General features: G+C 45.4%; 57 protein-coding genes and 1 pseudogene (2 of these 58 cut by a window edge). 45 read left to right on the top strand and 13 right to left on the bottom strand.

Features of this window, described 5'->3' with window-relative positions:
- Positions 1-432: the 3' portion of a bifunctional glutamate N-acetyltransferase/amino-acid acetyltransferase ArgJ gene (argJ, locus tag BGI33_RS00605; protein ID WP_100089447.1), read on the top strand. It extends 786 nt beyond the left edge of the window; 432 of the gene's 1218 nt are visible here — the last part of the coding sequence; its start codon lies beyond the left edge, outside the window; its stop codon occupies positions 430-432.
- A gap of 59 nt (positions 433-491) precedes the next feature.
- On the opposite strand, the gene BGI33_RS00600 is transcribed toward argJ, so the two are convergent.
- Positions 492-842 (bottom strand): RidA family protein, encoded by a 351-nt coding sequence (locus BGI33_RS00600; RefSeq protein WP_100089446.1) that lies wholly within the window; start codon positions 840-842, stop codon positions 492-494.
- A gap of 73 nt (positions 843-915) precedes the next feature.
- On the opposite strand from BGI33_RS00600, the gene BGI33_RS00595 reads away from it, so the two are divergent.
- Entirely contained in the window at positions 916-1404 is a 489-nt protein-coding gene (locus BGI33_RS00595) for an aminoacyl-tRNA deacylase (protein WP_100089445.1), read from the top strand.
- Positions 1405-1480: 76 nt separating this feature from the next.
- On the opposite strand, the gene BGI33_RS00590 is transcribed toward BGI33_RS00595, so the two are convergent.
- The 3 genes from BGI33_RS00590 to BGI33_RS00580 all read right to left on the bottom strand — a co-directional run bounded on the left by BGI33_RS00590 (position 1481) and on the right by BGI33_RS00580 (position 4788).
- The gene (locus BGI33_RS00590; protein WP_100089444.1) at positions 1481-2515 is read right to left on the bottom strand and encodes an NADH:flavin oxidoreductase/NADH oxidase; all 1035 of its coding nucleotides are present in this window, start codon (positions 2513-2515) and stop codon (positions 1481-1483) included.
- Between the two features lie 59 nt (positions 2516-2574).
- On the bottom strand, positions 2575-3504 hold the full coding sequence (locus BGI33_RS00585) for a 5'-nucleotidase (protein WP_100089443.1): 930 nt from the start codon (positions 3502-3504) through the stop codon (positions 2575-2577).
- 132 nt (positions 3505-3636) lie between these two features.
- On the bottom strand, positions 3637-4788 hold the full coding sequence (locus BGI33_RS00580; RefSeq protein WP_100089442.1) for a class I SAM-dependent methyltransferase: 1152 nt from the start codon (positions 4786-4788) through the stop codon (positions 3637-3639).
- A 288-nt stretch (positions 4789-5076) separates the two neighbouring features.
- On the opposite strand from BGI33_RS00580, the gene mraZ reads away from it, so the two are divergent.
- From mraZ to BGI33_RS00480, 20 genes are all read left to right on the top strand, one after another.
- A complete protein-coding gene (mraZ, locus tag BGI33_RS00575) occupies positions 5077-5532 on the top strand; it encodes a division/cell wall cluster transcriptional repressor MraZ (RefSeq protein WP_037404983.1) in 456 nt (151 codons plus the stop codon).
- A gap of 8 nt (positions 5533-5540) precedes the next feature.
- Positions 5541-6473, top strand: a complete 933-nt coding sequence (gene rsmH / locus BGI33_RS00570) for a 16S rRNA (cytosine(1402)-N(4))-methyltransferase RsmH (RefSeq protein ID WP_373885071.1) — start codon at positions 5541-5543, stop codon at positions 6471-6473.
- 24 nt (positions 6474-6497) lie between these two features.
- On the top strand, positions 6498-6770 hold the full coding sequence (gene ftsL, locus BGI33_RS00565; protein ID WP_100089440.1) for a cell division protein FtsL: 273 nt from the start codon (positions 6498-6500) through the stop codon (positions 6768-6770).
- A 71-nt stretch (positions 6771-6841) separates the two neighbouring features.
- Positions 6842-8584: a peptidoglycan D,D-transpeptidase FtsI family protein gene (locus BGI33_RS00560; RefSeq protein ID WP_100089439.1), complete on the top strand. Its 1743-nt coding sequence runs from the start codon at positions 6842-6844 to the stop codon at positions 8582-8584.
- A 74-nt stretch (positions 8585-8658) separates the two neighbouring features.
- Complete coding sequence (locus BGI33_RS00555; RefSeq protein ID WP_100089438.1) at positions 8659-10137, top strand: UDP-N-acetylmuramoyl-L-alanyl-D-glutamate--2,6-diaminopimelate ligase; 1479 nt, start codon at positions 8659-8661, stop codon at positions 10135-10137.
- 24 nt (positions 10138-10161) lie between these two features.
- Positions 10162-11520 (top strand): UDP-N-acetylmuramoyl-tripeptide--D-alanyl-D-alanine ligase, encoded by a 1359-nt coding sequence (locus BGI33_RS00550; RefSeq protein WP_100089437.1) that lies wholly within the window; start codon positions 10162-10164, stop codon positions 11518-11520.
- Positions 11521-11669: 149 nt separating this feature from the next.
- Positions 11670-12755 (top strand): phospho-N-acetylmuramoyl-pentapeptide-transferase, encoded by a 1086-nt coding sequence (gene mraY / locus BGI33_RS00545; RefSeq protein WP_100089436.1) that lies wholly within the window; start codon positions 11670-11672, stop codon positions 12753-12755.
- A 68-nt stretch (positions 12756-12823) separates the two neighbouring features.
- On the top strand, positions 12824-14173 hold the full coding sequence (murD, locus tag BGI33_RS00540) for a UDP-N-acetylmuramoyl-L-alanine--D-glutamate ligase (RefSeq protein WP_100089471.1): 1350 nt from the start codon (positions 12824-12826) through the stop codon (positions 14171-14173).
- A complete protein-coding gene (gene ftsW, locus BGI33_RS00535; RefSeq protein WP_100089435.1) occupies positions 14170-15324 on the top strand; it encodes a putative lipid II flippase FtsW in 1155 nt (384 codons plus the stop codon). Before murD ends, ftsW begins: the two co-directional genes overlap by 4 nt.
- Before the next feature lie 36 nt (positions 15325-15360).
- Positions 15361-16428 carry an undecaprenyldiphospho-muramoylpentapeptide beta-N-acetylglucosaminyltransferase gene (gene murG, locus BGI33_RS00530; protein ID WP_100089434.1) on the top strand — a complete coding sequence of 356 codons (1068 nt, stop codon included), beginning with the start codon at positions 15361-15363 and terminating at the stop codon, positions 16426-16428.
- A 91-nt stretch (positions 16429-16519) separates the two neighbouring features.
- On the top strand, positions 16520-17920 hold the full coding sequence (gene murC / locus BGI33_RS00525) for a UDP-N-acetylmuramate--L-alanine ligase (protein ID WP_100089470.1): 1401 nt from the start codon (positions 16520-16522) through the stop codon (positions 17918-17920).
- Between the two features lie 64 nt (positions 17921-17984).
- A complete protein-coding gene (locus BGI33_RS00520) occupies positions 17985-18896 on the top strand; it encodes a D-alanine--D-alanine ligase (RefSeq protein WP_100089433.1) in 912 nt (303 codons plus the stop codon).
- On the top strand, positions 18880-19659 hold the full coding sequence (locus tag BGI33_RS00515) for a cell division protein FtsQ/DivIB (protein WP_100089432.1): 780 nt from the start codon (positions 18880-18882) through the stop codon (positions 19657-19659). Before BGI33_RS00520 ends, BGI33_RS00515 begins: the two co-directional genes overlap by 17 nt.
- A 42-nt stretch (positions 19660-19701) precedes the next feature.
- On the top strand, positions 19702-20937 hold the full coding sequence (ftsA, locus tag BGI33_RS00510) for a cell division protein FtsA (protein WP_100089469.1): 1236 nt from the start codon (positions 19702-19704) through the stop codon (positions 20935-20937).
- 114 nt (positions 20938-21051) lie between these two features.
- The gene (gene ftsZ, locus BGI33_RS00505; RefSeq protein WP_100089431.1) at positions 21052-22230 is read left to right on the top strand and encodes a cell division protein FtsZ; all 1179 of its coding nucleotides are present in this window, start codon (positions 21052-21054) and stop codon (positions 22228-22230) included.
- A 355-nt stretch (positions 22231-22585) separates the two neighbouring features.
- A complete protein-coding gene (parC, locus tag BGI33_RS00500) occupies positions 22586-24904 on the top strand; it encodes a DNA topoisomerase IV subunit A (protein ID WP_100089430.1) in 2319 nt (772 codons plus the stop codon).
- A gap of 6 nt (positions 24905-24910) precedes the next feature.
- Positions 24911-26485, top strand: coding sequence for an ATP-binding protein (locus BGI33_RS00495; protein ID WP_100089429.1), 1575 nt, complete (start codon positions 24911-24913; stop codon positions 26483-26485).
- Positions 26478-27962, top strand: coding sequence for a sigma-54-dependent transcriptional regulator (locus BGI33_RS00490; protein ID WP_100089428.1), 1485 nt, complete (start codon positions 26478-26480; stop codon positions 27960-27962). Before BGI33_RS00495 ends, BGI33_RS00490 begins: the two co-directional genes overlap by 8 nt.
- Before the next feature lie 2 nt (positions 27963-27964).
- Positions 27965-28723, top strand: coding sequence for a class I SAM-dependent methyltransferase (locus BGI33_RS00485; RefSeq protein WP_100089468.1), 759 nt, complete (start codon positions 27965-27967; stop codon positions 28721-28723).
- 126 nt (positions 28724-28849) lie between these two features.
- Positions 28850-29227, top strand: coding sequence for a hypothetical protein (locus BGI33_RS00480; RefSeq protein ID WP_100089427.1), 378 nt, complete (start codon positions 28850-28852; stop codon positions 29225-29227).
- Between the two features lie 66 nt (positions 29228-29293).
- Here the strand turns inward: BGI33_RS00480 and amgK are convergent, their stop codons facing one another.
- Entirely contained in the window at positions 29294-30298 is a 1005-nt protein-coding gene (gene amgK, locus BGI33_RS00475; RefSeq protein ID WP_100089426.1) for an N-acetylmuramate/N-acetylglucosamine kinase AmgK, read from the bottom strand.
- A gap of 59 nt (positions 30299-30357) precedes the next feature.
- Between amgK and BGI33_RS00470 the strand changes: the two genes are divergently transcribed.
- From BGI33_RS00470 to BGI33_RS00415, 12 genes are all read left to right on the top strand, one after another.
- Positions 30358-32691 (top strand): LPS-assembly protein LptD, encoded by a 2334-nt coding sequence (locus BGI33_RS00470; RefSeq protein WP_100089425.1) that lies wholly within the window; start codon positions 30358-30360, stop codon positions 32689-32691.
- A complete protein-coding gene (locus BGI33_RS00465; RefSeq protein ID WP_100089424.1) occupies positions 32691-33650 on the top strand; it encodes a peptidylprolyl isomerase in 960 nt (319 codons plus the stop codon). The genes BGI33_RS00470 and BGI33_RS00465 overlap by 1 nt, the downstream gene beginning before the upstream one ends.
- A gap of 128 nt (positions 33651-33778) precedes the next feature.
- Positions 33779-34765 carry a 4-hydroxythreonine-4-phosphate dehydrogenase PdxA gene (gene pdxA / locus BGI33_RS00460; protein ID WP_100089467.1) on the top strand — a complete coding sequence of 329 codons (987 nt, stop codon included), beginning with the start codon at positions 33779-33781 and terminating at the stop codon, positions 34763-34765.
- Positions 34766-34841: 76 nt separating this feature from the next.
- The gene (locus BGI33_RS00455; protein WP_100089423.1) at positions 34842-35642 is read left to right on the top strand and encodes an ABC transporter ATP-binding protein; all 801 of its coding nucleotides are present in this window, start codon (positions 34842-34844) and stop codon (positions 35640-35642) included.
- Positions 35642-36418, top strand: coding sequence for a lipid asymmetry maintenance ABC transporter permease subunit MlaE (mlaE, locus tag BGI33_RS00450; RefSeq protein WP_100089422.1), 777 nt, complete (start codon positions 35642-35644; stop codon positions 36416-36418). The genes BGI33_RS00455 and mlaE overlap by 1 nt, the downstream gene beginning before the upstream one ends.
- A gap of 24 nt (positions 36419-36442) precedes the next feature.
- Positions 36443-36955, top strand: a complete 513-nt coding sequence (gene mlaD, locus BGI33_RS00445; protein ID WP_100089421.1) for an outer membrane lipid asymmetry maintenance protein MlaD — start codon at positions 36443-36445, stop codon at positions 36953-36955.
- A gap of 51 nt (positions 36956-37006) precedes the next feature.
- The gene (locus tag BGI33_RS00440) at positions 37007-37609 is read left to right on the top strand and encodes an MlaC/ttg2D family ABC transporter substrate-binding protein (protein WP_370520823.1); all 603 of its coding nucleotides are present in this window, start codon (positions 37007-37009) and stop codon (positions 37607-37609) included.
- Positions 37610-37611: 2 nt separating this feature from the next.
- Complete coding sequence (locus tag BGI33_RS00435) at positions 37612-37896, top strand: STAS domain-containing protein (RefSeq protein WP_100089420.1); 285 nt, start codon at positions 37612-37614, stop codon at positions 37894-37896.
- On the top strand, positions 37893-38813 hold the full coding sequence (locus tag BGI33_RS00430) for an MlaA family lipoprotein (RefSeq protein WP_100089419.1): 921 nt from the start codon (positions 37893-37895) through the stop codon (positions 38811-38813). The genes BGI33_RS00435 and BGI33_RS00430 overlap by 4 nt, the downstream gene beginning before the upstream one ends.
- Before the next feature lie 73 nt (positions 38814-38886).
- Positions 38887-39249, top strand: a complete 363-nt coding sequence (locus BGI33_RS00425; RefSeq protein WP_100089418.1) for a VacJ — start codon at positions 38887-38889, stop codon at positions 39247-39249.
- Between the two features lie 228 nt (positions 39250-39477).
- Positions 39478-40101 carry a lytic transglycosylase domain-containing protein gene (locus BGI33_RS00420; RefSeq protein ID WP_100089417.1) on the top strand — a complete coding sequence of 208 codons (624 nt, stop codon included), beginning with the start codon at positions 39478-39480 and terminating at the stop codon, positions 40099-40101.
- 80 nt (positions 40102-40181) lie between these two features.
- Complete coding sequence (locus BGI33_RS00415; RefSeq protein ID WP_100089416.1) at positions 40182-40715, top strand: single-stranded DNA-binding protein; 534 nt, start codon at positions 40182-40184, stop codon at positions 40713-40715.
- A 331-nt stretch (positions 40716-41046) separates the two neighbouring features.
- Here the strand turns inward: BGI33_RS00415 and BGI33_RS00410 are convergent, their stop codons facing one another.
- The 4 genes and pseudogenes from BGI33_RS00410 to BGI33_RS00400 all read right to left on the bottom strand — a co-directional run bounded on the left by BGI33_RS00410 (position 41047) and on the right by BGI33_RS00400 (position 42672).
- The gene (locus BGI33_RS00410) at positions 41047-41349 is read right to left on the bottom strand and encodes a hypothetical protein (protein ID WP_100114563.1); all 303 of its coding nucleotides are present in this window, start codon (positions 41347-41349) and stop codon (positions 41047-41049) included.
- 84 nt (positions 41350-41433) lie between these two features.
- Positions 41434-41487: pseudogene (locus BGI33_RS14035) on the bottom strand (lipoprotein); the annotation flags it as partial.
- Between the two features lie 4 nt (positions 41488-41491).
- Positions 41492-42106: a hypothetical protein gene (locus BGI33_RS00405; protein WP_100089414.1), complete on the bottom strand. Its 615-nt coding sequence runs from the start codon at positions 42104-42106 to the stop codon at positions 41492-41494.
- Between the two features lie 224 nt (positions 42107-42330).
- The gene (locus BGI33_RS00400) at positions 42331-42672 is read right to left on the bottom strand and encodes an MFS transporter (RefSeq protein WP_144235319.1); all 342 of its coding nucleotides are present in this window, start codon (positions 42670-42672) and stop codon (positions 42331-42333) included.
- An 88-nt stretch (positions 42673-42760) separates the two neighbouring features.
- Between BGI33_RS00400 and BGI33_RS00395 the strand changes: the two genes are divergently transcribed.
- Complete coding sequence (locus tag BGI33_RS00395; protein WP_144235318.1) at positions 42761-43075, top strand: hypothetical protein; 315 nt, start codon at positions 42761-42763, stop codon at positions 43073-43075.
- A 670-nt stretch (positions 43076-43745) separates the two neighbouring features.
- Positions 43746-44222: a transcription elongation factor GreA gene (greA, locus tag BGI33_RS00385; protein WP_100089410.1), complete on the top strand. Its 477-nt coding sequence runs from the start codon at positions 43746-43748 to the stop codon at positions 44220-44222.
- 90 nt (positions 44223-44312) lie between these two features.
- Here greA and yhbY read toward each other — a convergent pair whose 3' ends face one another.
- A complete protein-coding gene (yhbY, locus tag BGI33_RS00380) occupies positions 44313-44603 on the bottom strand; it encodes a ribosome assembly RNA-binding protein YhbY (RefSeq protein WP_100089465.1) in 291 nt (96 codons plus the stop codon).
- A 485-nt stretch (positions 44604-45088) separates the two neighbouring features.
- Between yhbY and BGI33_RS00375 the strand changes: the two genes are divergently transcribed.
- The 6 genes from BGI33_RS00375 (at position 45089) to BGI33_RS00350 (ending at position 52735) form a co-directional block, all read left to right on the top strand.
- Positions 45089-45556 carry a hypothetical protein gene (locus BGI33_RS00375; protein ID WP_144235317.1) on the top strand — a complete coding sequence of 156 codons (468 nt, stop codon included), beginning with the start codon at positions 45089-45091 and terminating at the stop codon, positions 45554-45556.
- A gap of 270 nt (positions 45557-45826) precedes the next feature.
- On the top strand, positions 45827-46447 hold the full coding sequence (locus BGI33_RS00370) for an RlmE family RNA methyltransferase (RefSeq protein WP_100089408.1): 621 nt from the start codon (positions 45827-45829) through the stop codon (positions 46445-46447).
- An 86-nt stretch (positions 46448-46533) separates the two neighbouring features.
- Positions 46534-48501: an ATP-dependent zinc metalloprotease FtsH gene (ftsH, locus tag BGI33_RS00365; RefSeq protein ID WP_100089407.1), complete on the top strand. Its 1968-nt coding sequence runs from the start codon at positions 46534-46536 to the stop codon at positions 48499-48501.
- Positions 48502-49567: 1066 nt separating this feature from the next.
- Entirely contained in the window at positions 49568-50419 is an 852-nt protein-coding gene (gene folP, locus BGI33_RS00360; RefSeq protein WP_100089406.1) for a dihydropteroate synthase, read from the top strand.
- Between the two features lie 260 nt (positions 50420-50679).
- Positions 50680-52023: a phosphoglucosamine mutase gene (gene glmM / locus BGI33_RS00355; RefSeq protein WP_100089405.1), complete on the top strand. Its 1344-nt coding sequence runs from the start codon at positions 50680-50682 to the stop codon at positions 52021-52023.
- Positions 52024-52060: 37 nt separating this feature from the next.
- Positions 52061-52735, top strand: a complete 675-nt coding sequence (locus BGI33_RS00350; RefSeq protein WP_100089404.1) for a DedA family protein — start codon at positions 52061-52063, stop codon at positions 52733-52735.
- Positions 52736-52808: 73 nt separating this feature from the next.
- On the opposite strand, the gene plsY is transcribed toward BGI33_RS00350, so the two are convergent.
- Complete coding sequence (gene plsY / locus BGI33_RS00345; RefSeq protein WP_100089403.1) at positions 52809-53411, bottom strand: glycerol-3-phosphate 1-O-acyltransferase PlsY; 603 nt, start codon at positions 53409-53411, stop codon at positions 52809-52811.
- A 58-nt stretch (positions 53412-53469) separates the two neighbouring features.
- On the opposite strand from plsY, the gene folB reads away from it, so the two are divergent.
- On the top strand, positions 53470-53823 hold the full coding sequence (gene folB / locus BGI33_RS00340; RefSeq protein WP_100089402.1) for a dihydroneopterin aldolase: 354 nt from the start codon (positions 53470-53472) through the stop codon (positions 53821-53823).
- 39 nt (positions 53824-53862) lie between these two features.
- Entirely contained in the window at positions 53863-54483 is a 621-nt protein-coding gene (locus BGI33_RS00335) for an NAD(P)H-hydrate epimerase (RefSeq protein ID WP_100089401.1), read from the top strand.
- Here BGI33_RS00335 and BGI33_RS00330 read toward each other — a convergent pair.
- Together BGI33_RS00330 and hemN are read right to left on the bottom strand one after the other, a co-directional pair.
- Entirely contained in the window at positions 54472-55098 is a 627-nt protein-coding gene (locus tag BGI33_RS00330; protein WP_180297081.1) for an NUDIX hydrolase, read from the bottom strand. The two genes, BGI33_RS00335 and BGI33_RS00330, sit on opposite strands and share 12 nt — an antisense overlap.
- A gap of 306 nt (positions 55099-55404) precedes the next feature.
- Positions 55405-56790 carry an oxygen-independent coproporphyrinogen III oxidase gene (hemN, locus tag BGI33_RS00325; RefSeq protein WP_100089399.1) on the bottom strand — a complete coding sequence of 462 codons (1386 nt, stop codon included), beginning with the start codon at positions 56788-56790 and terminating at the stop codon, positions 55405-55407.
- A gap of 264 nt (positions 56791-57054) precedes the next feature.
- Here hemN and fnr point away from each other — a divergent pair, with 264 nt between their 5' ends.
- Positions 57055-57671, top strand: partial view of a fumarate/nitrate reduction transcriptional regulator Fnr gene (fnr, locus tag BGI33_RS00320; protein WP_100089398.1) — the 5' portion only. Its footprint extends 127 nt past the window's final position; only the first 617 of its 744 coding nucleotides appear in the window; it begins with the start codon at positions 57055-57057; its stop codon lies off the right edge, out of view.

Below are 57671 nucleotides of genomic sequence, written 5' to 3'. Positions count from 1 at the left end.
TTGGCACTGGAGCTGGCGCAGGCTATCGTGCGTGATGGTGAGGGTGCTACCAAGTTTATTACTATTGATGTACGCAATGCGCTGACAGAGGCTGAGGCACGGCAAGTAGGTTATGCAGTTGCCCATTCACCGTTGGTAAAAACCGCTTTTTATGCCAGTGATCCGAATCTGGGGCGTATTTTGTGTGCCATTGGCTATGCAGGAATTGCTGATCTTGATGTAGCGGCAATTAAAGTATATCTGGGTGATGTTCTGGTGGCAGAAAAAGGTGGACGGGCCGGCAGCTATACGGAAGAGGCGGGCCAGCAGGTAATGGCACAGGATGAAATAACGGTGACAATTGATCTGGCACGTGCCGAGGCACAGGCGAAGATTTATACCTGTGATTTATCCAAAGAGTATGTGGCGATTAATGCTGATTACCGTAGCTAAATCGTATTCCATTCAAACAATAAACCCGCTGTTATGGCGGGTTTATTGTTTTAACCAGATTATTTCTGTACTGCGGTCAGTTTGATTTCCACTTTCCATTTCGGATTGGCCAATGCAGCCTGAACACAGGCTCTTGCTGGTGCTTTGCCTGGCGTAACCCAGTTGTCCCAGGCCTGATTCATGCCTGCATATTCCTGCATATCACTCAGATATATAACTGCTTCGCAAATATGCTGTTTGTCACTGCCACAAGCCGCAAGAATAGTATCTATCTGTGCCAGAATATTAGCAGTTTGTGCAGTGATGTCGGCATCTTCATTAGTGGGTACCTGTCCGGCGAGAAATATCAGGCCGTTGGCAATGGTGGCTTCTGCAAGGCGGTTACCGCTCTGGTAAAATTCGATACTCATGTACAGGCTCTTGAGGGTAGTAAAACAATGATGTTAGCACAGTTGTCCTTGCCTGCATTAATGAGGTGAAGTGATGAGTAAAAGTAAATTTCCGGTAACACCTGCTATCCGTTTTTTGCGTGCCCATCAGATACCATTTGAACCACAGGAATATGCTTACGTTGAGCATGGCGGAACGGCACAATCGGCATTAGCGTTGGGTGTGGATGAGCATGCAGTGATTAAAACCATTGTGCTGCAGAATGAACACAAGCAGGGCTTGATTGTGCTGATGCATGGTGACCGGCATATTTCCACGCGCCAGCTGGCACGGGAGCTGGGCATGAGGCATATAGAACCAGCCAGCCCGCAGCAGGCCAATAAATGGACGGGTTATCTGGTGGGTGGTACCAGCCCGTTTGGCAATAAGGCTGGACTGCCGGTATATGTAGAAGAAAGTATTTATGCTTTGCCACTGATTTATATTAATGGCGGCAAACGTGGTTTTCTGGTACAGATGCAGCCGCAGTATCTGGCCTGTTTACAGCCAGAATCGGTGCACGTGGCAACGGATGTGGCGTAGTTGAGCGTATTTGGTGCTATACAAATAGGCCAAACTGTTTTCAGTCTGGCCTGTCTGTTTTGCTGAAAAGATAATTTTATTTCAGTTGTCCGCGCTGGTAAGAATTATTGAAAGGCTGATAATCATGGTCATGCAACTGCTTGGCAGCATCAGCTAACCAATTGATGTTGCGTAATAATACCCGCCCTTCCAAAATTAGGTCTGCCTGCTTGGTTTGCAGAATGTATTCAGCTAGGTCCGGACTATCCAGTAAGCCTACTGTAGTAACCGGAATGTTAACTGCCTGTTTTATGGCAGTAGCAAACGGTGTCTGATAGCCGCCATGTAGCGGTAAATCGGGGGCATAATCCATAACACCACCGGTTGATACATCAATAACATCAATACCATCACGTTCAAGCCACTGACACACTTGCTGCCAGTCGGCAATGCTGTTTTGCTTACCGCTTTGGTCGTAATCGGATAAAGACAGACGTACCCATAATGAGCCGGAAAACTGTGCGCGGATATCGGTGGCAATTTCGTGCAGTAGACGATATCGATTGGCTAACGAACCGCCATACTCATCGTTGCGCTGATTACTCAGTGGTGACAAAAATTCACTGATTAGATATCCATGTGCACCGTGAATTTCAATAACATCCACGCCAGCCTGTTGGGCACGTTTGCTTGCAGCCACGAAATCTGCCCGGATCTGCTTGATTTCATCCACACTGAGTGCTTGTGGCGTTCTTAAACTGGCGTTGAACGCAATAGCACTGGGTGCTACTGGTTGTGCGTCTACGGCCTTACGTCCGGCATGTGCCAGTTGTACACCAACTTTACTGCCCAGATAATGTAATGAATCTACCAGCTGGCTAAATTTTTCTGTCTGCTTATCGTTCCACAAGCCTAAATCATGTTTGGTAATGCGCCCGTCTGGCTGTACGGCAGTCGCTTCGATGATAATCAGGCCGACATTGGCAATGGCTCGTGCGCCATAATGAGCGAAATGAAACGGCGTAACAATGCCATCTTCCTTCTTTACTTCATACATGCACATCGGAGACATAACCACGCGGTTTTTCAGTGACAGGTTGCCAATAGTGATGGGTGATAATAGTAATGACATGGTTTTTTTCCTTTTTATGTATAAGTAATCTCGAAAATTTATTTAATTATCAACATATTTTAAGGATTAGTCACGCCAAATGGAATGTGTACCGATGGAAGTATTTGTGCTACTTTTTCTAAATGAATCATCTGGTCATCGAAAAAAATGTGGGGCCGCATAATTTCTAATACTTTATTTTTTTCTACTCCACCAAGAAAAAAAGCTTCATTAATTTCTATTCCTAGTTCTCTTAAAGTGTTAATAGCTCTTGTATGCGACGGTGCGTTTCTTGCTGTGACGAGCGCTGTTTTAAGAATTGGTCGATATTTAGAATTTTGAGAGAGTTCTAAATGCTCGATTTTCTGAATATGCGCTAGTCTGCGAATAAATTTATTTAACGGCCCTGGATTATGGAGAATATTTCGTTTTAAGTTTTCATTTTCATGAAAACTTTTTAAATCTCTGTTTCGCTGGTAGATTGCTTCAGCCTCATCATCAATGATTACACCATCAAAATCAAATGCGATTCTTAGCTCATGGTCGTTAATATCGTCTTTTATATTTCCTTTCATTACCATACCAGCAGGATAACCAGCTACTGTCGCTTGACGCACATCAACTTTGTTAGCTGATAGAAATAACTCAATATCGAAAGCGGGTATGTAAGGCAAAGGTGACTTTCCCTGCAAAAAAACAGCTCTGGTAATATTTAAATTGTAATGCTCTATTGAGTTCATCACTCTCAAGCCAGTATCTGGATCATTCCTTGATAATAATATTACTTCTACAAGAGGTCCATTTTCATTATTTAATGAATTTAATGACAAAAGTCTCTTTATAAAAGGGAATGCAACTCCTTTTTTGAGTGGTTCATTTTCATATGTCCTCTGGTGATTTCGATAACTCTGTTCTCCCTTGGTTCTGAAAATCTGATCTGATTCTTCTAAATCAAATAATGCACTTGAAGCCAATCCTATTACTAGTCTTTTGGTTAGATCATAAGCCATTCTTTTCTATATACTCCTGCTGTTAGAATTGATTGTAGTTAGTAGATAATAAGGGTTTATACTATATTGCATATTATAAAAATAATTGTTTTTTATATACTTGCAAGTAGAATTTATTTGTAATTAATCTTTCTATAGTTTATGACACAAATCCCCATGCATAAATCCTTGCCAGTCAACATCAATATCTTTGCCAAATGCGATAACTTTAAATAATTCGCCCATTTCATGCGCGTTCAGCAGGGTATGGCAGGCTGAGGCTGCCTGAACGTAGGTTGTATCCTCGGGCTTACCGGTTTGTGCCAGTAATTCGGTTATACCCAGATTGAGCAGAAATGTTGCCTGATTGGTGTAGCCAATCAAGTCCAGATGATTATCGATCCCGGCGTCGGCAATGCGGGTGAAGTTGACATGGGCGGTTAGGTCAGTCAGGCCGGGATAATAAAAGGGGTCATGAATGGTGTGATGACAGTAATGCCCGATTAAAGTACCCTGCAGGCGCTGCGGATGATAATACTGTGCTGCATCAAAGCCATAATCAATCCAGATCATGGCTCCGCGTTGCAGTTTTTGCGCCAGTGTGGCGACGAAGGCATATTGCTGTGGATGCAGTTCGGATTGATAGGGCTCTGCTGTTACTGGGAAGGTCTCCAGTACTTGCTGTTGTGCAGCCGGATTGCTAATGGGTCGGGATTGCCAGTTTAATCGGCCGTCCAGCCAGCTGACGCCCATTTCTGTTACCAGATTTCCCTGACGCTGATAAATCGGTACGGGCATGGCATCCAGAACTTCGTTGCCTAGCAGTATGCCATCAAATTGTGCCGGTAACTGGGTTAAGTGGATAACTTTGTTTGCCTGAGCAGGGGCATGGGTATGGATGTATTCGCGCTGGCGCTGTGCCAGTTCTGCCGACAGTTCGATAATGTAGTAGTACTGAAGCTGGCTGCTGTGCAATGCAGGCAGGATAGATGCGGCCAGTTGGCCGGTACCGGCACCAAATTCGTAAATGTTACCTGCAGTTTGCGGTAATAGTGCATTTAACTGCTGTGCTAATGTTTGTCCGAACAGCGGCGTTAGTCCTGGTGCGGTGATAAAGTCACCATCTCTGCCAAATTTTTGCGCGCCTCCGGTGTAATAACCATAACCAGGGGTATAAAGTGCCATCTGCATGTAGTCGGCGAAAGATAGCCAGTTATCCTGTTGCTGGATTTTCTGCTGAATGAGTGCAGTCAATGTCTGTGAACTGGCCAGAGCGGCTTGTTCAGGGCTGGGTAAATTATCCATGGGGTAGATGGTGAAAATTGTAAAGGAGAAGTCATTATAAACATTGATTTTCGCTTGTGTCTGTTCGGATAAAGTATCTCAAATGGTACAAATAAGCCGGTTTGCATGAATTGTAAATTAATGTATTGAAATAGTTATTTTTTTATGCTCTCAGCTGCTTTTCTGCGCAGGTAAAGTTTGCCTGGATTACATTGACCCTGCGTGCAAATTTGCCTTATAGTGTGAATAAGTGTGTAAAGGTGTGGCAAAGTGGGGGATAATCCCGTTACGGTGAACTGGAGCTGAGTCATGTTTGGCGGCGCGTACGAGTTGAGTATAGACAGTAAAGGGCGATTGGCCATCCCAGCCAAATTTCGTGATTTGCTGGCGCGTCATTTCACTCCGGTACTGGTAGCTACACTGGAAAAGCGCACGCATTTATTACTGTATCCCGAGTCATCATGGCGCAGTGTGGAAGCGCAGCTGTTACAGCTGCCTGTGGCAGGTAACAGGGTATTGCAGGCATATCAGAATTTACTGTTGCATAACGCTGATACCATGGAGCTGGATAGTGCCGGCAGGGTATTGTTGCCGGCGCACTTGCGCCGTTTGGTGAATTTTGAACGTGAGGTTTATGTGGTGGGTCGTGCCAATCGCATCGAGGTATGGGGTAGGGCACTGTGGGAAGAACAGAATAATGCCGCACTGGATATGGATGAAGACATGCTGGCAGCAGAACTGGGTAAGACTCAACTGCAATTATGAGTGAACAGATGAGTAATGGCGGTCATGTGACCGTTCTTTTAAATGAGGCAGTTGCCGGTTTACAGGTACAGCCTGCTGGTGTGTATGTTGACGGAACTTTTGGTCGTGGTGGTCATTCACGTCTGATTTTGTCGCAGCTGGGACATGATGGCCGGCTGGTTGTTTTTGACAAAGACCCGCAGGCGATAGCTGTGGCGCAGCAGCTGGCACAGCAGGACGGGCGGGTGCAGGTAGTGCATGAAGGTTTTTCTGCACTGACACGCTCACTGGAGCAATTGGGTATCAGGCAGATAAATGGTGCGCTGTTTGATCTGGGTATTTCGTCCCCCCAGATTGACGAAGCTGGCCGCGGTTTCAGTTTTCGCTTTGATGCGCCACTGGATATGCGTATGGATACCACACGCGGACAGTCGGCAGCTCAATGGTTAGCGGTAGCTGAAGAGCAGGCTATACATGAGGTGATTAGAAATTATGGTGAAGAGCGGTTTAGTCGCCAGATTGCACGGGCAATTGTGGCACAGCGAGAAGAAATGCCGATTGCCACAACCGGCCAGCTGGCGCGCCTCGTGGCACAAGTCGTCCGTACTCGTGAGCGCGGGCAGGATCCGGCCACGCGTACCTTCCAGGCCATTCGCATCTTTATTAACCGTGAACTGGAAGAAATAACAGGGGTGCTTCCTCAGGTGATGAATTGTCTGGTTACTGGTGGCCGGTTGGCGGTGATTTCGTTTCATTCACTTGAAGACCGTATTGTTAAACGTTTTATGCAGCAGCACAGTCGTCCGGCGCCTTTACCGCGCTGGGCTGTGGTTAAGGAAACAGAGCGTGAGCAGCCGCCCCTGCGTCTGATAGGCAAGGCACAAAAGCCCACTTCTGCCGAAATTGAAGCCAATCCGCGAGCCCGTTCAGCGGTGTTGCGTGTGGCAGAACGCAGTTGTTAGATAAAGATTTATGGTTGGTTTATTATGAATAAAATCAACGTTATTTTGCTTTTGTTGGTACTGGCTTCAGCATTTGCTGTGGTAACAGTACAGAATCGTTCGCGCCAGTTTTTTATCGCATTGGATAAGGCGCAAAAAGGGGAAAGTCTTCTGAATGAAGATTTCAGTCGTTTAAAGCTGGCGCAGGCACGGTTATCCAATCATCAGTTGATTCAGGATGCTTCAGCCCGGCAGAGTCTGCATTCGCCATCACTGGCCGAAACGCAGATGCTGGCCGTACCCCGACCAGTTAAATGATGATATGAATGAGCAGAGAATAATGGAATGTTGCTTTCAGGCAGCGATATCCGGCAGTGGAACAAGCTACTATGTTAATTAAAAACGATTATAAGCCGCGCATGCTGCCCCGTGAGGTGAAACAGGTCAAACCTGTAACAACCAACGGACGGATAGTGTTGGTGCTGGGCACTCTGGCTGTGGCATTTGCCATGCTAATCGGACGTGGTATTTATCTACAGACTGAAAAACATGAATTTTTGAAAGAGCAGGGTGATCAGCGCTTTGTCCGTACTCTGCCACTGATTGCCACTCGGGGCACAATCTCTGACCGTAATGGTGCGGCACTGGCGATCAGCGCGCCGGCAGATTCTTTATATGCAGTACCTTCGGCCATGGAACAGATGCCTGCTGAGGCTCAGCTGCAACAGTTGTCTGAGCTGATTGATGTACCGGTAGCAACGATTAAAAGCCGTCTCAGTCGTAATAAAGACTTTATTTATCTGAAACGCCAATTGCCGCCAGAGATTGCAGAAAAAGTGGCCGCACTGAATATTAAAGGTCTGGCCTTTCAGCATGAAAGTAAACGCCATTACCCGATGGGGCGGATTTTTTCTCATATTATTGGTTTTACCAATATTGATGGTAAGGGACAGGAAGGTCTGGAGCTGTCACGCGAAAGTATTCTGCATGGAGTTGACGGAGCCAAGGTTGTACTGCGCGACAATAAAGGTAATATTGTTGACAGTCTGGACTCGCCCCGCAACCAGCCACCGAAGAATGGTGCCAATATGGTGCTGTCTATAGATCAGCGTATTCAGTCCATTGCTTATGAATCTTTGAATAAAGCGATGCAGTTTCATACTGCTTCGGCTGGTTCTGTGGTGGTACTGGATGGTAAAACGGGTGAAATTCTTGCATTGGTCAATTCGCCGGGTTATGACCCCAATAATCCGGCATCTGTTGAAAGTGATGCACGCCGCAACCGTGCTGTTACCGATATGATTGAACCGGGTAGTGCAATGAAGCCGTTTACTATTGCCAAGGGGTTGGATAGCGGTAAAATCAGGCCGAGCAGCGGTTTTAATACTTTGCCATATAAAATCGGGCCGGCTACAGTGCGGGATACGCATAATTATCCTTATCTGGATGTGCGCGGCATCATTCAGAAGTCATCTAATGTTGGCACAAGTAAAATTTCTGCCATGTTTACTCCGGAAGAAATGTACAACCTGTATACTTCTATCGGTTTTGGTCACCGGATGCATTCCGGCTTTCCGGGGGAAACGCCGGGAGTGGTACGTGACTGGCACAACTGGCGCCCGATTGAGCAGGCTACTATGTCTTTCGGTTATGGTATTCAGATGAGCCTACTACAGCTGGCAAGGGCATATACTATTTTTACCAATGATGGAAAGTTATTGCCGGTCAGTTTTCTCAAGCTGGACAGGGCGCCGCAGGGTGAACAGGTTATCCAGCCAAAAACAGCACGGGAAGTACGTCATATGATGATTGCTGTGACTCAGCCTGGTGGTACTGGTTTGCAGGGGGCAATTGAAGGATATGATGTTGCCGCTAAAACCGGTACGGCACGAATGCTGGTAAACGGGCATTATTCTGACTCCAAGCATATGGCCACCTTTATTGGTTTTGCACCAGCGGATAATCCGCGTGTTATTGTGGCCGTCAATATCCAGAATCCTACTACTAATGGTTATTATGGTGGCCCGGTTTCTGGTCCGGTATTCCATGATGTCATGGCGGGTACGCTGAATGTACTGGGTGTTTCGCCTACAAGACCGGTGAAGACTGGTTTGCATACTGAAAGGCATTAATCTTTAGACAATCTGTGCTTGCACAGATTGTCTGTCTGTTTGTATCTGATGAAAATGTGTGAAACGGCTGTATTATGTTTTCCCTGAAGAATCCTTTGCCTGAATATCGTTTAAGTGCTCAAACGCGTGCACTGGTTGCGGGTCGTACCTTGCGGGTCGACAGCAGACAGGTACAGCCGGGCGATGTATTTGTAGCCTGTCAGGGTGAATATACTGATGGCCGGGATTTTATTCAGGCCGCTATCGATAATGGGGCAGCATTTGTATTCTGGGATGATGATGGTCAGTTCAGATGGCAGGCAGACTGGGCGGTAGCGAATGAAGCGGTAGTAGATTTACGTCAGCGTGCCGGACTGGTGGCTGCTGCCTGCTATGACTATCCGGGTAGGAAGCTGCCCATCTGGGGGGTAACCGGAACCAATGGTAAAACCTCAGTTTCACAATGGCTGGCACAGGCTGCTGATATTCTGGGAAAAAAATGCGCCATTATGGGCACTGTAGGTAATGGTTACTGGCAGCAGTTGCATGAGAGCATGAATACGACCATGGATGCGGTTGCCAATCAGACATGGTTGCACCGGTTTGTGCAAGAGAATGCGGCAGCAGTGGCCATGGAGGTATCCAGCCATGGTCTGGCTCAAAGTCGCGTAGTCGGCGTGCCTTTTACCAGTGCGGTGTTTACCAATCTGACCCGTGACCACCTAGATTATCATCATAGCATGCAACACTATGGGGCGTGTAAAGCTGCGCTGTTTTACTGGTACGGTCTGCAACATGCTATTGTCAATATCGATGATGAATTCGGCTATGAGTTGTGGCAGGATTTACGTCGTGCTCGTTTACATTTAACTATACTGACTTATGGCTTTCATGCAGAGGCGGATATTCATATTTATCAGTTTCAGGCCTCTGCCAGCGGTATGCAGATACATTTACGCACACCATGGGGTGAGGGTGTAGTGCATACCTATTTGTTGGGGCGCTTCAATGCTCAGAATCTGGCTGCCTGCGTTGGCGTATTATGTGCCAATGGTTTTGCTTTTGATGATGTGCTTGCTGTGTGGCCGCAGATTCGTCCGGCTACTGGGCGTATGGATTGCCTGATGGGGGATAAACAGCCGCTGGTGGTTGTGGATTATGCCCATACACCGGATGCGCTGGAAAAGGCATTGGCTACCTTACAGGAAATCAAGCCCGCCGGTGCACATTTATGGTGTGTTTTTGGCTGTGGCGGCGATCGTGATGCGGGTAAGCGGCCATTAATGGGGGCAGCAGCGGCTGCCGGCGCAGATTATGTGGTGGTAACCAGTGATAATCCACGTACGGAGAATCCGCAGGCAATTATTGCCGATATCTTACCGGCAATTGCTGCGCCGGTACTGGTTGAGGCAGACCGCAGTATTGCGATTAACTATGCTGTGAATCATGCGGCAATTGGCGATATTGTGCTGATTGCGGGTAAAGGTCATGAAACCTATCAGGATATCGGTGGCCACAAGCAGCATTTTTCTGATTTTGAAGTGGCACAGGCAGCTTTACGTCAACGCACCTGATGTCTATGTAACTATTGGTAGAACATGCCGAATTTAGATCTGGATTTTATTTATCAAACTTTTGGACAGGTGTTGCCTGACAATAATCAGCCGGTAACACGGGTGGTTATTGATAGCCGCCAGATTCAACCGGGTGATGTGTTTGTGGCCATTCAGGGCGAACGCTTTGATGGTCATGATTTTATTGATGAAGTACTGGTACAGGGTGCTCGGCTGTGTATTGTCAGCAGAGCCGACTGCCAAAATAAGGCGCATTGTCTGGTAGTAGCAGATACAGAGAAGGCATTAGGACAGCTGGCACAGGCCTGGCGTATGGTGGTAAATCCGGCATTGCAGGTTTTTGGTATTACCGGTTCGGCCGGTAAAACCACAGTGAAGGAGATGCTGGCTGCAATTTTGCGTCATCATGCCGGTAATGATGCCGTTCTGGCGACTACAGGCAATTTCAACAATCATATTGGTTTACCATTAACGCTGTTGCAGCTAAAGCCACAACACCGCTATGCGGTGATTGAAATGGGTATGAATCATGCCGGTGAGTTGAGTTATTTAACCGGATTGGCCAGCCCGGACTATGCGCTGGTTAATAATGCCTTGCGTGCACATATTGGTTGTGGCTTTGCGGATGTGGCTGATATTGCCCGTGCCAAAAGCGAAATTTATCAGGGATTGAGTGCGGACGGAATTGGCTTTGTTCCTGCTGATGATAGCCAGTCAGCTATTTGCATTGCCGCTTTACGTGGTAAACGTTATATCCGCTTTGGTACTGAGCAGGGTGATGTACATGCCGAAAATATTGTCTTGCAGCCTTTAGGTATCTGTTTTGATTTGCATAGCCCGCAAGGAGTAATTAATTTACAGGTACCGGTGCCGGGATTGCATATGGTGCACAATGCTGTAGCTGCCTGTGCACTGGCGTTGGCAGCTGGTTTGCCTTTAACGGCCTTGCGTGGACTGAATGCGTTTGAAAATGCCAAAGGTCGGTTGCAACGGAAACGCAGTGTCCATGGTGCTCTTGTGATTGATGACACTTATAATGCCAATCCGGATGCATTTAAGGCTGCTATTGATGTGCTGGCAGCATTTCCGGCACCACGAATTATGGTTATGGGTGCCATCGGTGAACTGGGTAGTAATGCTCCTGCTTTGCATGCCGAAGTCGGTGCCTATATGAGGATGCGTGGCATTGATGCTGCATTTTTTATTGGTGACAATAGTCAGTATGCAGCAGAAGCCTATGGAGCCGCGGAAGCGTTTTATCAGGACAGAAACAGGCTGATTGACGATTTACGTGCATGGGACCAGCAGATGGCTACCATTCTGGTGAAAGGCTCACGTTTCATGCATATGGAAGATGTGGTACAGGCATTAACGCAAGAATAAGCTGTAGATAACTATCTTCAAGCTGGATTGAACGACTTAGAATAGCCGTCTTATCCGGTTCAGGCTGCCATGAATGACTGTTTTCATTCAGGCAGCAGTGATTATTTGATTAACCGTCATGGCTCTGGCTGTGACAAGGGAAAACAACCATGCTGTTGTGGTTAGCGGAACTTTTTCATTACTGGATAAATGGTTTCCATTTATTTCAATATACTACTTTTCGTGCAGTGATGGCGGCACTCACGTCCATGGGCCTGAGTCTGGCATTCGGGCCGTGGATGATTCGTAAATTAACCCAGCTCAAGGTGGGGCAGGCGGTACGCGATGATGGTCCTAAAACTCATCTGATAAAAACCGGTACGCCGACTATGGGCGGAACGCTGATTTTACTGGCTATTACTGTTACAACCTTATTATGGGCCAATTTGGCCAATCCTTATATCTGGATACTATTGCTGGTGATGCTGAGTACCGGTGCACTGGGTTTTTATGATGACTGGAAAAAAGTAGTTTATAAAGACCCGCACGGGGTTTCGGCTAAATTTAAAATGGTATGGCAATCTGCTGTGGCACTGATCGCCGGTCTGGTGCTGTTTTATGCCGCGCATTTAAGCTCAACAACTGCTTTTATTGTGCCGTTTTTCAAGGAAATTACTTATCCGCTGGGTGGCATTGGCTTTGTGGTTCTGACTTATTTTGTGATTGTCGGTACTTCTAATGCAGTCAATCTGACTGATGGTCTGGATGGGCTGGCCGCTTTTCCAATAGTATTGGTGGCAGCAGGGCTGTCAATTTTTGCCTATGTTAGTGGCCATGCTGAATTTGCCCATTATTTGCAGTTGCCACATGTGCCCGGTGCCAATGAAGTGATGATTTTCTGTGCTGCAATTTGTGGTTCCTGTCTGGGATTCCTGTGGTTTAACGCCTATCCGGCGCAGGTATTCATGGGCGATGTCGGCGCGCTGGCGCTGGGTGCGGCACTGGGTACAATTGCGGTGATTGTGCGTCAGGAAATTGTACTGGTGATTATGGGCGGATTATTTGTGGTTGAAGCACTGTCTGTCATGCTACAGGTAGGGTCGTACAAATTGCGGCGCAAGCGTATTTTCCTGATGGCGCCGATCCACCATCATTTTGAACAGAAAGGCTGGAAAGAAACACAGGTTGTCGTACGTTTCTGGATTATTACCATGATTCTGGTGTTGGTGGGTTTGTCTTCTCTGAAAATTCGTTAATGGTAGTAAGATAAACAGTATCTGGCCATGATTATGTAATTGAAAAATAAGTGTAGGACTAAGCCATGATTGATTGGCGTAATAAAAAGGTTTTGGTTGCAGGGTTGGGACGCACGGGTGTTTCAATGCTGGCGTTTTTGACACAGGCGGGTGCTAATGTGGCCGCTTATGATGCACAGCCAGACGAAAAAACACGGCAGTCAGTCTCCGAGCGCTATCAGGTTGATGTACATACTGGCGAACTGGCTGCCCTGCTTGATGAGCATCAGTTTGATATTCTGGCTTTAAGTCCCGGAATCAGTCAGCGTCATGCTGCCATCGTTGCCTTTAAACGTGCCGGTGGTGTGGTGCTGGGTGATGTGGCGATTCTGGCTGATTTGCTTTCAGGTAGCGGCAGTAAAATTATTGCTATTACTGGTTCAAATGGTAAAACTACCACTACCAGTCTGGTGGGGTTTTTATGTGCACAGTGTGGGCTGGATACGGTAGTGGCTGGCAATATTGGTACGCCGGTACTCGAAGCCTATATGGAGCGCGCAGGAGGTAAAGCAGCCGATGTCTGGGTACTGGAATTGTCGAGCTTTCAGCTGGAAACCACGCCCTTTCTAAATGCAACTGCTGCCACAGTGCTGAATGTGTCAGAAGACCATCTGGATCGCTATGATGACTTGCTGGATTATGCCCATAGTAAAGACCGGATTTTTCGAGGCCAGGCGATTCAGGTATTAAATGCTGATGATGTATTCTGTCGTGCCATGCTGCGACATGGCCGTCCGGTAAAATGGTTTTCTTTACAGCAGGCTACTGATTTCTGGCTAAATAAAGATGTGTTATGTGCGGATAATGAGCCATTACTGACCTATGATGCACTGTCTTTACAGGGTACGCATAATGCGGCCAATGTGCTGGCTGCATTGGCTTTATGCGAGGCTATTGGTTTGCCACGGGCACAATTGCTCCAGCATGTACCTGCATTTAAAGGTTTGCCGCATCGGGTAGAAAAAGTAGCTGAAGTCAATGGTGTAACATTTATTGATGATTCCAAGGGAACAAATGTCGGCGCTACATGTGCCGCTTTGCACGGACTGGATAAACAGATTGTGCTGATTGCCGGCGGACAGGGTAAAGGGCAGGATTTTACCCCTTTACGGGCAGCCTTGCTTGATAAGGCCCGTGCTGTTTTGCTGATTGGAGTAGATAGGCATCAACTGGGAGCCGCTCTGGCAGAGGCTAAGTATCCAGTAGAGTATTGTGAAGATTTGCCTCAGGCCACTCAGCGTGCCTTTACGCTGGCGCACCCGGGGGATATTGTACTGCTGAGTCCTGCCTGTGCCAGTTATGATATGTTTAAGGGCTATGCACACCGCAGTGAAGTATTTATTGCCAGTGTTCAGCAGTTGCAGGGCGGCGCAGTATGATTACTGAATCACGCCTGCTGGATCGTAATTTGCTGCGCCGCGGCGATACTTTTGACCAGTCACTACTGTGGATGGTGGTATTGATGGCGAGTTTCAGCCTGATTATGGTGTACTCGGCTTCAATTGCCTATGCACAGCATGATGGTGGCAGTACCTATTATTACCTGATTCGTCAGGCTGTTTTTCTGGTGTGTGGTGGTATGTTTGGCTGTATAGCGGCCCGTATTCCTTTGCGTACCTGGAAGAAGTTAACACCATTGGTGTTGCTGTTCAGTATTATGCTGCTGATTGTGGTACTGGTAATGGGGCGGGAAATTAATGGTGCCAGACGCTGGATTAACGTGGGGATGATTAATATTCAGCCCACAGAAGTTTTCAAGCTGGCCATTATTTTATATTTATCGAGTTTTTTTACTCGGCGTGCTGAAATACTAAAAGAATTCAGAAAGGTCTGGTTTGCAGGTATTCCGATAGGGCTTGGGCTTGGGTTGATTATGCTGGAGCCGGATTTCGGTTCATTTGTGGTTGTTTCCGTTATTGCTGTTGGTCTGCTGTTTCTGGCTGGTTTGCCATTTCGCTGGTTTATGGCTGTAGTTGGATTTGGGTTGCTGGCTATGATTATGCTGGTGTTGTTCGAACCTTACCGTATGGCCCGTATTGCCGGTTTTCTTGATCCATGGGCAGATCCACTGGGTAAAGGCTATCAGCTGACGCATTCGTTAATGGCAATCGGGCGTGGTGGCTGGTTTGGTGTAGGATTGGGCGCCAGTCTGGAAAAGCGTTTTTATTTACCTGAGGCACATACGGATTTTATTCTGGCGGTTATCGGGGAAGAATTCGGTTTTGTGGGTATTCTGGTATTAATGTTCTGTTACATTTGGCTGGTGATTCGTGCCTTTTCCATTGGTAAACAGGCGCGTGATCTGGAACTGTTTTATGGTTCTTTTGTGGCAAAAGGCATTGGTATCTGGCTGGGTATTCAAAGCTTTTTTAATATTGGTGTGAATATTGGTCTTTTGCCGACTAAAGGTCTAACTCTGCCTTTACTGTCTTATGGTGGCTCGGCTGTTATGATTATTTTAATTTGTGTGGGTTTGTTGTTACGGGTCGATTATGAAAATCGGCGGGTAATGCGTGGTTTTAAAGTTTGAATAATCACAGAATATTTTTAGCTTGACGGGAAAACGATGAGTGCAAAAACCTTTATGGTCATGGCAGGCGGAACAGGCGGGCATATTTTTCCAGCGCTCGCTGTTGCTCAGGCATTGCAGGCGCAGGGACATCATATTGTCTGGCTGGGGAGTGCTGGTGCGATGGAAACACGTCTGGTACCACAGTACAACATACCGCTGGAAACACTGGCCATAAAAGGTATCCGTGGTAATGGGCTGAAACGCAAGCTGTTGTTACCGTTTACGCTGCTAAGTACCATTGCAGCAGCTCGGCAGATTATTCGCAGGCATCGTGTAGACGCAGTAATTGGTTTTGGTGGTTTTGTCACTTTCCCGGGGGGGATAGCAGCCAAATTATGCGGTTTGCCACTGCTGGTGCATGAACAGAATGCTATTGCCGGTTTATCCAATAAGGTATTGTCGCATTTTGCCAGTCAGGTAATGTATGCGTTTCCGCAAGTATTTGCGAATAAGAACGGGCTGGTTGGTAATCCGGTGCGGGCCGATATCGCCGCTTTGCCTTTACCACAGCAACGCTTTGCCGGCAGGCAGGGAGTATTGAATATTCTGGTGGTTGGCGGCAGTCTGGGTGCGGATGTTTTAAATCAGGTTGTACCACAGGCAGTGGCTTTATTGCCGGCATCACAGCGCCCGCGGCTGATACATCAGTCTGGACGCAATAAACTGGCACAATTGCAGCATAATTATGCCGAGTGTGGTGTAGAAGCTGAATGTGTTGAATTTATCACAGATATGGTTTCCGCCTACCGCGATGCTGATTTGGTGATTTGCCGTGCCGGCGCCTTGACTATTGCCGAGTTAACTGCCGCCGGAGTAGGGGCAATTCTGGTGCCTTATCCGCATGCTGTAGATGACCATCAAACAGCTAATGCGCAGTTTATGGTTAAGGATGGTGCTGCTGTGTTATTGCCGCAGACCAGTCTGAATGCACAGGCGTTAATGACTGTACTAACAGATTTATCGCGTGAACAATGTTTGCAGATGGCGGCTAAGGCGCGTGCATTGGCACAGCCGGATAGTGCGGCTAAGGTAGCTGCGGCAGCCGTGGCCAGTATCCATTAAATTATGATTGAGTCGGCTTGAATGATGTTTGGCCGAGTATCCAGCCGGAAGTCTGGATTAGCAGGAAAAGTTATATAGTATGAAAGAAAATATGAAAGACCGTATCCGCCATATCCATTTTGTGGGTATCGGGGGTACTGGTATGTGTGGTATTGCCGAAGTTTTGCATAATGAAGGTTATCATATCAGCGGCTCTGATCTGGCTGATAATGCAGCAACCCGACATTTGCAGGCAATCGGTGTGCATATCTGCTCTGGTCACAGTGCAGAGAACATCACTGGTGCTGATGTGGTGGTCACTTCAACGGCAGTTAAAAAAGACAATCCAGAGGTTGTGGCCGCACTGGCACAGAAGATTCCAGTGATTCCGCGCGCTATGATGCTGGCAGAAGTCATGCGTTTTGGCCGTGGCATTGCGATTGCCGGTACTCATGGGAAAACCACGACCACCAGTTTGACGGCTTCAGTATTGGCTGCTGCCGGACTGGATCCGACTTTTGTAATCGGTGGCCGGTTAACTGCTGCCGGAACAAATGCCAAGCTGGGCAAGGGTGAATATATTGTTGCTGAAGCGGATGAATCAGATGCGTCATTTCTCTATCTGACGCCTCTATTTACGGTAGTTACCAATATTGATACCGATCACATGGATACTTATGACCACGATGTAGAAAAACTGCATCAGGCTTTTGTAGACTTTGTGCATCGGATGCCGTTTTATGGCAAGGCCTTTCTGTGCATTGACAGCGAACATGTGCGTCAGATTTTACCGCAGATTCAGAAACCTTTTGTCACCTATGGGCTTGATGACAGTGCTGATTTGTATGCTACTAATATTGTTGCCTGTGGTGCGCAGATGCACTTTGATGTGCATACCCGCAAAAAAGGCATTGAACCGTTTAGTGTAACGGTTAATATGCCGGGGCAGCATAATGTGCTGAATGCGCTGGCGGTGATTGGTGTGGCGCTGGAAGTTGGCGTATCTGTGCCGGCAATACAGCTTGGATTGGAAAGTTTTGCCGGAGTGGGACGCCGTTTTCAGCAATACGGTGAAATTTCATTGCCGGAAGGGGGTAAGGCATTGCTGATTGATGATTATGGTCATCATCCGGTAGAGATGTCTGCAACCATAGCAGCGGCACGGGGTGCCTATCCTGAGCGTCGTCTGGTGGTTGCATTCCAGCCTCATCGCTATACACGTACGCGAGACCTTTTTGAAGATTTTGTACAGGTATTAAGTAAAGCTGATGGCGTAGTGTTAACTGAAGTGTATGCTGCAGGTGAAGACCCGATTGTGGCAGCAGACAGTAAGGCATTAATGCGTGCAATTAGAGTGTTGGGCAAAGTTGAACCGATTTATGTGGCAGACGTGGATGAAATGGCATCTACTTTATTAAATGTGTTGCAAGATGGTGATGTTTTGCTCAATATGGGTGCCGGCAGTATTAATAAAGTACCAGCCATGCTTACGGGTATGGCTGCTACGGTATAGTGCTGACAGCTTATTTTTTATCTAGACTGTAGTCGCAAAAAGAACAACAGGATTAATTACAGTAATGAATGATTTTGGTAAAGTCGCCGTGCTGATGGGCGGCTTCTCCAGTGAACGCGAGGTTTCACTGGCAAGTGGCGCGGCAATTCTGACGGCACTGAAAAGTCGTGGTATCGATGCACATGTTTTTGACCCGTCTGAGCGGCCATTGTCTGAGCTGGTCAGTGCTGGTTTTAACCGAGCCTTTAATATCCTGCATGGCTCTTATGGTGAAGATGGGGTAGTGCAGGGTGCGCTGGAGGCTTTGGGTATTCCTTATACCGGTTGTGGAGTGGCTGCCAGTGCTCTGGGCATGGACAAGTTTCGCAGCCGTCTGGTCTGGCAGGGAGTTGGTTTGCCTTGTGTCCCGTTTATCGTATTACAGGATGACAGTGATTTTGCAGCAGTAGAAGAAAAACTGGGTTTGCCGCTGTTTGTCAAACCAGCAGCAGAGGGCAGTAGTGTTGGTGTGATTAAAATCAGGCAGGCTGGTGAACTGGCACAGGTTTATCAGCAGCTGAAACAGTATCACGGTGAAATTCTGGCCGAACGGGCAATTGAAGGTGGTGAATATACCTGCGGGATTCTTGGTGAACAGGTATTACCGAGTATACGTATTGTACCGGCAACAGAATTTTATGATTATGAAGCCAAGTATCACCGTGATGACACCGAATATTTGTGCCCGGCAGACTTGACTTTGCCAGACGAACAGTACATGCGTGATTTAACAGCCCGCGCCTTTAAGGCACTGGGCGGGCGTGGCTGGGGGCGGGTAGATTTCCTGCGTGATGTTGATGGCACTATCTATATTCTGGAAGTAAATACTGTGCCCGGCATGACCGCACACAGTCTGGTGCCCAAAGCAGCACGTGAAATTGGCTTGAGTTTTGAAGATTTGTGTGTTGAAATTTTAAGTCATGCGACTTTGGGATAATGCGCAAGCCTTGAAACGGCTCTATCGCTGGTTATATGTGTGTGTATTGTCTTGCCTGCTGGCTGCGGGTGGAACATGGCTGGTGCATTCTCCCTACTTTCCAGTGCGGCAGGTTCAGGTAGTACAGCCGTTGAAGTATTTGCAGTCAGCTGAAATTGAAAAAATCAGCCGTCAGTATTTGCAGGGTAATATTTTTACGGTGAATGTAAGTGCTGCGCAGGCGGCGCTGGCCAAACTTCCATGGGTAGCCAAGGTTCAGGTAAAGCGGGTATGGCCGGATACTGTGCAGCTGGATATTAAGGAACGTATACCGGTAGCGCGCTGGAATGCACAGCAGATGGTGGATATGGACGGGCAGCTATTTAATGCCACAGCGCAGGAACAGCTACCTTTGTTTGTCGGAACCAATGCTTCTGCTCGCTACATGACTGTACATTTGTTAACATTCGAGAGTTTGTTGCAACCGACCGGTCTGCATATTCAAAAATTGCAGTTAAGTGACCGTTCTGCCTGGCAGTTAATATTAGCTAACGGTATTACCTTGCGGCTGGGACGGGAAAAAGCAGAGCAGCGTCTGGCTAATTTTGTCTGGGCATGGCAACAGGTATTGCGAAATCAGGCCAGGAATATTGATTATGTAGATCTGCGTTACCCAGATGGTTTTGCATTACGATATAAAAATAGAACTGTTTCAGCCCCTGCTGGCGTTAACGCAACAGATGCTGCCGCAGCGATGGATCAGCATGAAGTACAAGTGAATTGATCCAAACCGACCGATTGATTATTTGAATTTAAAGTGATGACCATGGTTAAAGGTAAAAAATACATCAGTGCACTGGATATCGGCACGTCAAAAGTAATTGCCCTTATTGGTGAGGTACAGGAAGACAACGAAATCCATATTGTTGGTTTGGGACAGGCGCCCTCGCGCGGCTTGAAAGCGGGTATGGTGACCAACATCGAAACCACGGCACAGGCAATCAAACAGGCCATGGAAGAAGCGCAGATGATGGCTGATATACAGGTTGACTGTGTCACAACTGGTATTGCTGGCAATCATATTCGCAGTTTTAATTCACAGGGTGTGGTGAAAATCAAGGATGGTGAAGTCAGTCATGCCGATATCGACCGTGCAATTGAAACTGCCAAGGCTGTAAATATTCCGCCAGATCACGATATCTTGCATACTGTGGTGCAGGAATTTATCATTGATAATCAGCCTGGTGTGCGCGAACCAATTGGTATGAGTGGTGTGCGTCTGGATACGCGCATTCACATTATTACCGGTGCTGTTACTGCCATGCAGAACATTCAGAAATGTGTCAATCGATGCGGTTTGCAAATCAGCAAAATGATTTTACAGCCGCTGGCCAGTGGTCAGGCAGTTTTGACTGAAGATGAAAAAGATCTTGGGGTGTGTGTGATTGACATTGGTGGTGGTACAACAGATATCGCAGTGTATACTAATGGTGCTATCCGGCATACCGCAGTCATTCCTGTAGCCGGTGATTTAATTACCAAAGATCTGGCTCAGGCGTTGCGTACACCCCACAGTGCTGCCGAATACATTAAAATCAATCATGGTGTGGCACTGGCTACTATGGATGGTCTGGATGACATGATTGAAGTACCCAGTGTGGGTGACCGCAATCCACGTCAGATTTCACGCCGTACACTGGCCAGTGTGATTGGTCCGCGTGTGGAAGAAATTCTGGAGTTAACACTGAATGAATTACGTCGTTCAGGTTTCCCGGAAGATGTTCTGACCTCGGGTGTGGTTCTGACTGGAGGCGCATCATTATTGCCCGGTATGGTGGAACTGGCGGAGGATGTATTTAATCTGCCCGCACGTATTGGTGTACCGCAGGAAATGGGCGGTGTATCGGAGCGGATTCGCAATCCGCGTTATGCCACGGCGATTGGTCTGTTACAGGCAGCCTGTGAAGATGAAAATAAAACGGATATGCCGGTAGCTGCTGCTACCGAACCAAAAGAGTCATGGCTAAGAAAATTACAGGACTGGTTTAAGAACAATTTTTAACTTAACTCAAATATTAAATGACAGAATTTTTGCGCATTGTATATAAATGTCTATATAATGATAGTTATACAAAAGTCGATGACGTTTATGCGCAGGTTTTGTCAGGAGACATGAATGCAATTGGTATATGATGTTGTGGAGACAGTAGTCGGTGCTGCAGTTATCAAAGTAATTGGTATCGGTGGTGGTGGCTGTAATGCGATTAACAATATGGTTGAAAATGCGGTCGCCGGTATTGAGTTTATTAGTGCCAATACTGACGCACAGTCTTTACAAAACAGTAAAGCCTCAAAACGCATTCAGCTAGGTAATAATCTGACCCGTGGCCTCGGGGCAGGTGCGGATCCGGAAATTGGCCGAAATGCAGCCATGGAAGACCGTGAAGCACTGTCGGATGCGATCCGTGGTGCCAATATGCTGTTTATCACCACAGGTATGGGTGGTGGTACGGGTACGGGAGCAGCACCAGTAGTAGCTGAGCTGGCCAAGGAAATGGGCATTTTGACTGTTGCCGTGGTTACCCGTCCTTTTGAATATGAAGGTAAACGCATTCAGGTAGCCAATAACGGGATTGAAATTCTGAAAAACACCGTTGACTCTCTGATTGTGATCCCAAATGACAAGCTGATGTCAGCGCTGGGTGAAGATGTGAGTATGCGTGAAGCTTTCCGCGCGGCAGACAATGTATTGCGCAATGCTGTAGCAGGGATTGCGGAAGTCATCACCAATCCGGGCATTATTAATCTGGACTTTGCCGATGTAAAAAATGTAATGAGCATCATGGGCATGGCAATGATGGGTTCCGGCAGTGCGCATGGTGTTGACCGTGCTCGTATTGCTACCGAACAGGCTATTGCCAGCCCACTGCTGGATGACGTTACTTTGGATGGTGCACAAGGTGTTCTGGTTAACATTACTACTGCGCCGGGTTGCCTGAAAATGTCTGAATACAAGGAAATCATGTGCATGATTGATGAATATGCGCATGATGACGCAGCCCTGAAATATGGTACATCTGAAGACGCAAGCATGGAAGAGGGTGAAATCCGGGTAACCATCATTGCTACTGGTTTGCAGGAACAGAAAGTTTTACACCATCAGCAGCCAAGTAGTCTGCGTGTGCTGCAGACTGTACAGTCTACTGGTACAGACGATGCCTATCCGGATATTGGTAGTGTGGTACGTTCTGGCCGCAGTGCGCGAAGCATGAATCTGGCCGCTGCTGATTTTTCTAATCAGTCTGTGCTGGATGATTTTGAAATTCCGGCAGTTATCCGTCGACAGGCTGATTGATATTCCATAGGTATCGGAGCTGTCCAGAATAAATTCTGGACAGCTTTTTTTCATTGTCTGAAAATAAAAAATGTTGTTTAAAGTGATAAATTGTTAAAAAAGAAAAAATCATTCATAAAACTAAGAGGCTGTGCCCGCTATTCAAATGCAAAATCAGACCGTGCGCAGAATCTATATGGTATGAAAATTACCGGTAGTTTTAACGTATTAATATCTGCTTTTATGCTGCTGATATTCAGCCATTACCTTGTAATCAAATCAAAATCAGGCAGTTTTGGGAATAAGACGGAAATCCCTTACAATAGATAGCCTGAGTAATCTGTTTCAGATAAAAATTTAGTGAAGTCAAAATGATATGAGTGAAGTAATCCAACAATCAGACCGTGGTGACGATTATCTGTTATTGGGGCAGTATGCCGAACGTGCTTACCTTGCCTATGCCATGAGTGTGGTAAAAGGACGGGCGTTGCCTGATGTAGCAGATGGTCAGAAACCAGTGCAACGGCGCATTCTGTATGCCATGAAAGATATGGGGCTGGTACATGGAGCCAAGCCTGTAAAGTCGGCACGTGTGGTGGGTGAAATTCTGGGTAAATATCATCCGCATGGTGACGCATCTGCTTATGATGCGATGGTACGGATGGCTCAGGATTTTACCTTGCGCTACCCCCTGATTGACGGGATTGGTAATTTTGGCTCCCGCGATGGCGATAGTGCTGCGGCCATGCGCTATACCGAAGCACGATTAACACCGATTGCTGAATTATTGTTGTCAGAAATCGATATGGGCACAGTGGATTTTATTCCCAATTATGATGGTGCCTTTGTTGAACCCACAGTATTGCCGGCACGATTGCCAATGATATTGCTCAATGGTGCTTCCGGTATTGCAGTAGGGTTGGCAACTGAAATTCCTTCACATAATCTGCGTGAGGTCAGTGCTGCTGCTGTGGCATTGTTGAAACAGCCAGCTCTGGATACAGCAGCATTAATGCAATATTTGCCTGGTCCTGACTTTGCTGGCGGCGGACAGATTATTACCGCGCCGGAAGATATTCAGACAATTTATGCACAGGGTAAGGGCAGTATCCGGGTACGTGCACGTTATGAAATTGAAAAACTGGCACGCGGGCACTGGCGTGCTATAGTTACCGAATTGCCGCCAGGTACTTCTGCGCAGAAAATTCTGGCAGAGATAGAAGAACAGACTAATCCGAAGCCCAAAACTGGCAAAAAAAATCTGACGCAGGAGCAGCAAAATACACGTACCCTGATGTTATCACTGTTGGAAAGGGTACGTGATGAGTCAGATGGGCAAGCTCCAGTGCGCTTGGTGTTTGAACCTAAATCCAGTCGTCTGCAACCGGAAGAGTTTATGAATACTCTGCTGGCACAAACCAGCCTCGAAGGCAATGTGTCAGTTAATCTGGTTATGATGGGACAGAATAATAAACCGGCACAAAAAAATCTATACCAGATTCTGCGTGAATGGCTGGATTTTCGTATTCTGACCGTCACCCGACGCTTGCAATACCGATTGCAGCAAGTAGAAAAACGTATTCATATACTGCAAGGCAGGCAGACAGTTTTTCTGCACATTGATGAAGTTATTCGGGTTATCCGTGAATCAGATGAACCAAAACATGAACTGATTTCTACGTTTGGTTTAAGCGAAATACAGGCAGATGATATTCTGGAAATCCGTTTACGCCAGTTGGCCAGACTGGAATGGATTAAGCTGGAAACTGAACTGAACAAACTGCAACAGGAACGTGGACAGTTAACCACCTTGTTAGAGGATGAAAAAGCCAAGAAACGTCTGGTTATCAAAGAAATAGAGGCAGATACCAAAATTTATGGTGATGAGCGGCGCACACTTATTCAACCCGCTGAGCGGGCCACACTTACCCAGACTACTGCTGACGAACCGGTAACACTGGTATTGTCCCAGAAAGGTTGGTTGAAAACGCGGGTAGGGCATAATCTGGATTTAAGCCAGACCACTTTCAAGGAAGGTGATGGTCTGTTGCAGGCGGTGGAAGGGCGTACGGTATGGCCGGTGATATTACTCGACTCAAATGGGCGTGCCTACAGCGTAGATGCAGCCAGTATTCCCGGCGGACGTGGTGATGGTGTACCAGCCGGCTCGCTGGTTGAGCTGGATAAGGGAGCGAGAATAGTGGCTATGCTTAGTGCCTTACCCCAGCAGCACTATGTGCTTGCCAACAGTGGCGGATATGGTTTTGTAGTTGCATTCAAGGACCTGGTTAGCCGTACTAAAAACGGCAAGGTAATCATGACTGTCAATGGTGATGAAACCTTGTTGCCACCACTGCCAGTACCGGCTGATTGTTTGGCTGTCACTGGTAATACTCAGCTTATTGCCGTTTCCAGCGCCAACCGTCTGCTGGCTTTCCCGCTGCATGAACTAAAAATCATGACTAAAGGCCGTGGCCTGCAAATCATGAGTTTGCCGACTGATGACAATCTGCATTATCTTGTGCTGACGGATGCAGCAGAATTTACGCTGGAAACACAGGGTAAACGCGGCGGACGTTATCAGGAAATTTTACGCGTGCAGGATATCAGCAACAAGCGTGGACATAAAGGCAAAGAATTAAGCGTTACTGGTGATATTGTTGCTGTATATGGTGATTTAAATAACGGAAATTAAGCTGGTATGAAAAACCGCATAAATGACTGGCCGCAATATCTGGACAGGCTTGCTGCACTGCTCAATATTGCCCGCATGAGCCTGCTGTTTTCTATCATGACGTTTTATGTGCTGACCCAGAGCATGGATGAACTGGGTTCGGCCGTACCGATATTCAATAAAATTGAACTTTATAGCTGGGCAACACTATACGCATTTCTGATATTGTTTTCCATGCTGGTGCCACGCTGGCAGAATCAGCAGGATGCGTTACCAAATGTTAATGCTGTGGTAGACATCACCATGATTGCCTGGCTGATGAGCATGGGTGGCGGTGTAGGCAGTGGTTTTGGTATTTTGCTGTTGCCATTTGTGGGTTCGGCCTGTCTGTTCAGCCGTGGCCGTTATCCGATGATTTATGCAGGCTATGTTACTTTGCTGATCATTATCATGACTTGGTTACAGATAAGTCGCGATGGTTTTGAAAATATCAGTATGCGGGTATGTACCATAGCTGTTACGCTAATCGCTGCTGTCTATTTCGTGGCCTGTCTGACCGCCTATGTTGCTACTTCGCTGGCGCGTTCGCAAAACCTGCAATATCAGCAATCGCAAATGCTGGATAGTTACCGCCACTTGCTTGATCGTGCATTCAATTATGTACAGGAAGGTGTGGTAGTACTGGATGAAAGTGGTCTGGTATGGTTAATCAACCGTAAAGCGCAGAATTATTTTCCGATGCTGGTGGCTGATACACGCACGGCACTATTTCGTCAGGTTATGCAGTACTGGCACACGGAGCAGAAAAATATTTTTGAAATGAACTGTACGCTGAATGGCTGGCCGATGCGGGTGCATGCACGGCTGCTGCAGGAGGCTAATACCCCTTTATTGATGCTGTCAATGCGCTCACGTACAGAAGTTGATCAGGAGGCTATGGCAATCAAACTGGCTTCATTAGGACAATTAACGGCCAATCTGGCACATGAAATCCGTAATCCGATGTCAGCAGTGCGTCAGGCCAATGAACTATTACAGGAAGAAGAACACGACCCAGTACGGCTGAAACTATTTCATATTGTGGATAATAATATCGGCCGTATTGATAAAATGCTCGAAGACATCAGCATGTTGAATAAGCGTGATAAAAAAAATAAGCAGGCAATTGATTTACGCGTTTTCTGGTCTGCATTTGTACAGGAATTTGTGTTGATTAAGCCACAGGCTGTAAATTGTATTCAATTGGAAGTCGACAGTGCTCATTTGATTGTCTGGTGTGATTCAGTACATTTACAGCAGATTATGTGGAATCTGATGAATAATGCCTGGCGCCACAGTTTGCAGGATAGACAGGCTATTCGAGTGGTTATTCAAAAACAGGCACAGCAGCAAATTTCGATTACAGTAATAGATAATGGTGCAGGTGTAAGTACTGAAAACCAATTACACCTGTTTGAACCATTTTTTACAACTGAAGCCAGCGGGACGGGACTGGGGCTGTATGTAGCGCGTGAACTTGCTCAGGCCAACCATGGCCAGTTAAATTATCGCCCACAGTTGAATGGATTTGAACTGACATTGCCAAGGATGGTTAATGAATAGCCACATAGATTTAAAAAAGCCAGTATTAGTGATAGACGATGAAGCTGATATTCGTGATTTGATGGAATTAACCCTAATTAAAATGGGTTTATCCGTACAAACTGCTGCGGGCGTGGCTGAAGCCAAAAAGGCTTTACGTAACCATGCCTTTTCATTGGTACTCACGGATATGCGTATGCCGGATGGTTCCGGTCTGGAAATTGTTGATTATATTACCGCCCAGAATCTGGATATTCCGATTGCGGTGATTACAGCCTACGGGAATGCTGCACAGGCTGTAGAGGCACTGAAAAATGGTGCTTTCGACTATTTGCAAAAACCGATTACTCTGGCACAACTGCGTACTCTGGTTAAGTCTGTGATTACAATTAATAATAATGCTGCCGAAACCGAGCCAGGCAGTAAAATGGCAACAGAACCGCAACAGTCTGATAAGAAACTGAAAAATAAACCAGCTTCCGGCAAGGTCAGCGAAATACAAACATCTGCACGTGAGCGCTTACTGGGTAATTCACCGTTAATCGCAGAAGTGCGGGAACTTATCGGTAAACTGGCCAAAAGTAATGTACCAGTATACATCGCAGGAGAATCCGGCAGTGGTAAAGAGCAGGCAGCACGCAGTATTCATGAGCAGTCGGCCCGCAGAGATAAGGCGTTTGTTGCGGTAAATTGCGGAGCCATACCAGAAGCGCTGATGGAAAGTGAATTTTTTGGTTATAAAAAAGGCAGCTTTACCGGTGCCGATACTGATAGAGCAGGTTTTTTCCTGCATGCTGATGGCGGTACATTATTTCTGGATGAAGTGGCTGATTTACCATTATCGATGCAGGTTAAATTGCTGCGTGCCATTCAGGAACGTGCCGTACGCCGGATTGGCGAGATGGAAGAAAAGCAGGTTGATGTGCGCATTATCTGTGCAACACATAAAGATTTGAATGCTCTGGTTGAGTCGGGACAGTTTCGGCAGGACTTATTTTACCGTCTAAATGTGGTATCCATTACTATGCCGCCTTTACGTGAATTACGTGATGATTTGCCGCAGTTGATTCAGGTTTTGTTGCAGCGAATTTTACACGACGAAACCATGACATTGACTGCTGCTGCTGAAAAAGCCCTGTTGCAATACAGCTATCCGGGCAATTTTCGCGAACTGGAAAATATTCTGGAACGTGCTATTGCCTTATCCAAAAATCAGATTATAGAAGTTGACGATTTACAGATTCATAGTCATCAACTGGATGCACAGAGTACTGTATCTACCGACAGTAGCAGCAACTTATCGCCAGACAGCCATGCATTGCCTCAGGATTTTCAGTTTGGACATACTCAGATACAGGATTATCTGGACGATGTAGAACGACATATCTTGCAGCAGGCATTGGTACAAACCCGCTATAACCGCACGCAGGCGGCCAAATTGCTGGGTATTAGCTTTCGATCCATGCGTTACCGGATGGAACGGTTGGGTATTGCCTGATGATGCAATCACTGGTTTTGACTGGTCAGATAACAGACCTAACGAATCTGCCCACCCATTTGAAGAATTTGTTCGCCACTGAAAAGTTACATTACCAGCCGCAGCCACCTGCACAAGGATTGTATCTCCTATACGAAGACAGTGGTCTTGCTCTGGCTAAAGCGGGACATAAGGGTGTAGTGCGTGTGGATTTTGTACAGGGTACGGCGCGACACCGGCGTCTATTTGGCGGAGGGGAATTACTAGCACGCGCGATTCAGGCTAAAAATCAGCCGTTTGTATGGGATGCCACTGGAGGTTTAGGCCGTGATGCATTTGTAATGGCCTCACTGGGTTTAGAAGTTGTGGTGTTCGAACACAATCCCTATGTTTATGCCTTGTTAGCAGATGGCTTGCAGCGTGCACAGGCAGATGAGCAAACAACATCGATAGTACAACGGATTAGTCTGCATTATGGTAGTATTATTTTGTTGCAAACGGAGCAAAAGCAGATACCATTACCCGATGTGGTGTATCTGGATCCGATGTATCCACAAAAGCAGAAATCAGCAGCAGTAAAAAAGGAAATGGCCTATTTTCATGAATTACTTGGCACTGCTGATGCGCATAATGATAAGGCTTTACTGCTGGCCGCACAAAAGTTTGCTCAAAAGCGGGTTGTGGTAAAACGGCCGGCTAATGGTGTGGTTTTGGCAGAAAAAATACCAGCGTTTCAGTATTTAGGCAAAACCACGCGATTCGACGGATATATACCTTTGTAATTTAAGAAAAAATATGTTTTTATTTAACAGGATTATTTAGCTAGCAATATATTTTGTACCATTGAAGTAAGTATCTCTGAAAAATTAAAGCTAGGAACAGAATTTTGTGGCGAAATAAAATTTACCGTGGCAGATGTTGAAAAATATTATCATGCACTGAAAAAAATGTTTGCTAATAAGGTGTTTGGAAAAATCCGTTCTGATCCAGTGTCTAAAAAATTTTATCAAAATGAAATAGATAATCTGCAAAATTCACACCGGCAGAATTTAATTGCATTAGAGAATAAACAACAATTACATCATGTCGCGAAGCTAACATTAGAAAGACAGTTCAATCTGTTAAATATAGAACATGAAAAAATCAAAGCTGAAATGTCTAACTTACAAAGTTTAATGGAACAAATGCGACAAAGAGAATGGTATTTGAATAACAGATTAAATTACTATACAACAATGGGATTCTGGCAAAAACTTAAATTGTTATTTCAAAATCCTGTTGATTAGATTAAAAAAGCTGCTTACAGATAAAGCAGCTTGGATATTTTTATTTTTCAGATGTGGCTGACCATTTCAGAAAGTGTAACCGGTCTGGACTTCTTCGGCTCCTATCAGCTCGGTTATTAATTGCAGTAATGGGCGCAATTCATGATAACGGCGGCTGGTCTTACGCAAGTATTTCAGGAAACGATGAATTTCACCGCGATATTTGTCTTTACCATCGCGATAATACAAGCGGGCAAAGATACCGGCTACTTTCAGATGGCGCTGCACGCCCATCCATTCAAATTCACGGTAAAACTGATCAAAATCAGTACGCACTGGCAGCCCGGCAGCCCGTGCTTTTTCCCAGTAACGAATGACAATATCAAGGACAAATTCTTCATCCCATTCGATAAAGGCATCACGTAATAACGATACCAAATCATAAGTAATCGGGCCATACAATGCATCCTGAAAATCCAGAATACCGGGGCGGTCATGGGTGAGCATTATATTGCGCACAATGTAATCGCGATGCACATAAACCTGTGGCTGGGCCAGAATAACGGGTAGAATAGTGGTAACGCTTTGCTGCCACAGTTGTTGCTGCTTTTCAGTTAAAGACAGACCAAGCTCTTTCTGAACATACCATTCAGGAAAGAGTTGCATTTCACGCTTTAATACAGCTTCATCATATACCGGAAGCTGATCAGGAAGACTGGCTGTTTGCAGTTTGATGAGTTCATCAATCGCTTCCAGCAATAATATTTTGTGTACTTCAGTACGTTTATCCTGTTCCAGTGCAGCCAGATAGGGTGTATTGCCAAAGTCTTCCAGAGCCATAAATCCCAATTGCTCATCTGCATGATAAATTTCTGGTACGTTGATGGCCTGAAAAAGTTTCTGAACTTTCATATAAGGCTGAATACTCATTTTATCCGGAGGCGCATCCATGCAGATTACTGTGTGGCCATCGTTAAACGTAGCACGAAAATAGCGCCGGAAATCAGCATCGGCAGCAGCGAAGCTTAGAGCAAAATCCTGTTGTGGATAGCAGGTATGAAACCATTTTTTTAATGCAGATTCTCGTTGCATGACATTTTTCAGGTTAAAATAAACGCTATTTTAACTGGCAAAGCCGTTAAGGTGATACTTTGTCCTACTTATTCTCTCCCAAACCATTGGTTCTGGCACTAACAACGGTTTTTTGTGCCTTACCTGGACTTGCTTTTGCTGCCTCTCCCTTATCTATGGGTGAGGGCAATGTCTGTACAGCGCCACAGCGGCCGAAAAATTTTGTCAAACCAGTGCAGAGCAGTGGCGAAGCCAACCCCGGTACCGATGTTACACGGGTAGTGGCTGATGATGTCAACGGACAGTCACAGGTTCAGGTACATGCCAAAGGCAATGTCATTATAGAGCGTAATGATGTTACCCTGAATTCAGACTGGGCTGATTATGATCAGCAGACGCAGATTATTAAAGCAGGTGATCACTTCACACTGGATAATGGTCAGGGGCGTGTTACGGGTGAACATGTAACCTACGACATGGCTAAAGGTACGGGTGTAGGTGATGCTGGACGCTTTGAGATGGAAAAGGACAATCGGCGTTTACAAGGTGTTGGTGATGAAATACAGATGGGTGGCAAAAATCGCTACCGTCTGCAAAGTGCCAAATTCAATACCTGTAATCCGGGTGACGACAGCTGGTATATCCGCTCCGGTAGTATTGATCTGGATTACGACAAAAATGTTGGTGTGGCGCGTAATGCAACGCTGGTGTTTGGTGGGGTACCACTGTTTTACACACCATGGATTGATTTCTCGTTAAACGGCAGCCGTAAAAGCGGTTTTCTGGCACCTACTATCAAGGGCGGTTCTGATGGCTTTGAACTAATGACCCCCTATTACCTGAATCTGGCGCCCAACTATGATGCGACTATTCGTCCGCATTTTATCAGCAGCCGTGGTATACAGCTGGGTGGTGATTTTCGCTATCTGCAACCCAAATATCAGGGACAGCTTAGTGCCGACTGGGTACCTAGTGACCAGAAAAGCAGTCACAAAAATCGTGCAGAAATCGATTTTACGCATACCCAGCAACTGGCAAAGGGGTTAACAGGGGGCATTGATTACCATCAGGTTTCAGATGATGATTACCGCCGTGATTTCTGGCATGGTGACAGTGGTAGTGTTAATCTGAACCGGCAGGCATGGCTGAATTACCATCAGGATTTATGGGGTGGTACTTTTGATGGCAATTTAATGGTACAGAAATACCAAACTCTGGCTTCCACCAGTGGTTATAAAGATCAGCCCTATTCACGTTTGCCTCATCTCTCTGCTACCTGGAATCGTTATTTTGGCAATCACTACACGGTTAATGTGTATGCAGAGGCAACCCATTTTGAAGGTCGACAAACTGGGCATAAAGATTGGCTGTATAAATACCCCAACGGCACTCGTCTGGTGTTATTGCCAGCCTTTACGGCTGATTATGCCAACAGCTGGGGTTATGTTCGGCCGAAACTGAGTTTTCATGCCACTCATTATGATATGAGCAGGCAGAATAATCAGGATAGCCGCAGTATGGATCGGGCTGTGCCAATACTCAGTGTAGACTCAGGTGTGACGTTTGAGCGCTTGTGGAAAACCCGCCGTTTGCATAAAGGCTTTATCCAGACGCTGGAACCACGCCTGTTTTATACCTACATTCCGAAACGGAATCAGGATGATATGCCGCTGTTTGATACTGCTGAAAACAGCTTTACTTACGACCAACTATTCCGTGAAAACCGCTATTCCGGTCAGGACAGAATCAATGCGGCCAATTTTCTGACCACAGCACTACAATCACGCGTATACGACAGCACCAGTGGTATAGAGCGTTTTGCTGCCGGTATTGGTCAGCGTTTTTATTTCAGTGATGATAATGTTAAACTGAATGACAACACCCCAAAAAATAAAGAACGCAAACGTTCAGATATAGTTGCTTTCGGCCGTGCTGCCCTGAGTAATCATATTACGGCTGAATCCAAATGGCATTACAATCAGGATTTGAAAACATCTGAAAGTTATAATTTTGGCATCCGCTATACGCCCAAACCGGGTAAAACCGTAAGCGTACGCTATAAATATGGGCGTGACGAAAATTTATATGATGATGTTTATGGCAAAATGCGGGCAATCGATGTCGGCGTACAGTGGCCATTAACCCGCAACTACTATCTGGTTGCCAGACAAAACTACGATATTACTCACAGCACTACCCTGAATCAGACAGTAGGTTTTGAATACCAGAGTCCATGTCATTGCTGGAGTGCTGGTCTGGTAGGTACGCGTTATACAGATGACTACCAAAAACGCAAAACCGCCGTATTATTTCAATTACAGCTGCGTGATCTGACTGGAGTAGGTAACGGGCCACTCAATCAGCTTAGTTCGCAAATCCCCGGTTACAGCAATACATATGAGGTAAAACATTAATGAAACGCATACATACTTGGCTGACAGCAACCATGCTGGCTGTTTCCTTACCTTCAGCACTGGCACTGGATATTAAACCAGTCGATAACATTATCGCTATTGTCAATGATGATGTAATTACACGGCAGGAGCTAGATATGGTTACTGCCCAGATGCGCTCACAATTGCCAAATGGTCAGAATATCAGCATTGCAGATTTGCAACAGCAGGCACTGGCGCAGCTGATACGTAAAGATTTACTGGTGCAGGCAGCCAAACGTGCCAATATCCGTTTGAGTGATGCTGATATAAATGAAGCAATTGAACAGTTTGCAGCACAACGGCACATGAGTGTTAATGAATTGATTCAGCGCATTGCTAAAGAAGGTATTAACGAAAAACACTTACGCCGTACCATGACTGAAAACCTGCTGGCACAGAAAATTGAACAGAGCGAAGTAATGGGTAAAAGTCAGGTAAGTGATGCGGAAATTGATGATGCTATTGCCCGTGCACAGCAGGAAGGTCGGCAATTACCACCGCCAGTGACTGCCTATTCCTATCATGTACAACATATTCTGCTGAAAAACGATAACGATATTACGCGTAAACTGATTGAGCAGATTGCCCAGCAGGCACGTTCTGGTGCCTCATTTGAGCAGTTGGCACGGCAATATTCTCAGGATGGCAGCGCGCAGAATGGTGGTGATCTGGGCTGGATTATAGATGGAGAAACTGTACCGCCATTTGAAGCTGCCGTGAAATCATTGCAGCCTGGACAGATATCCATGCCAGTACGTACCCAGTTTGGCTGGCATGTGATTCGTCTGGTAGACGTGAGAAGTAATGACAGCCCACAGGAGCGCCAGCGTAATGGCATGCGTGCAGTGCTGGTACAGGAAAAACGCGAGATTTTATTACAGAATTTCCTCAAACAGCTGCATGATCAGGCCTATATCAATATCCGTCCTCTGGACTGATGCTTCTAAAGCAGGCTAATCCACACATCTGGCAGCCAGATTAGCAACTGTTCTATGCATTCTGGCTGTAAACTATGTTTTATTGACATCCCAGTAGCTAATGCAGACAGAATACTGATATGTATCACATGAATAACCAGCCAGTTATTGCTGTTACCAGTGGTGAACCAGCAGGCATCGGCCCCGACATTTGTCTGGATCTGGCTGCCTGTGCATTACCGGTACGCATAGTGGTATTGGGGGATATACTGCTATTACAGAAGCGGGCGGCACTACTGGGTAAAAGTGTAACTATCCAGCCTTATCAGCCTGAGGGTAAATCTGTACCCGGGACACTGGAAGTGTGTCACATTCCGGTTCAGGTGCTGGCGCAAGCCGGAATATTAAATGTGCACAATGCTGCTTATGTTTTGCAGTTGCTGGACAGAGCATATATCGGTATTCAGCAGGGTGAATTTGCTGCCATGGTGACTGCTCCGGTGCATAAAGGAATCATCAACGACAGTGGTATCCCTTTTAGTGGTCACACAGAATATCTGGCCGCTAAAAGTGCAACGTCACGGGTAGTAATGATGCTTGCCGGCGGTGGTTTGAAAGTGGCCTTGGCTACTACCCATTTACCGCTGCGAAACGTAGCAGATGCCCTGACAACAGAGCTTTTAACTGAAGTATTAACCATTCTGCATCGCGATTTACAGCAAAAATTTGGCCTGCTACAGCCACGTATTCTAGTTGCAGGGCTCAATCCACATGCTGGTGAAAACGGCCATCTGGGGCATGAGGAAAATAACATTATTATGCCGGTAATCCACCAGCTACAGCAGCAAGGCATGAAAATCACCGGGCCATTTCCGGCAGATACCTTGTTTCAGCCTTTTATGCTCAAGCAGGCTGATACTGTTCTGGCCATGTATCATGATCAGGGTTTGCCAGTATTAAAATATGCAAGTTTTGGTGAGGGTGTGAATATTACCTTGGGATTGCCTTTTATCCGTACTTCAGTAGATCATGGCACGGCACTGGATATTGCTGGTACAGGCAAAGCTACCAGTAGCAGCCTGTTTGCTGCAATTGATGCCGCAGTGGGCATGAGCGAGTACTGGAAGCTTAATTAGTATGCCCACCCGTATTTGATAAATACCGGCAGACATCATAAAATCTAAATTGCTATACGGCATGGGAAATCTTAATATGGCTACGCCGTTTATTGAAATGAAAGATGTGAGCTTCGCTTATGGCGATCGCCCTATTCTGAAAAACATTAATTTTAAACTGGAACAGGGTAGCTTTACCGCTATTATGGGTAGTTCCGGCAGTGGTAAAACCACACTGTTGCGCCTGATGACCGGCCAGATTACCGCACAGCAGGGGCAAGTGCTGATCAATGGTCGCGATATTGCCAAATTTAGTCGTGAAGAGCTGTATCACCACCGCCGCAATATGGGTGTATTGTTTCAGTTTGGCGCCCTGTTTACGGATTTGTCTGTTTTCGATAATGTGGCCTTTCCAATGCGGGAGCACACTCATTTGCCGGAAAGCATGATTCATGATCTGGTAATTATGAAGCTGAATGCAGTTGGTTTGCGCGGTGTAGAGAGCTTAATGCCATCCGAACTTTCCGGCGGCATGTCACGCCGAGTGGCACTGGCACGCACCATTGCACTGGATCCGGCACTATTATTATATGATGAACCATTTACCGGACTGGATCCGATTTCACTTGGCGTGATAGCCAGTCTGGTAAGTAAAATCAACAACGCTTTGCAAACCACCAGTGTCATGGTGACACACGATATTCAGCAATCTCTGGATATTGCCAGCCATGTGGTATTTCTGGCACATGGAGAGATTATTTTTTCCGGTTCTCCACAAGAAATGCGTGAACTGGATTCACCATGGATAAATCAGTTTATTCATGGGCAGGCTGACGGGCCGGTAGCATTCCGCTATCCGGTAACCACTACCTTACAACAGGATTTAAACATCGCGTGATGAAAGCAATTGAGCAACTGGGTGCAAAAACCCTGAGTTTTGTCCAGCATCTGGGGCGGGCAACATTATTCCTGTTTGCTGCCTTGTTGCGCAGTGGAACTGTTTTACGCCGCCCGGGTCTGATGATTCGGCAAATGTATTTTTCCGGTGTTCTCTCGATCATCATTATTGCTGTATCCGGGCTGTTTGTCGGTATGGTGCTGGGCTTGCAGGCCTATACACAGCTGGCCAAATTCAAATCAGCCGATATCCTTGGCTATATGGTGGCGGCAGCCATGTTGCGGGAACTGGGGCCTGTACTTGCGGCGATTCTGTTTGCCAGCAGTGCCGGCGGCGCAATGACCAGTGAGATTGGATTGATGAAAACCACTGAGCAACTGGAAGCGATGAATGTCATGGCTATTGATCCGGTGGCACGGGTGGTGGCGCCGCGTTTCTGGGCCGGTGTGCTTTCCATGCCCTTACTGGCCTCTATATTCAATGTGGCTGGCGTATATGGTGCTTATCTGATTGGCGTAAGATATTTTGGTATGGACAGCGGTGTGTTCTGGGGACAAATGCAGAATAATCTGGATTTTCATTATGATGTCGTAAACGGCCTGATTAAATCACTGGTGTTTGGCGTGGTAGTCACTCTGATTGCGGTTTATCAGGGCTTTTATGCAAAGCCTACTTCAGAAGGCATTTTGCGTGCCAATACACGTACCGTAGTATCCAGCTCTCTGACTATTCTGGCTGTGGATTTTATGCTGACGGCTCTGATGTTTACCAAATAAGATACAGATTAACAGGGTAATGATATGAAAAAAAACAGTCTGGAAATGCTGGTTGGCCTATTCGTTTTAATAGGCATAGTGGCAATCCTATTTTTGGCTTTTCGCGTAGCTGGTGGTAATGGCATTGGTTCCTCCCAGCCTACATATACTTTATCGGCTTCATTCAGCGATATTGGCGGGCTGAAAGCACAGGCGCCCGTCAAAGCTGCCGGAGTAGTAGTAGGACGGGTAGACAAAATTGTGCTTGATCCCAAAACTTATTGGGCTAAAGTAACTTTAAAAATTGATAAACAGTACCAGTTTAGTAGTGATACGTCTGCGCAGATTCTGACTTCTGGTTTACTCGGCGATCAGTACATTGGGCTGGAGCAGGGCGGAGACTTGGATAGTCTGGCCGATGGTGACACCATTACCATTACCAGTTCTGCTTTGGTACTGGAACAATTGATTGGTAAATTTATGACCAGCTTTGCTGAAGGTAACGCCAAAGGCAATAACAAACAAATAGACAGTACCGCTGCTTCGGCCAGTGAGTAAAAAAGATAGCAGCAGGTAAACACACAATATATTTAATTGAAGGAATATACAATGAAACTGAACAAATCTACGCTACTGGGTATATTAAGCATTGGTATTATGAGCATTAGCATGGCTTTTGCCTCGCCACAGCAGGCAGTAAGCCAGCTAAAGGATAATGCCACTCAGGTATTGAATATTTTGAGCTCAGCTAATGGAAAAAATGACGATCAAGTGCGCCGACAGGCAGAAAACTATGCCATTCCCTATTTTGATTTTGAGCGCATGACTGCACTGGCTGTAGGCGCACCATGGCGTACAGCCAGTCCAGCCCAGCAGCAGGCGCTGACTCAAGAATTTAAAACCCTGTTGATCCGTACTTACTCCGGTACCATGTTGAAATTCAGAAACGCCAAAGCAAACGTTTACAGTAATCCGGTAGTGAATAAAAATGGGCGTGAAATCATTGTGCGTGTAGATATCACCACACCGAACAGTAAACCGGTACGCATGGATTACACCATGTATCAGGCTGGTAGCATATACCGCATTTATAATGTTGCCGTTGAAGGTGCCAGTCTGGTTACCGTATACCGTAACCAGTTTAATCAAACCATCAGCCAGAAAGGTATTGATGGTCTGGTAGCTGATTTACGTGCCAAAAACGGTAAATAACCATGCAAACCACCGTGCAGGGTAAAACTCTGATGATTCATGATAAGGTAACCATGAGTACAGTAGGGGAAAACGATTACAAGCGATTTTGTGACTGTATCCAGAATGCCGGCATTGAAAAAGTGGATGTCAGTGGTGTAACCGAAGCCGATTCTGCATGTGTGGCCTTATTGGTGGCGGCAAAGCGATTGGCGCGTAGACAAAAATTCATGTTGCACATCGCCGGCGTACCAGCAGGGCTGATTACCCTGATGGCACTTTACGGCGTAGAGGAATCATTACAATGAGTAAAAAAAAGTTGCTGGCAGCTACACTGCTATTATGCCTGAGTCAGGTGAGCTGGGCCGAAGAACAGGCCTATAAAGACCCGTACGAAGGATATAACCGGGTAATGTTCAATATTAACGATCATCTGGATCGTTATATCATGACACCGGTAGCTCGTGGTTACCGTAAAGTAACACCTTCACCTGTACGTACCGGCGTAAATAACTTTTTCAATAATCTGCGTGATGTGGTTAGTTTCGGCAGTAATCTGCTGCGGCTGGATATTGAAAAGGCCAGTACAGATTTTGTACGCGTTGGTATCAATAGTACTTTTGGTTTAGGCGGTTTATTGAATATTGCTGATGCCGGCCAGATTCCGAATAATAAAAATACCCTTGGCGACACTTTTGCCTCATGGGGCTGGAAAAACAGTAATTACTTCGTTTATCCGATTTTTGGCCCGTCAACTGTACGCGATAGTATTGGCAGCACCATCACCGACGTGTTTCCGATAGAAGACGCTATTTTCAAGGATAGTGCTGTACGCTGGAGTACTGCTGGTTTGAATGGTGTTGCCGCCCGTGAAGGATTGCTGGATGTAACTGACAGCCTGAATGATGCTGCATTGGATCGCTACACTTATATGCGTGATATGTATATGAAACTGCGTAACAGCCAGGTGGGTGGTACTCTATTTACTGCCGATGAAGATGAGGATGACGATATCGACAGTCTGGTGGCACCAAATAGTAATAACACCAGTGCACAGCCGGCATCGGCAATGGCAGATAAATCTGCTGATACTGGAGAAAAAAACTCAGCATCTGTCAGCAGCAGTACGCCTGCACCAACTGAACCAGTAGCAGCCGAATCTGCGAATACTACACTACCTGCTGCGGCTACCTCAGCAGACCAGCCTTACTGGAATGTGCACTAAGCATGAGTGCAGGCATTGCCGGAATTTAAACCAGTAACTGAAATTCGGGTCGTATTACAACAGGAATGCAATCATGTTTGAAGTTAATCGCAGCGTATTTTTGCTTGTTCCGCTTGAACCATTTTGGGCGTGGTTACAAAACCTGCCCGATATTGATCTGGAACAGCTATCATTAGAGATTTTACAGCAGGATGCCAATGCTTATCTGACTTCTGCCTGCGAGGATATTGATGATTTGTGGGCTGAAATTGAACAGCGCTATCAGGATATCTTTGCAGCTGAACTGGCTGACTGGTGTGAAGATGAAAGCTTGTGGCCGACTTTAAGCTTGGATAATTTTAAAGATTGGTTCGGGGTACAGATTTCAACAGTGGTAACCGATCTGGCACAGGAAGAACTGGCGCGTGAAGCATTCGTACCTATTGACCTGAATTAAACCAGTGTTATTGTCTATGTTAAAAAAGCCAATGTTAAACATCGGCTTTTTTGCATTAAAAGCAGTTGTCTGACATTTATTATTCTGTGCTGAAATCATTCTGTTAAACTGCAAATTGATTGCATAATCTTTAATCTTGCTAACCTGATTTAAAATAATCAATTACAATTGTATACAATCAATTTTTCAAACCAGTTTATATGCTGTACATAACCGGAATTAATTCATATGCAGCACAGAAGTAAAACTGTATCGCGACGCCAGTTATTACAGGCTGGCAGTGCTGCCATGCTCGGTGTAGCCATGCCACGTATGGCACTGGCAGGCGCACAACGCGAAGAAACGCTTGCTGATGATGTAACTTCCATCATGCGCAATGCAGTCAATAATGCCAACCCACCGCGACTGATTTTTGCTTCGCCGGCAGAAGCCAGCCGCTGGTTAAATGCCATGTCGACACGGCTTGCGCCATATGTTCCAGATGATTATGCACGTAAGCGTTTGCTCACCAACATCCAGTATGAAGCGATGCGTGCTGGTCTGGATACACAGGTGATACTGGGCCTGATTGAAGTAGAAAGCCGTTTTCGGCAATATGCTATTTCTGGCGTAGGGGCACGCGGACTGATGCAGGTAATGCCATTCTGGGTGAAACAAATTGGCCGTCCGGAACATAACTTATTCGATATTCGCACTAACTTACGTTATGGCTGCACCATCCTGCGTTATTATCGAAACCGAGAGAATGGTAATATGGCCAGAGCACTGGCGCGTTATAATGGCAGTTTGGGCCGTACTACTTATTCAAATGCTGTTATCAGTGCCTGGCAGCGGCACTGGCAGTGGGCGTAACAAGTATTCTGTAACAAAGATAATCTTTTCAACACGGGTTGTCTGGAAAGACCACCTGTATTCATTATTAGGAAACCACCATGTCTGTTAATAAAGTCATCCTGGTTGGCCGTTTGGGTCGAGACCCTGAAACGCGATATATGCCTAGCGGCGATGCAGTAACCAACTTCTCTATCGCTACTGATGAACAATGGCGTGACCGCAATGGTGAGCGCCAGACCCGTACCGAATGGCACAACATTACTCTGTTTGGCAAGCTGGGTGAGATAGCCAGCCAGTATCTGCGTAAAGGTAGTCAGGTGTATATCGAAGGCCGTATTCAAAGCCGTAAATACAGCGGTAAAGATGGTATCGAACGCACTGCTTACGACATCATCGGCAACGAAATGAAAATGCTGGGCAGCCGTAATGATGGCGCCAGTGCTGGCGGCGGCTATGATCAAACAGGTGGCGGTGCTGATTATGCTCAGGGCGGCAACAACTATAGTCAGGGCGGTTATGATGCCGCACCTGCTGCTTCCAGCCCACCACCGGCGGCACCACGCCGTCAGGTACCACGGCCAGCACCAACACCGGCGCCAGTGGATGATATCGATGATGATATTCCATTTTGATAATTTAAAATTAATTAAGAATCAATTTCCGACTGAATTAGCCGGACAAATTGATTTTTGATAATTTCGCCTTTCAGATGTATATTTGAAGGGCGTTTTATTTGATGAGGGAAGACATTAATACTCAAACAACCTATTTATTGCAGATTGAGTAAACCGAATTGTGATCAATCAGCATAATAGTTGGTTTTAATCTCATTTACTGGTAACTATGCCATATTTTTATACGCTATAACCTATATCTTTATTAGCTTAGTTGTATCTAATATGTAACTACTTTCTAAAATAGTACAGCACATTTAGGGAAAATGGTTGATTGCTAAAGTAAATTTTAAAACGCAGCATTTTTATCCCAGATGAAATGTTCTACAGGAATCCATTTATGGTCTTTTTCTTCAAACCAAACAGTGAGGTTTGCTTCATTACTGCTAGCCCATGTCACTTCCCTAATTTTTATATCTCTGCTCCTTATTTCTTTTTGTGTAAATTGTTTGGATAGTCCTGCTCTAAATTCGGTAATAAAACCGTCTTTTTTACCCAGAATAAAAATTTTATCCCATAAGGGCGGATATTTTTTTATCAGACTATCTACAGATGTTTGTTCTATCTGATTAAAATTCATAAATTTTTCCATAGTGTCGCCATCAATTCTATTTATTAACTCTTTATTAACTACTATGTGACTCTCCCGATTATTCTCTTCTATTACTTTAATTTTATTGCACGAAGATAGTAGCAGAATAAATAATATAATGAATACATATTTCTTCATAACTTTATATTAGATAAAAAGTTGTATTAGGTAACATGGCGTTTAGCTGATTTAGAATATAATCTAAATGACGTTTCCGTAATTCATTTCCTATATTCATTACCCTGGGGTAATCCAGTTTAAAGCCTCCATTAATGCGATTATCATCATGATATTCATCTGAATGTCCAATGATTGGAATATTCCCCACAGTGTGCCCAAATTCATGAGCAATAGGAAATTGATAATACTCTTTCAAACCAAAGTAACCCTTATAGTTTGATTTAATATCTTCATTATCTAAGCTAATTATTCTTCGATCCCAGATTACATAACTTGTTTCAAAATCCCCCGGAGCTATTTTGATTACATTTACTGTCCAGTGAGGATTTGTGAATACCCATTTGATGTCAAAATCAACAGTGAAAATACTATTCTTATGTTTTACAGCAAAGTTAGATAGTCCCTGAATTTTTAACTTAAAATAATTTCCCCAAATTTTGCTAATAAGAACATCAGCAGATTGATGGAATTTTCTTTTTTCCCTTATGGTCCAAGGGGTAGCTCGGGTAGACCAGTTATATTGCCATTTTTCCTGAATAAGAATGGTATTTCTATCTTCTTCTATGAAAATATCCATTCTTGCCGTTCTTTTAATAGTACTCATAATTAGAAGTTTAGTATCATTAAATCAATTTAAATATTTAAATTTGAAAAGAAAAATATATCTAACTTTAGAATTAATACTTATTTTTGAGTGTATGCCATAATTGATATTTTTGTAAACTAATGAAACTATTAGTATGGTTTAACAGAATTGTTGTCTGATTGGTTTGTTACTGAGTAGCCACAGAGTTGGGCATATTAATCTTTTGACAATACATTTGAGTAGAAAAATGAACATATTTTAATGCTGCTCAGTGCCCAAATTCTGAGCATGCCGCCGCTAATCTGCACACCAATGAGAATAACAGAGATTGATGTTAAACCTATATGTAGGATACCACCAAATGTAAGTACTGCCATTTGAGGTACCGTTAGAAAACCCGCAGCCATAACGGCCTCCCTGACTTCAATAATTTTCAGCGGTGAGGGAATGGTTAGCGTTGATTTGGATATATATTTTGATTCGGCATGTTTAGCGTTGATAAACAATACAACCACAAGGCCAACGCTCAAGCCTGCGATGGCTAACGCGGTAAACATCAGTTCAAAACCATATGAATAGGCCAACTAGGGCAGTAATCCTGTACTAATCGCTCCACCAACCGGGATTGCAGTTTGGCGAACACTTATGGCAAATCCACGCTCACTATCATCAAACCATGACATGACTGTTCTGCCTGATGAGGAGTTAATACTACCGCTGAAAGCCCCAGTTATTGCTAGGGCTGCGCCCAAGTGTAGATACTTGACACCGCCAGGCGAAGCCTCTGGTGTAAGTGATATGGCGATTAAGGCATACACTATGGCTGACGACTATAAGCCCAGAATCAGAACTTTTTTCTCACCCGGTTTATTGGTGAGTAGCCCCAAAATTATTTCTGAAGCTGCAACTCCCAATCCCATTGAGCCTCAAACAAAACCAAGCTCATATAATAAAAAATAATAAGCATCTCGCATTAAAATTCCGGTGATAGAAATGCCAGCAAAATCCATGGCAAATGTTGCTTGTGCCAGAACGCCAATTGCAAGCACAAACCAACGATAATTATTTTTTTATCCATTTCTGTTTTGTATTCTTCCGATATCATACCAAATAGTATGTATTTTTTATGCTATGCCGTTTTTGTATGTGGGTAAACAAAGGAATCTATTTGTAAACATATAATAAATAATTAGTATATTTTTTATTATCATGTAAATAATATTTGTGTTGCTGTGCCAGTTTGTATGTTTTTTCAATGTAATGGGCAGTCATCATGAATAATGCAGCTATTAATGGTTTTGCCTTGTTGCGCGCAGCTTTATGCGTGAATGACAGGACACACCATACAATATCGACGTTGTTGCAATCATAGGCTAAACACCAAGCCGATGTTGTGCTGGAATTAACGGATGTATTTAATGATGGCAAGAAAGTACCAGCCTATCTTAAAGCAGGAGGTATAGATGCTTATCTCTGCACCTGTAAAATAAGCATTGCTATTTTATACTGGTCTGATAAAATATCACTTATGGAACAGCGCAAGCCGCCAGACAGAATCGGGCGGCTTGCTTTTTGTTATTAATACGAAATACCGTTGGCGCATTCAGCTGCGGTATCTTGGAGAAATATGATGCAAAAAATTCCGTTGACCGTAATTGGTGCCGATTTGCTGAAGCAGGAGCTGCAAGAACTTAAGAGTGTGGCTCGTCCTGCTGTGATTGAGGCTATTGCTGAGGCACGTTCACATGGCGATCTGTCGGAAAATGCAGAATACGAAGCTGCTAAAGAAAAACAGGGCTTTATTGAAGGCCGGATTGCTGAAATTGAGCACAAGCTCTCATTGGCACACATTATCGACCCGAAAGAAACCAATGCCGATGGTAAAGTGGTATTCGGGGCAACAGTGAAAATGCAGGATCTGGAAACTGAAGAAGTGGTTAGTTATCAGATTGTGGGTGAAGATGAGGCCGATATTAAACAGGCAAAAATTTTTGTTGGTTCACCGATAGCACGCGCGTTGATTGGCAAGGAAGAAGGTGATGTGGCCGAAGTTCAGGCACCAAGTGGTGTGCGTGAATATGAAATTCTTGAGGTTTTTTATATTTAAGCAGGCGGTTTTTAATCAGTTGTCTGTTGCCTTGGGTTAAACCGCTAAAGGCAAAATAATTAAGCGATTCATGGAATGAATCGCTTTTGTTTATTCAGCTGTTTCAGCTTTTCGACGGTATAACACCAGTTGTTTGCCAATGTGCTGTATCAGCTCGGCGCCTGTAGCTGCGCACAATGCTTCAGCAATGGCAATACGTTGTGCACGTTCGTCACCGGCAACCTGTACTTTAATCAGCTCGTGTGCATCGAGATTGCGGTTGGTTTCGGCGATTACTTCGGCTGTTAGCCCATGCTGTCCAATTAATACGACCGCATGCAGTTGATGCGCGCGTGCTTTTAATGCCATTTTATCTTTACTGCTTAGTTTATCAGTTGCCATTTTGGTTTCCATATTGCTAAAACCTGCTTATCCGGCTGGCGGATACGCTGGTTGAATTCAGATTGAGCTATTTTAAATGAGGCAGCCAAATTTTTATAGTTAATATCAATCTGATTTTATGTAATACGTATAATATTTGTGTATGGCTGGTTAATTAACTCCGCCAGCATATGCTGTGTTTATAATATTAGGTAGTGAATATATGTGATGAAGTGGTAAGCAGAAGTTTGCCTGTTGGGTATAACCGAATAGTTATTTGAAATATGTGTTGATTTTTATCTTTTTTTGATAATATATGTTTAAATTATTGAAGTTTCTTCAGGCTGATTGCCATGTATGGACTATTAACTGTTTCTGTTTTGAATATTTTAAACCTTGATTGATGCTGTTTCGAATTAATAATGATGAAATTTCAGCGTATATACAGTGGTACATTGTGGGTGCTGGACACCATTTTTTTCAGACTGTTTGCTTGGTACTGGTTAATGGGATTGTTTATACAGATTCTTTCCTATACTGAAGCGCGGGACAGTATGAGAAAAGAATCTATGTTTCCTTTTGATGTGGCGGTATTTCAGGCTGATGGTTCTTTTGAAGATATCAGTTATACGACAGATAGGGATGTCAGGCCTGCAAATACCTCCTATCTGGCTCCTGTACCCAATGGACATAAGCAGTATAATGAATATAGTTCGTTTAGTTATCAGGTGATTGAGCAGCGGCCACAGCAGCAGTTAATCCAGACAGTTTCTAAAGATGATGAGCGCACTACATGGGCAACCTATGTGGCAACCCATGATTCGATTATGCCGTTAACCACTAGAATATATACTTTTGATTATATGCCGGCTTCTGCCGCTGCGGCTTTTATTGTGGTGCAGTTTTTGAAGTGTTTCATCCGCTATCTGATTTGGAGAAATCAAATCAGGTTGAGCTGTGCTGTTGAGTATTAACGGCTAAATCAATTCTGTATGCTGAGTAGATTATTCATACTTTTATTTTGTTAATCAGTATTTTTGCTTAAAGTGTTACTGGCAGTATGATGCAAAGATGATAGATTCAGATTTGGGGTAGAAGCAGGGAATTCAGACTGTTTTGGTGGCTGGCTAGGATAATCTATCGGTTTTCTAGCCAGCTAAATTTATCAGTTTTGCTACTGGTATGCTCTGTATTCTGCTGCGATTTCACGATACAATGTGAAAGTTTTTTCAAGAAATTGCATCATGGGTGTTCGTTCTAAATCTTCCAGTGCATGGCTCAATGAGCATGTTAACGATCATTATGTTCATTTGGCTCAGAAAGAAGGCTATCGTGCACGTGCAGCCTACAAGCTGCTGGAAATCAATGATAAGGATCATCTGATACGGCCGGGTGCGGTGGTGGCAGACCTTGGCAGTGCACCCGGCAGTTGGTCGCAGGTTGCAGCTAAACTGGCCGGTCAGCAGGGACAGGTATTTGCGCTGGATATTTTGCCAATGGAGCCAGTGCCGGGTGTACGTTTTATTCAGGGTGATTTTCGCGAGAATGAAGTGCTGGTGCAGTTTGAAACATTACTGGATGGCTGTGAGCTGGATCTTGTAATTTGTGATATGGCACCCAATATGTCAGGCAATAACATTACGGATCAGGCGCGCAGTTTGTATTTGGCAGAGTTGGGTCTGGAGTTTGCGCAGACACATCTGAAACAGGGTGGTGATTTTCTGGTGAAGGTGTTTCAGGGCAGTGGTCTGCAAGAGTTTCAGCAGGTAATGAAAGATAGCTTTGCACAGGTATTGATTCGCAAGCCGAAAGCTTCACGTGACCGTTCCAGTGAAATTTATCTGCTCGGTCGCAGTAAAAAATAGTTGTGATGGCCAAGACCTTCTGATGGTATTGGCCGTGTTGACTATTGTGAACAACAATTAATTAACCTCCTTAGGAGTTTCTGACAGTGCGGAATACCGTAAAGAATCTTTTTGTCTGGCTGGTGCTGGCGTTAATTTTAATGGCCGCATTCAATGCCATAACTGAGAAAAAAGAGAGTAAACAGAAAATTGAATACTCTCAGTTTATTCAGCAAGTTAACAAGGGTGAGATTGCCAGCGTAAATATTGAAGGTTCGGTAGTTAATGGCTTTCAGCTAAAAGGTTTGCGCAACGATAAATCATCTTTTACCACTAATGCTCCTACGCCACTGGAGAATGGTTTAATTAATAATCTGTTGGCTAAGAATGTTCGGGTTAATGTGATTCCGGAAGAAAAGCCCAGCTTTTTAACTAATCTACTTTACAGTATGTTGCCAATGCTGTTGTTGATTGGAGTGTTTTTTTATTTTATGCGCTCCATGCAGGGCGGCGGCGGTAAAGGCGGTGCCTTCTCTTTTGGTAAAAGCCGTGCACGTCTCCTGGATAAAGAAGCCAATAAAATTACTTTTGCCGATGTGGCTGGTTGTGATGAAGCCAAGGAAGAAGTACAGGAGATTGTGGATTATCTGCGTGCTCCACAGCGTTACCAAACGCTGGGTGGCCGTATGCCCCGTGGTATTTTGATGTGCGGTAGCCCGGGTACGGGTAAAACTCTGTTGGCCAAGGCTATTGCTGGCGAGGCACAGGTACCATTTTTCAGTATTTCTGGCTCAGATTTTGTAGAAATGTTTGTAGGTGTAGGTGCTTCACGTGTACGCGATATGTTTGAGCAGGCAAAGAAAAATGCACCTTGTATTATTTTTATTGATGAAATTGATGCCGTAGGCCGCCAGCGTGGTGCTGGTTTGGGTGGTGGTAACGATGAACGCGAGCAAACCCTGAATCAACTGCTGGTTGAAATGGATGGTTTTGAGAGCAATACTACGGTGATTGTAATTGCGGCCACTAACCGCCCTGATGTGCTTGATCCAGCACTGATGCGTCCGGGCCGCTTTGACCGGCAGGTAGTAGTGCCCTTGCCAGATATACGTGGTCGTGAACAGATTCTAAAGGTACATGCAACTAAAGTACCTTTGGACAAATCAGTGGATTTGCCTGTGCTGGCACGCGGTACTCCTGGTTTTTCTGGTGCTGACTTGGCCAATCTAGTAAATGAAGCTGCACTGTTTGCCGGTCGCCGTAACAAAACCAAAGTTGACATGAGTGATTTTGAGGATGCCAAAGATAAAATTTATATGGGTCCGGAACGTCGCTCTATGGTAATGCATGAGGATGAAAAGAAAGCCACTGCTTACCATGAATCTGGCCATGCGGTTGTTGCTGAAACACTGGACTTTACTGACCCTGTGCATAAAGTAACGATTATGCCTCGTGGCCGTGCCCTGGGGCTAACATGGCAGTTACCGGAACGTGATCGTATCAGTATGTATGAAGACCAGATGCTTAATCAGATTTCGATTTTGTTTGGTGGTCGTATTGCTGAGCAGCTGTTTATTGGTCGTGTTTCTACCGGTGCTTCGAATGACTTTGAACGTGCTACTCAGCTTGCTCGTGAGATGGTGACGCGTTATGGTATGTCTAAGAAAATGGGGCCAATGGTGTATGGTGAAAATGAAAACGAAGTATTTCTTGGACGCTCAGTAACTCAGTCGAAAAATATTTCTGAAAAAACCATGCAGGAAGTGGATGCTGAAGTACGTCGTATTCTTGATGAGCAATATGCTGTTGCTTACAAAATTCTGGATGAAAATCGGGATAAAATGCATACTATGGCCAAAGCCTTGATTGAGTGGGAAACTATTGACCGTGATCAAGTGCTGGAAATCATGGCTGGCAAAGAACCTAGTCCACCAAAAGATTTCAGTGAAAATGTAGTTAAGGATGCTGAAGCTGAGCAACCCATTGCTGAAGCTGCTGCAACTGATTCTGAGGCAGAGGCTGTAAGTGACGCTGAAACTAAAGTTTCAGAACCAGAGCAGAAATCACAGCAATAATGTAATTGAGTTTTTAACGGCAGCTATAGCTGCCGTTTTTTATATCCATTTTTTTATGATAATGGGCATGTGGTTGTGTTAGTTTGGTTAATATATGACATTTTGTAATCTGCATATATGTTTAGCGAAACGGCTTAAGTAACTAAACAAGCATTGAAAAACAGGCTGGCTAAAAGATGATAATTTCAAATCAGCTAGCAATAGGAAGTGCTAAAGCAATATGATTGTTAGCAGTCCGGATAAACCCAGATAGTCCAGTTGTGTTGATGAATTATTAATTTTATTTAATTTTTTGTGGATTCATACTGTGATTCAGTTTGATTGTATATAGGCAGGTTTTATGGATAAAAGCGCATGGATAATAAATTCTGGTACTGGTTAACAATAAATAATATTGGCCTGTTTATATTTATCATTTCAATTAATCTTTTATTGATGATGATGATTTTTTTGATATCGCGTTATGTATATTGGCTTGATATAAAATATTGATATAAGTATATGAATCTGTGAATTTAATATTGTTTCTGATATTGAGTATGATATTGGGGCAATTATTGCACTCAGGCCATGATTTCTTTTTAATCCTGTATCGGCGATGTTTGCGCGAGCAATCTGCAAGTAAACACAGCGTTGGCGAAGGTAGTGGCTATAAGATAATAGTGGTTTAAATCAATATTGTTGCAAGATTATTCTGATACTATGCTGTTTTTGTATAGGCAGGAAATTCTGGCCGGTATGAAGTAACAGACGGGGAAAGTTGGATGTCAGGCAAGTGTTACTTATTATGTATAAGCATAAGGCTGGTATTTGGTGTTAAGTATATGACTTGGGATGTTTTCTAAATGATTGTCACGCTGATTCAATTGGCGTTATGTGATATTTAGCTAGGTATGGTTAGCATCGATTAGGTATTTGTTTAACTCATAACAGATTTGATATTGAGAAATGCCACAGGCTGATTTGAGGTACTTTGCAGTTGAGAGCAGTGCTATTAGCAGTGAGTGCAGGCAAATGCAATTGTATTGCTATTGTTGAAAGATAATGATTGATTATGGATAGTTCGATGCAAATCTACTGGCAGTGTGGCCGGTTTCAGATTGATCTGACTCAACCGAAAATTATGGGAATTGTCAATTTAACGCCGGACTCGTTTTCTGATGGTGGCCGTTACAATGCTTCGTTGGCGGTGGCGTTAAATCATGCTGAGCAGTTGCTGAAAGATGGGGCTGATATTCTGGATATTGGCGGGGAAAGTTCACGTCCGGGCTCAGCTTTTGTATCGCCGCAGGAGGAGTGGGCGCGGATTGAGCCAGTATTACGTGAATTGATCACCTGGAATGTGCCGTTAACGGTGGATACGCGACGTGCATGGGTAATGCGCCAGTTACTCGAACAGCAGCTCGCGGATGGGATTAATGATATTCAGGCACTGGAAGATGCTGATGCAGTAGCTTTGCTGGCGCAGCAGCAGGATGTAGGGGTGTGTCTGATGCATATGCAGGGGCAGCCGGAGAATATGCAGCATAATCCTGTCTATGAGGATGTGGTGTTAGAGGTTAGTCGGTATTTGCAACAGCGAGTACGGGTATGTGAACAGGCTGGTATTACCCGCAGGCGCCTGACGGTAGACCCGGGTTTTGGTTTTGGCAAAACTCTTGAGCATAATATTGCTTTGATGCAGGATTTTGCAGTATGGCAGACACTTGCGGGCTGTCCGGCGCTGATTGGTGTGTCGCGTAAAACGATGATTGGTTTGCTCACTGCTGAAACAGACCCGCAGCAGCGGGTTGCTGGCAGTGTTGTGGCGGCAGTGGCAGCAGTGGCACGAGGGGCTGCGATTGTACGGGTACATGATGTGCGTGAAACCCGGCAAGGTTTGCAGGTATGGGCTGCTTTGGGCGCTCGTGTGTCGTGAAAGAATATTTGCTTTATCTGTGTCAGTTGCTGTTATGGGTTTGTCATTTTGGCAATATTTGGATAATAGATAAAAGTGGCTATAAGATATGATTGGCAATAGGCGTATGATTAAGTGTCTGGCTGCATGCTTTAGCTGGAAATAGTATGCGTATTGGGGGATATTAGTTGAATGAATTCTTAAATACCATTTTATTTACTGACTGAACGGCTATGCCTGTTCTACAATAACAGTCTTGTTTTAAATGCTTGGAGCTGGTAATGGCAAAGAAATATTTCGGTACTGACGGGATACGTGGTGAGGTAGGCAAGTTTCCGATTACGCCTGAATTTGTACTGAAATTGGCTTATGCCGCCGGTCATGTCTTAGTGCAGCATGGAACTGATCATCAGCCTACTGTGCTGATTGGTAAGGATACGCGTATTTCTGGCTATATGCTGGAAGCAGCGATGGAGGCCGGTTTTACTGCGGCAGGTGTGAATGTGCTGCTTACTGGGCCTTTGCCTACGCCGGGGGTGGCGTATTTAACCCGTGCGCTGCGTCTGGATTGCGGGGTGATGATTTCTGCTTCACATAACGCCTATCACGATAACGGGATTAAATTTTTTGCTGAGGGTGGAGTGAAGCTAAGTGACCATCTGGAGCTGGAAATTGAAGCAGAACTGGAAAAACCGGTGCAGACTGTGCCTTCCAGCCAGCTCGGTCGTGCCCGGCGTATTAATGGTGCGGTTGACCGTTATATTGAATTTTGCAAGTCTACTTTTCCCAGTCATCTGAATTTGCGTGGTTTAAAGCTGGTGGTAGATACCGCCAATGGTGCAGCTTATGATGTGGCTCCCAAAGTTTTCCACGAGTTGGGTGCAGATGTGGTATGCATTGGTGATAAACCTGATGGCTATAATATCAATCAGAAAATCGGTGCCACCTATACTAAATCATTGCAGGCAGCAGTATTACAGAATGAGGCTGATTACGGTATTGCGCTGGATGGTGACGGTGATCGGCTGATGATGGTGGACAAGGTTGGCAAAGTTTATGATGGTGATGCGCTGATTTATGTTATTGCCAAGGCACGTGCTGCATCTGGTTGTCTGCATGGCGGTGTGGTTGGCACGGTTATGACCAATCTGGCGATGGAACAGGCATTTAAACAGCAGGGCATTGATTTTGTCCGCGCCAAAGTAGGTGACCGTTATGTGCTGGAACAGTTGCATCAGCACCGATGGTCGTTGGGAGGTGAGGCCTCTGGCCATATTGTTTGTCTGGATAAACATAATACTGGTGATGGGATTATCGCAGCTTTACAGGTCTTTGCAGCCTTGCAGGATTTACAGCAGGATTTGGCCAGTATACTTACTGATTGGCAGCCTTTTCCGCAAACCATGATTAATGTCCATATTGAACCGGATCAGGACTGGCAGAGTATTGCCACACCGGTGGCAGACGAGGTAACAGCACAACTTGGAGAAAATGGACGCGTGGTACTTCGTCCATCAGGAACGGAACCGGTGGTGCGGGTGATGGTGGAAGCACGCCAAACTGAAGTTGCGCGGCAGGCAGCTGAAAAAATTGCTGATGCGATTGTGGCGGGTTTGGCGGATTAAATCTGTCCGGCCAGAATGAGAGAAGAACGGGCATTTTATGTTTGCATTGCTGGAAGCTTTTTTTACTGAATATGGCTATGCAGCTGTATTTCTGGTATTGGTGGCCTGTGGCTTTGGCGTGCCAATACCCGAAGATGTAACGCTGGTTACTGGTGGTGTGATTGCCGGTCTGGGGCACGCGAATGTGCATACGATGTTTGTAGTAGGCATGGCCGGTGTGCTGGTAGGTGATGGCCTGATGTTTACTGCCGGGCGGGTATTCGGTCATCGTATTCTGAAATTCCGTTTTGTGCAGCGGGTAATGACGCCAAAGCGTTATGCTCAGGTGCAGGATAAATTTGATAAGTATGGCAGCCGGGTGCTGTTTATCGCCCGTTTTCTGCCGGGATTGCGTACGCCGATTTATATTACGGCAGGTATCAGTGGTAAGGTTTCCATTCTGAAGTTTTTGCTGATGGATGGTCTGGCTGCGATGATTTCGGTGCCTGTCTGGGTATATCTGGGTGAATATGGTGCGGAAAACATCGACTGGCTGATGCATAAGGTGCATCAGTTTCAGGCAGTTGTGTATATTGTCATTGGTATTGGTGTGCTGGCTTTATTGTATTACTGGTGGAAAAAACGCCAGCGTGTGCAGTTTTTTAAACGCAAGATTGCTGAAATTCGTCAGCGTCGGCGTAATCGCAAGCAGCAAAAGCAAAATTTGAAATAAATCCCGGAATTTTCGTATTAATAAAAAAGACAGTTGTGATAACTGTCTTTTTTATTGGCTGTTGCAGTGTGCTTTATTTGCTTTCGCCGATTTTGCTTTCACGCCCGCTGAACAGATTTTTAATATTGCTTTTGTGTCGGTACAGCACGAGTAAATCAATCACAATAACGGCAAATACCCAGCTTGTTTGTGGCATAAACCACCAGGCGATAAACGGGCTGATCAGTGTGGCAATTAATGCGGCCAATGAGGATACTTTGAAGCCAAAGGCGATGACAAGCCAGACAGCAGCGCAAATCAGTGCAGTTGGCCATGATAAGGCCAGTAGCACGCCCAATGCAGTAGCTACGCCTTTGCCTCCTTTAAATTTGAAAAATACCGGCCACATGTGGCCGATAAGCACCGCTACTGCCACGATGGCAATGATGCTGTTATCTAACTGCCATGTAGCCTGATAATGCTCTGCCAGCCAGACGGCCAGCCAGCCTTTGAATGCATCGCCAAGCAGGGTAAGGGCGGCAGCACTTTTTCTGCCGCTACGCAGGACATTGGTGGCACCGGGGTTGCCAGAACCATAGCTGTGCGGGTCGGGCATGCCCATGCAGCGTGAAACGATAACGGCAAAAGACAGTGAACCCAACAAATAGGCACCGATAATTGCAAAGTAGTTAGCCATAAAGCGGTTTCTTTAGTCTACAATCTAAGGGTTTGCATTTTAGCCCAGTGAGTTGGACATGGATACTATCTTTTTACATGGCATGAGTGTGCAGACGCTGATTGGCGTGTATCAGTGGGAACGGCAGCAGCAACAGACTTTGCTGCTGGATTTGGATATTGGTACCGATTTTCAGCAGGCTGCGCAAAGCGATAATATTGACGATACGATTCATTACGCCAGAGTCGCTGAGAATTTGCGCGAGGCATTAGCTGAACAGGAATTTCTGTTGCTGGAAGCACTGGCTGAATATGTGGCGCAATTTATTCTCACTCGTTACGGGGCATTGTGGGTGCGGGTGAAGGTCGTGAAGCCGGGCATTCTGGCCGGTGTCAAAGAGGTGGGTGTGCTGATTGAACGCCAATGTACCTAAACGTGATCATTACCTACCTTGCTCGGAAAAGGAAGCGATATGCATACGCCGGTATGGACTGTAACGCAGATGAGGTCATGGGAAGATGAGCAGAATAAGGCTGGTTTGAGCTATGCCAGAATGATGGAACATGCGGGTAGCCGCGCCGCAGAGGATTTGATGGAGCGTTTTCCGTCTCCTCAGCATACGCTGGTGCTTTGTGGTAAGGGTAATAATGCTGGTGATGGTTTGGTGCTGGCACGGAGATTGGTGCAGCAGCACTGGCCGGTAACCATTATGTGGTTACAGGGGCAGCAGTTATCCGTTCTGGCCGCGGCCAATCGGGTAAGCTTACCCGCTACGGTAGAGTGTGCGGATATCGCGCAGTTGGACACTTTACTGCCATCCATGCAGGTAGTGGTGGACGCGGTGTATGGCACCGGTTTTTATGGGGAGCTGCCACAGATTGTCAGGCAATGCTTTGCTGCGGTGGCTCAGGCTGATGTATTCCGGGTAGCGTTGGATATGCCTAGTGGCGTGGCCGGTGATGGAGATGTGGTGGCCAGTGGCAGTTTTCAGGCACAGCTTACCTATGCTTTTCAGGCATTGAAACCCGCACATTGTCTGGCACAGGTTCGACAGCTGTGTGGTGAAGTGCTGTGTATTAATTTACAGGACTGATGTCATTTGTCGATACCATGCCTGATAGCATTGTGCCATATGCAGTAACATGCAGGCGGTGGCGCCCCAGATATGCCAGTGCTGGTAATGTAAATGGTAAATGGGAAGCCGGCGTTGCTGATAACGCATGATGCTTTGCTGGTATTGGCTGCTATCCAGAACGATGGACAGGGGAATGGCAAATATTTCGCTGACTTCAGCACGGTTGGGCTGCCATTGCAGATGTGCATTGCTCCAGGCCAGAACTGGGACGACTTTAAAGCCGCTGGGAAGATAGCATGGTGGCAGGGTACCGGCCAGATGCCATTGGTGACGAATCAGGCCGGCTTCCTCTGCGCTTTCGCGAAATGCAGCAGTAATGCTGTTTTCATTATCTTCCAGTTTGCCGCCCGGAAAGGCGATTTGTCCGCTGTGCTGACGTAGCTGCTTACTGCGTTGACTTAGCCAGATTTGTGTGGTGCCATGATTCCAGTCGAAGGGCATGAGTACCGCAGCACGCCGAAAGGTAACAGGCAGTTGTTGCAGCAATTGTTGGTGCTGATTGAGTATCGCCGGGATAGTGGTGGTACTGGCATAATGCAAAAACTGGTTCAGGCTATCGGGTGAAGTAAACATATTCATATACTAAGAATATTGGCCGTTTGATGTATTTATATATTGATTAGGCCTAAAGAATGATCTATAGGGATAGGGAATTGTGTCTGAAAAGATGTCGGAAGTAAATTGGACTAATCAGCAGCGGTGTCATAAAAATTAAAACCAGTTCATAAACGGCGGGATTTGCCATGGGAACTGGTTTAGTTTTTAACCGTCAAGGTGATTTGTTGTTAAATAAACAGCATAATAGCAGTTTATGCCGTTTATTAGTTTGCACCATGATTTGGTGCAGTTAAACAGGTGGTGGTTATTGTTATTTAATCGTTATAGTGTGCGCGAATACTGGGCTTCTGTGCGTTTCTGACGTAAATGATAGTCAAACACCATAGCGATATTGCGAATCAGCAGACGCCCTTTTGGGGTAACCTGTAATTGCTGATCGGTAAGGCTGAGTAAACCAAGCTGTGCCAGTTGCTGTAAATCGACCTGTTCAGTTGCGAAATAGGTTTGAAAAGGCTGTTGTATGGCCGCACTATAGTCGTGATAGTTGAGCTGGAAGCGACACATTAAATCCTGTATCACTTGTCGGCGCAGTAAATCATCTGCATTAAGCTGGTAGCCACGCATAACTGGCAGACGATTTTCATCCAGTGCCTGATAATAAGCGTTCAGTTCTTTTTCATTCTGACTGTAGATATTGGCTATTTTGCCAATACTGGATACGCCAATGCCAATTAAATCGCAGTCGGCATGGGTTGAATAACCCTGAAAATTGCGTTGCAGACGTCCTTCTGACAGAGCAATAGCCAGTTCGTCATCTGGTTTGGCAAAATGATCCATACCAATAAAGATATAGCCTTGCTGTAACAGATATTGTACGGTATTTTGCAGGATATCAAGTTTGACACTACTGTCTGGTACAACTGCGGTATCAATCCGCCGCTGGGGTTTGAACAAATGCGGCAGGTGAGCATAGTGATACATGGCAATGCGATCTGGCTGTAATTGCAGTACATGATCCAGAGTGCAGCGCATGGAAGCTTCTGTCTGGTGTGGCAGGCCATAGATTAAATCAACGCTGACTGACTGAAAGCCATTATTGCGTGCGGCTTCAATTACGGCGCGGGTTTCAGCTTTACTCTGAATGCGATTAACTGCCTGCTGTACGGCAGGATTAAAGTCCTGAATGCCGACACTCATGCGGTTAAAGCCAAGTTTGCCCAGATGAGCAACTGAGCTGGCGGTAACTTTGCGTGGGTCGATTTCAATGGAGTATTCACCCTGGCTGCTTAGGGTAAAGTAGCGGCTGATGCTGGCAAAGATGTGGCTTAGCTGGTCGTCGTTAAGAAAGGTGGGTGTGCCGCCGCCGAAATGCAGTTGCGCCAAGATAGGCTTGCCTTGCCAGTTTTGCGCCAGAAGTGCCAGCTCTTTGTCCAGATACTGGATATAGAGGTCTGCGCGGCTGGTATCTTTGGTAATGATTTTATTACAGCCGCAATAGTAGCAGATGGTATTGCAAAAAGGTACGTGTACGTACAGGGATACGGGCTGGCTGCCGATATGCTGCTGTAGGGCAGTCTGTAACTGTACAGCCGTGAAAGTGGTATTAAAGCGGTCAGCAGTAGGGTAGGATGTGTAGCGCGGACCCGAAGCGGGTAAGGAGGCAATAAGAGTGCGGTCAAATTCTATGTTGATGCGTGGTGTGTTCATTGGGTAATAATGATTATTCTTGTTGAATGGCTTGGTGAAATAGACGGGGATGATAACTATTTATGGTAGAATAAGCACATGCAGCAGTAAAGTAAAGCAGTGACTATATAATAGGCCTATTTTGTATTAGAGCAGGGTCTGATGGAAAATTCAATTCATCTGTCAATAATATGTAGGGTTATTTAGAAAAATTTTGATTTATATCAATGTATTGGTTAGGTGATGTTCGTTGGCAAAGTGTAACAGGTAATTATTAAATATATTATGATTAGATTGCATAAGCAGGGTGAAATAGTACAGAAATTATGTGAAAAATGCTCATTGCATCTTCTTTGTATGCCGGTGATGCTGAAGGAACGGGAATTAACTGATTTAGGCGCGATTATTCGTCAGAGCCGTCGCCTGAAAAAAGGTGAGTATCTGTTCCGTGCCGGAGAACCTTTTAGTGCAATATTTGCGGTGCGTACCGGGTTTTTCAAGACCATGGTGAATAGTCAGGACGGGCGTGATCATGTGACCGGATTTTTTATGTCTGGTGAGCTGCTGGGGCTGGATGGTATCTGTAATAATACGCATGGCTGTGATGCTGTGGCTCTGGAAGACAGTGAAGTTTGTGAGTTGCCTTTTGATAATCTGGAAGATGCCGGTAATCTGTTACCTTCATTACAAACACATTTTTATCGTCTGATGAGTCAGGAAATTCTGCGCACACAGGAGCTGATGCTGATGCTGGGTAAGATGCGTGCCGAGGAACGTCTGGCAGCATTTCTGGTTAATCTGTCTCATCGTCTGAGTTTCCGTGGTTTTGCAGCCAATGATTTTATTCTGCGCATGTCACGTGAGGAAATTGGCAGTTATCTGGGGCTGAAACTCGAAACAGT

The sequence above is a fragment of the Snodgrassella alvi genome (assembly GCF_002777425.1).
Classification (GTDB): Bacteria; Pseudomonadota; Gammaproteobacteria; order Burkholderiales; family Neisseriaceae; genus Snodgrassella; species Snodgrassella alvi_B.
Note: the sequence above shows the minus strand (reverse complement) of the source record. Positions and strands in the feature narration are given on the sequence as shown.

Excerpts from the sequence above, each read along its gene's own strand:
- BGI33_RS00600 (WP_100089446.1), bottom strand. The coding sequence starts at position 842 with ATGAGTATCGAATTTTACCAGAGCGGTAACCGCCTTGCAGAAGCCACC.
- BGI33_RS00595 (WP_100089445.1), top strand. The coding sequence starts at position 916 with ATGAGTAAAAGTAAATTTCCGGTAACACCTGCTATCCGTTTTTTGCGT.
- BGI33_RS00590 (WP_100089444.1), bottom strand. The coding sequence starts at position 2,515 with ATGTCATTACTATTATCACCCATCACTATTGGCAACCTGTCACTGAAA.
- BGI33_RS00585 (WP_100089443.1), bottom strand. The coding sequence starts at position 3,504 with ATGGCTTATGATCTAACCAAAAGACTAGTAATAGGATTGGCTTCAAGT.
- BGI33_RS00580 (WP_100089442.1), bottom strand. The coding sequence starts at position 4,788 with ATGGATAATTTACCCAGCCCTGAACAAGCCGCTCTGGCCAGTTCACAG.
- mraZ (WP_037404983.1), top strand. The coding sequence starts at position 5,077 with ATGTTTGGCGGCGCGTACGAGTTGAGTATAGACAGTAAAGGGCGATTG.
- rsmH (WP_373885071.1), top strand. The coding sequence starts at position 5,541 with ATGAGTAATGGCGGTCATGTGACCGTTCTTTTAAATGAGGCAGTTGCC.
- ftsL (WP_100089440.1), top strand. The coding sequence starts at position 6,498 with ATGAATAAAATCAACGTTATTTTGCTTTTGTTGGTACTGGCTTCAGCA.
- BGI33_RS00560 (WP_100089439.1), top strand. The coding sequence starts at position 6,842 with ATGTTAATTAAAAACGATTATAAGCCGCGCATGCTGCCCCGTGAGGTG.
- BGI33_RS00555 (WP_100089438.1), top strand. The coding sequence starts at position 8,659 with ATGTTTTCCCTGAAGAATCCTTTGCCTGAATATCGTTTAAGTGCTCAA.
- BGI33_RS00550 (WP_100089437.1), top strand. The coding sequence starts at position 10,162 with ATGCCGAATTTAGATCTGGATTTTATTTATCAAACTTTTGGACAGGTG.
- mraY (WP_100089436.1), top strand. The coding sequence starts at position 11,670 with ATGCTGTTGTGGTTAGCGGAACTTTTTCATTACTGGATAAATGGTTTC.
- ftsW (WP_100089435.1), top strand. The coding sequence starts at position 14,170 with ATGATTACTGAATCACGCCTGCTGGATCGTAATTTGCTGCGCCGCGGC.
- murG (WP_100089434.1), top strand. The coding sequence starts at position 15,361 with ATGAGTGCAAAAACCTTTATGGTCATGGCAGGCGGAACAGGCGGGCAT.
- murC (WP_100089470.1), top strand. The coding sequence starts at position 16,520 with ATGAAAGACCGTATCCGCCATATCCATTTTGTGGGTATCGGGGGTACT.
- BGI33_RS00520 (WP_100089433.1), top strand. The coding sequence starts at position 17,985 with ATGAATGATTTTGGTAAAGTCGCCGTGCTGATGGGCGGCTTCTCCAGT.
- BGI33_RS00515 (WP_100089432.1), top strand. The coding sequence starts at position 18,880 with ATGCGACTTTGGGATAATGCGCAAGCCTTGAAACGGCTCTATCGCTGG.
- ftsA (WP_100089469.1), top strand. The coding sequence starts at position 19,702 with ATGGTTAAAGGTAAAAAATACATCAGTGCACTGGATATCGGCACGTCA.
- ftsZ (WP_100089431.1), top strand. The coding sequence starts at position 21,052 with ATGCAATTGGTATATGATGTTGTGGAGACAGTAGTCGGTGCTGCAGTT.
- parC (WP_100089430.1), top strand. The coding sequence starts at position 22,586 with ATGAGTGAAGTAATCCAACAATCAGACCGTGGTGACGATTATCTGTTA.
- BGI33_RS00495 (WP_100089429.1), top strand. The coding sequence starts at position 24,911 with ATGAAAAACCGCATAAATGACTGGCCGCAATATCTGGACAGGCTTGCT.
- BGI33_RS00490 (WP_100089428.1), top strand. The coding sequence starts at position 26,478 with ATGAATAGCCACATAGATTTAAAAAAGCCAGTATTAGTGATAGACGAT.
- BGI33_RS00485 (WP_100089468.1), top strand. The coding sequence starts at position 27,965 with ATGCAATCACTGGTTTTGACTGGTCAGATAACAGACCTAACGAATCTG.
- amgK (WP_100089426.1), bottom strand. The coding sequence starts at position 30,298 with ATGCAACGAGAATCTGCATTAAAAAAATGGTTTCATACCTGCTATCCA.
- BGI33_RS00465 (WP_100089424.1), top strand. The coding sequence starts at position 32,691 with ATGAAACGCATACATACTTGGCTGACAGCAACCATGCTGGCTGTTTCC.
- pdxA (WP_100089467.1), top strand. The coding sequence starts at position 33,779 with ATGAATAACCAGCCAGTTATTGCTGTTACCAGTGGTGAACCAGCAGGC.
- BGI33_RS00455 (WP_100089423.1), top strand. The coding sequence starts at position 34,842 with ATGGCTACGCCGTTTATTGAAATGAAAGATGTGAGCTTCGCTTATGGC.
- mlaE (WP_100089422.1), top strand. The coding sequence starts at position 35,642 with ATGAAAGCAATTGAGCAACTGGGTGCAAAAACCCTGAGTTTTGTCCAG.
- mlaD (WP_100089421.1), top strand. The coding sequence starts at position 36,443 with ATGAAAAAAAACAGTCTGGAAATGCTGGTTGGCCTATTCGTTTTAATA.
- BGI33_RS00440 (WP_370520823.1), top strand. The coding sequence starts at position 37,007 with ATGAAACTGAACAAATCTACGCTACTGGGTATATTAAGCATTGGTATT.
- BGI33_RS00435 (WP_100089420.1), top strand. The coding sequence starts at position 37,612 with ATGCAAACCACCGTGCAGGGTAAAACTCTGATGATTCATGATAAGGTA.
- BGI33_RS00430 (WP_100089419.1), top strand. The coding sequence starts at position 37,893 with ATGAGTAAAAAAAAGTTGCTGGCAGCTACACTGCTATTATGCCTGAGT.
- BGI33_RS00425 (WP_100089418.1), top strand. The coding sequence starts at position 38,887 with ATGTTTGAAGTTAATCGCAGCGTATTTTTGCTTGTTCCGCTTGAACCA.
- BGI33_RS00420 (WP_100089417.1), top strand. The coding sequence starts at position 39,478 with ATGCAGCACAGAAGTAAAACTGTATCGCGACGCCAGTTATTACAGGCT.
- BGI33_RS00415 (WP_100089416.1), top strand. The coding sequence starts at position 40,182 with ATGTCTGTTAATAAAGTCATCCTGGTTGGCCGTTTGGGTCGAGACCCT.
- BGI33_RS00410 (WP_100114563.1), bottom strand. The coding sequence starts at position 41,349 with ATGGAAAAATTTATGAATTTTAATCAGATAGAACAAACATCTGTAGAT.
- BGI33_RS00405 (WP_100089414.1), bottom strand. The coding sequence starts at position 42,106 with ATGGATATTTTCATAGAAGAAGATAGAAATACCATTCTTATTCAGGAA.
- BGI33_RS00400 (WP_144235319.1), bottom strand. The coding sequence starts at position 42,672 with ATGTTTACCGCGTTAGCCATCGCAGGCTTGAGCGTTGGCCTTGTGGTT.
- BGI33_RS00395 (WP_144235318.1), top strand. The coding sequence starts at position 42,761 with ATGGCAAATCCACGCTCACTATCATCAAACCATGACATGACTGTTCTG.
- greA (WP_100089410.1), top strand. The coding sequence starts at position 43,746 with ATGCAAAAAATTCCGTTGACCGTAATTGGTGCCGATTTGCTGAAGCAG.
- yhbY (WP_100089465.1), bottom strand. The coding sequence starts at position 44,603 with ATGGCAACTGATAAACTAAGCAGTAAAGATAAAATGGCATTAAAAGCA.
- BGI33_RS00375 (WP_144235317.1), top strand. The coding sequence starts at position 45,089 with ATGGGATTGTTTATACAGATTCTTTCCTATACTGAAGCGCGGGACAGT.
- BGI33_RS00370 (WP_100089408.1), top strand. The coding sequence starts at position 45,827 with ATGGGTGTTCGTTCTAAATCTTCCAGTGCATGGCTCAATGAGCATGTT.
- folP (WP_100089406.1), top strand. The coding sequence starts at position 49,568 with ATGCAAATCTACTGGCAGTGTGGCCGGTTTCAGATTGATCTGACTCAA.
- glmM (WP_100089405.1), top strand. The coding sequence starts at position 50,680 with ATGGCAAAGAAATATTTCGGTACTGACGGGATACGTGGTGAGGTAGGC.
- BGI33_RS00350 (WP_100089404.1), top strand. The coding sequence starts at position 52,061 with ATGTTTGCATTGCTGGAAGCTTTTTTTACTGAATATGGCTATGCAGCT.
- plsY (WP_100089403.1), bottom strand. The coding sequence starts at position 53,411 with ATGGCTAACTACTTTGCAATTATCGGTGCCTATTTGTTGGGTTCACTG.
- folB (WP_100089402.1), top strand. The coding sequence starts at position 53,470 with ATGGATACTATCTTTTTACATGGCATGAGTGTGCAGACGCTGATTGGC.
- BGI33_RS00335 (WP_100089401.1), top strand. The coding sequence starts at position 53,863 with ATGCATACGCCGGTATGGACTGTAACGCAGATGAGGTCATGGGAAGAT.
- BGI33_RS00330 (WP_180297081.1), bottom strand. The coding sequence starts at position 55,098 with ATGTTTACTTCACCCGATAGCCTGAACCAGTTTTTGCATTATGCCAGT.
- hemN (WP_100089399.1), bottom strand. The coding sequence starts at position 56,790 with ATGAACACACCACGCATCAACATAGAATTTGACCGCACTCTTATTGCC.